Origin of the sequence: Prevotella sp. P3-122 (assembly GCF_002251365.1) — a bacterium.
In the GTDB taxonomy this organism is placed as follows: domain Bacteria; phylum Bacteroidota; class Bacteroidia; order Bacteroidales; family Bacteroidaceae; genus Prevotella.
This window is the reverse complement of the sequence record NZ_NPJH01000049.1, coordinates 1-57,671: the sequence shown is the minus strand read 5'-3', so window position 1 is coordinate 57,671 and position 57,671 is coordinate 1. Positions and strand designations below refer to the sequence as shown.

36 protein-coding genes, 2 tRNA genes and 2 pseudogenes (1 of these 40 running past the window's edge) are annotated in these 57,671 nt (G+C 50.9%); 14 read left to right on the top strand and 26 right to left on the bottom strand.

Annotated elements, in window-relative coordinates; all coding sequences use genetic code 11:
- Positions 1 to 74, top strand: the end of a protein-coding gene (locus CIL02_RS09115) for a site-specific DNA-methyltransferase (protein WP_170935056.1). 808 nt of this gene lie to the left of the window's left edge; only the last 74 of its 882 coding nucleotides appear in the window; its start codon lies off the left edge, out of view; it ends in the stop codon at positions 72 to 74.
- Positions 75 to 468: 394 nt separating this feature from the next.
- Here the strand turns inward: CIL02_RS09115 and CIL02_RS09110 are convergent, their stop codons facing one another.
- From CIL02_RS09110 to rsfS, 4 genes are read right to left on the bottom strand one after another with little or no spacing between them, the layout of a single operon-like run.
- On the bottom strand, positions 469 to 1,251 hold the full coding sequence (locus tag CIL02_RS09110; protein ID WP_094401098.1) for a Fic family protein: 783 nt from the start codon (positions 1,249 to 1,251) through the stop codon (positions 469 to 471).
- Positions 1,252 to 1,295: 44 nt separating this feature from the next.
- Positions 1,296 to 2,168 carry a phosphatidate cytidylyltransferase gene (locus tag CIL02_RS09105; protein WP_094401096.1) on the bottom strand — a complete coding sequence of 291 codons (873 nt, stop codon included), beginning with the start codon at positions 2,166 to 2,168 and terminating at the stop codon, positions 1,296 to 1,298.
- Positions 2,169 to 2,172: 4 nt separating this feature from the next.
- Positions 2,173 to 4,218 carry an ATP-dependent zinc metalloprotease FtsH gene (gene ftsH, locus CIL02_RS09100; RefSeq protein ID WP_094401094.1) on the bottom strand — a complete coding sequence of 682 codons (2,046 nt, stop codon included), beginning with the start codon at positions 4,216 to 4,218 and terminating at the stop codon, positions 2,173 to 2,175.
- 25 nt (positions 4,219 to 4,243) lie between these two features.
- Positions 4,244 to 4,603 (bottom strand): ribosome silencing factor, encoded by a 360-nt coding sequence (gene rsfS, locus CIL02_RS09095; RefSeq protein ID WP_094401092.1) that lies wholly within the window; start codon positions 4,601 to 4,603, stop codon positions 4,244 to 4,246.
- A 633-nt stretch (positions 4,604 to 5,236) separates the two neighbouring features.
- On the opposite strand from rsfS, the gene CIL02_RS09090 reads away from it, so the two are divergent.
- Together CIL02_RS09090 and CIL02_RS16335 are read left to right on the top strand one after the other, a co-directional pair.
- Positions 5,237 to 8,455, top strand: a complete 3,219-nt coding sequence (locus CIL02_RS09090; RefSeq protein ID WP_094401090.1) for a hypothetical protein — start codon at positions 5,237 to 5,239, stop codon at positions 8,453 to 8,455.
- A 39-nt stretch (positions 8,456 to 8,494) separates the two neighbouring features.
- Positions 8,495 to 8,665: a hypothetical protein gene (locus CIL02_RS16335; RefSeq protein ID WP_170935055.1), complete on the top strand. Its 171-nt coding sequence runs from the start codon at positions 8,495 to 8,497 to the stop codon at positions 8,663 to 8,665.
- A gap of 384 nt (positions 8,666 to 9,049) precedes the next feature.
- Here the strand turns inward: CIL02_RS16335 and CIL02_RS09085 are convergent.
- The 10 genes and pseudogenes from CIL02_RS09085 to CIL02_RS16960 form a co-directional block, all read right to left on the bottom strand.
- Positions 9,050 to 9,120 (bottom strand) — tRNA-Gln (locus tag CIL02_RS09085).
- Positions 9,121 to 9,959: 839 nt separating this feature from the next.
- A complete protein-coding gene (locus tag CIL02_RS09080) occupies positions 9,960 to 11,810 on the bottom strand; it encodes a DUF349 domain-containing protein (RefSeq protein ID WP_094401088.1) in 1,851 nt (616 codons plus the stop codon).
- A 157-nt stretch (positions 11,811 to 11,967) separates the two neighbouring features.
- Positions 11,968 to 12,894: a magnesium transporter CorA family protein gene (locus CIL02_RS09075; RefSeq protein WP_094401086.1), complete on the bottom strand. Its 927-nt coding sequence runs from the start codon at positions 12,892 to 12,894 to the stop codon at positions 11,968 to 11,970.
- Positions 12,895 to 14,056: 1,162 nt separating this feature from the next.
- A complete protein-coding gene (locus tag CIL02_RS09065) occupies positions 14,057 to 15,439 on the bottom strand; it encodes a hypothetical protein (RefSeq protein ID WP_094401082.1) in 1,383 nt (460 codons plus the stop codon).
- A complete protein-coding gene (locus CIL02_RS09060) occupies positions 15,439 to 15,897 on the bottom strand; it encodes a T9SS type A sorting domain-containing protein (RefSeq protein WP_094401080.1) in 459 nt (152 codons plus the stop codon). Before CIL02_RS09060 ends, CIL02_RS09065 begins: the two co-directional genes overlap by 1 nt.
- Before the next feature lie 294 nt (positions 15,898 to 16,191).
- On the bottom strand, positions 16,192 to 16,902 hold the full coding sequence (locus tag CIL02_RS16330) for a hypothetical protein (RefSeq protein WP_094401078.1): 711 nt from the start codon (positions 16,900 to 16,902) through the stop codon (positions 16,192 to 16,194).
- Positions 16,903 to 17,081: 179 nt separating this feature from the next.
- Positions 17,082 to 20,978: a hybrid sensor histidine kinase/response regulator transcription factor gene (locus CIL02_RS09050; protein WP_094401076.1), complete on the bottom strand. Its 3,897-nt coding sequence runs from the start codon at positions 20,976 to 20,978 to the stop codon at positions 17,082 to 17,084.
- Positions 20,979 to 21,052: 74 nt separating this feature from the next.
- Positions 21,053 to 22,612 (bottom strand): right-handed parallel beta-helix repeat-containing protein, encoded by a 1,560-nt coding sequence (locus CIL02_RS09045; RefSeq protein ID WP_094401141.1) that lies wholly within the window; start codon positions 22,610 to 22,612, stop codon positions 21,053 to 21,055.
- Positions 22,613 to 22,665: 53 nt separating this feature from the next.
- Positions 22,666 to 24,252 (bottom strand): RagB/SusD family nutrient uptake outer membrane protein, encoded by a 1,587-nt coding sequence (locus CIL02_RS09040; RefSeq protein WP_094401074.1) that lies wholly within the window; start codon positions 24,250 to 24,252, stop codon positions 22,666 to 22,668.
- A 21-nt stretch (positions 24,253 to 24,273) separates the two neighbouring features.
- A pseudogene (locus tag CIL02_RS16960) lies at positions 24,274 to 27,283 on the bottom strand (SusC/RagA family TonB-linked outer membrane protein).
- Positions 27,284 to 27,701: 418 nt separating this feature from the next.
- Here CIL02_RS16960 and CIL02_RS09030 point away from each other — a divergent pair.
- The 8 genes and pseudogenes from CIL02_RS09030 (at position 27,702) to serB (ending at position 36,660) form a co-directional block, all read left to right on the top strand.
- Complete coding sequence (locus tag CIL02_RS09030) at positions 27,702 to 28,397, top strand: NigD-like protein (RefSeq protein ID WP_094401072.1); 696 nt, start codon at positions 27,702 to 27,704, stop codon at positions 28,395 to 28,397.
- Positions 28,390 to 28,641, top strand: a pseudogene (locus CIL02_RS09025) (transposase); the annotation flags it as partial. The gene CIL02_RS09030 and the pseudogene CIL02_RS09025, both read left to right, overlap by 8 nt.
- A 104-nt stretch (positions 28,642 to 28,745) precedes the next feature.
- Positions 28,746 to 29,492: an SDR family oxidoreductase gene (locus CIL02_RS09020; RefSeq protein WP_094401070.1), complete on the top strand. Its 747-nt coding sequence runs from the start codon at positions 28,746 to 28,748 to the stop codon at positions 29,490 to 29,492.
- Positions 29,493 to 29,519: 27 nt separating this feature from the next.
- Positions 29,520 to 31,352, top strand: a complete 1,833-nt coding sequence (locus tag CIL02_RS09015; protein WP_094401068.1) for a tetratricopeptide repeat-containing sensor histidine kinase — start codon at positions 29,520 to 29,522, stop codon at positions 31,350 to 31,352.
- A 12-nt stretch (positions 31,353 to 31,364) separates the two neighbouring features.
- Complete coding sequence (locus CIL02_RS09010; RefSeq protein WP_094401066.1) at positions 31,365 to 31,982, top strand: response regulator transcription factor; 618 nt, start codon at positions 31,365 to 31,367, stop codon at positions 31,980 to 31,982.
- A 141-nt stretch (positions 31,983 to 32,123) separates the two neighbouring features.
- Positions 32,124 to 32,336: a response regulator transcription factor gene (locus CIL02_RS09005; protein WP_094401064.1), complete on the top strand. Its 213-nt coding sequence runs from the start codon at positions 32,124 to 32,126 to the stop codon at positions 32,334 to 32,336.
- Positions 32,337 to 32,387: 51 nt separating this feature from the next.
- A complete protein-coding gene (locus tag CIL02_RS09000) occupies positions 32,388 to 35,117 on the top strand; it encodes a hypothetical protein (protein WP_141210188.1) in 2,730 nt (909 codons plus the stop codon).
- A 298-nt stretch (positions 35,118 to 35,415) separates the two neighbouring features.
- Positions 35,416 to 36,660 carry a phosphoserine phosphatase SerB gene (gene serB, locus CIL02_RS08995; RefSeq protein WP_094401061.1) on the top strand — a complete coding sequence of 415 codons (1,245 nt, stop codon included), beginning with the start codon at positions 35,416 to 35,418 and terminating at the stop codon, positions 36,658 to 36,660.
- A gap of 48 nt (positions 36,661 to 36,708) precedes the next feature.
- Here serB and CIL02_RS08990 read toward each other — a convergent pair whose 3' ends face one another.
- The 3 genes from CIL02_RS08990 to CIL02_RS08980 form a co-directional block, all read right to left on the bottom strand.
- Positions 36,709 to 37,149 carry a PepSY-like domain-containing protein gene (locus CIL02_RS08990; protein WP_094401059.1) on the bottom strand — a complete coding sequence of 147 codons (441 nt, stop codon included), beginning with the start codon at positions 37,147 to 37,149 and terminating at the stop codon, positions 36,709 to 36,711.
- A gap of 197 nt (positions 37,150 to 37,346) precedes the next feature.
- Positions 37,347 to 37,421, bottom strand: a tRNA-Arg gene (locus CIL02_RS08985).
- Between the two features lie 147 nt (positions 37,422 to 37,568).
- Complete coding sequence (locus tag CIL02_RS08980; protein WP_094401057.1) at positions 37,569 to 41,186, bottom strand: family 43 glycosylhydrolase; 3,618 nt, start codon at positions 41,184 to 41,186, stop codon at positions 37,569 to 37,571.
- A 271-nt stretch (positions 41,187 to 41,457) separates the two neighbouring features.
- Between CIL02_RS08980 and CIL02_RS08975 the strand changes: the two genes are divergently transcribed.
- Positions 41,458 to 42,885, top strand: a complete 1,428-nt coding sequence (locus CIL02_RS08975; RefSeq protein WP_094401055.1) for an amidophosphoribosyltransferase — start codon at positions 41,458 to 41,460, stop codon at positions 42,883 to 42,885.
- A gap of 94 nt (positions 42,886 to 42,979) precedes the next feature.
- Here CIL02_RS08975 and CIL02_RS08970 read toward each other — a convergent pair whose 3' ends face one another.
- The 3 genes from CIL02_RS08970 to alaS all read right to left on the bottom strand — a co-directional run bounded on the left by CIL02_RS08970 (position 42,980) and on the right by alaS (position 49,106).
- Complete coding sequence (locus tag CIL02_RS08970; RefSeq protein WP_094401053.1) at positions 42,980 to 45,052, bottom strand: glycoside hydrolase 43 family protein; 2,073 nt, start codon at positions 45,050 to 45,052, stop codon at positions 42,980 to 42,982.
- Between the two features lie 24 nt (positions 45,053 to 45,076).
- Complete coding sequence (locus CIL02_RS08965; protein WP_094401051.1) at positions 45,077 to 45,922, bottom strand: DUF3667 domain-containing protein; 846 nt, start codon at positions 45,920 to 45,922, stop codon at positions 45,077 to 45,079.
- Positions 45,923 to 46,481: 559 nt separating this feature from the next.
- Positions 46,482 to 49,106 carry an alanine--tRNA ligase gene (alaS, locus tag CIL02_RS08960; protein WP_094401049.1) on the bottom strand — a complete coding sequence of 875 codons (2,625 nt, stop codon included), beginning with the start codon at positions 49,104 to 49,106 and terminating at the stop codon, positions 46,482 to 46,484.
- A gap of 167 nt (positions 49,107 to 49,273) precedes the next feature.
- On the opposite strand from alaS, the gene CIL02_RS08955 reads away from it, so the two are divergent.
- A complete protein-coding gene (locus CIL02_RS08955) occupies positions 49,274 to 49,624 on the top strand; it encodes a MerR family transcriptional regulator (RefSeq protein WP_094401047.1) in 351 nt (116 codons plus the stop codon).
- A gap of 80 nt (positions 49,625 to 49,704) precedes the next feature.
- Here CIL02_RS08955 and CIL02_RS08950 read toward each other — a convergent pair whose 3' ends face one another.
- From CIL02_RS08950 to CIL02_RS08925, 6 genes are all read right to left on the bottom strand, one after another.
- Positions 49,705 to 50,658 carry a pectinesterase family protein gene (locus tag CIL02_RS08950; RefSeq protein WP_094401045.1) on the bottom strand — a complete coding sequence of 318 codons (954 nt, stop codon included), beginning with the start codon at positions 50,656 to 50,658 and terminating at the stop codon, positions 49,705 to 49,707.
- 23 nt (positions 50,659 to 50,681) lie between these two features.
- Positions 50,682 to 52,952 carry a bifunctional (p)ppGpp synthetase/guanosine-3',5'-bis(diphosphate) 3'-pyrophosphohydrolase gene (locus CIL02_RS08945; protein WP_094401043.1) on the bottom strand — a complete coding sequence of 757 codons (2,271 nt, stop codon included), beginning with the start codon at positions 52,950 to 52,952 and terminating at the stop codon, positions 50,682 to 50,684.
- Positions 52,953 to 53,030: 78 nt separating this feature from the next.
- Positions 53,031 to 54,338 carry a lytic transglycosylase domain-containing protein gene (locus CIL02_RS08940; protein ID WP_094401139.1) on the bottom strand — a complete coding sequence of 436 codons (1,308 nt, stop codon included), beginning with the start codon at positions 54,336 to 54,338 and terminating at the stop codon, positions 53,031 to 53,033.
- Between the two features lie 66 nt (positions 54,339 to 54,404).
- Positions 54,405 to 55,175 carry a DUF5683 domain-containing protein gene (locus tag CIL02_RS08935; RefSeq protein WP_094401041.1) on the bottom strand — a complete coding sequence of 257 codons (771 nt, stop codon included), beginning with the start codon at positions 55,173 to 55,175 and terminating at the stop codon, positions 54,405 to 54,407.
- Positions 55,176 to 55,182: 7 nt separating this feature from the next.
- Positions 55,183 to 56,073 (bottom strand): ParB/RepB/Spo0J family partition protein, encoded by an 891-nt coding sequence (locus tag CIL02_RS08930; RefSeq protein WP_094401039.1) that lies wholly within the window; start codon positions 56,071 to 56,073, stop codon positions 55,183 to 55,185.
- Entirely contained in the window at positions 56,074 to 56,838 is a 765-nt protein-coding gene (locus tag CIL02_RS08925; RefSeq protein ID WP_094401037.1) for a ParA family protein, read from the bottom strand.
- Between the two features lie 111 nt (positions 56,839 to 56,949).
- On the opposite strand from CIL02_RS08925, the gene surE reads away from it, so the two are divergent.
- On the top strand, positions 56,950 to 57,671 hold a 722-nt coding region (gene surE / locus CIL02_RS08920; protein ID WP_141210187.1), incomplete at its 3' end, for a 5'/3'-nucleotidase SurE.

Genomic DNA, 57,671 nt, shown 5'->3' with positions numbered 1-57,671 from the left:
CTCTTGACCAGTGCGAGCAACCAGGACTCTTCGCCAACGAGGCTGTAGCAGACCGCATGCTGCCGTTTACTTAACTTACCGGGTATCCAATTTGATAGGGTGTACAGTTTGATGTGCAAAAATTGAATATCCTAATTCTGAAGTTCATGTCGGTAATTGTCGCGCTGAAAGCGCAAAAGCACACAGCCCAGGGTAAAGCGTAGCGGCACCCTGGGTTATTTCATGTAGGTGATAGTCGCGCTGTAAGCGCAAAAGCGTAGATAACAGCAGGGCGGATAACCCTTTTGCACTTACAGCGCGCATGGTATATATCACCCTACACCCAGGGTGTCGCTACGCTCTACCCTGGGCTGTGTGCTTCTGTGCTTACAGCGCATGCCGGGTACTGTATTTTTGCAAATAAGCAGTAAACCTAAATCAGGAAACTACACAGTGACAAGTGAATAGCAGGTGAACAAGAAAAAGGTTTCAGAAAAAGAGTATCGGCCTGCTTGCCTTTCTTTTCTGCTCTAAAGCTTCTTCCATTTGGTCTATAGCAGACCTGAAGAAGAAAGCTATTAGATGCTCATCAGCACCTTCGGTACGCTTGGCTCTTAGGGCGGCAACATATTCCTCCCGCCACTCCTTCCTTATGATAAGCTCTGGCAGGCCATTGCTCAGAAGTATGAAGTTCGACAGCAACCGGCCTGTACGTCCATTTCCATCACGGAAGGGATGCAAGTATTCGAAATAGCCATGAAAGCGAGCTGAGACAATCATCGGGTGAACCGACGCGCTTTTCATGGCTTTAGCAGTAGCCTCCATAAGCCCTGGCACCTGAGCGACAAGCTGCTGATGATTGCCAAACACCGTGTCGCCAGCCGCCATGTCAACCGTTGTATACTCGCCCGGTATGGCATCTGGAACCTTATATGTGAGTGTATGGAGAGTGACAAGGCGATTGATTTCCCTGAGCAGTTCCTCGTCAAAAGGATGGTCAAGATTGGCATGCATATAACGGTATGCGGCAAAGTGGTCTGCCATTTCCTGACATTCAAGCAACGACTTTCCTGTGGGCTGATATCCCAGTTGCTGCTCAAACAGCGCACGAGTATCATCAACAGAGAAAGTAGACCCCTCTATACCGCAGCTGTGACAAGAAAACAGTACGGCAGAGTAATTACTGAACTCCGTCTCGCCCATCGGCAAGGCCACATTGTTGATGTAGTCCCTTGCCAAGGACTCGTATTTTGCTATTTCTTTCTCAAACATCCGATACGAGCATTATCTCCACTTTTGTGATGATGCCTCGCCGCCTACATCTGAGTATACAGTGTGAGGGTATACAGATATATCACGGCAGCCGGTATGGCCATGAGTGCTGAGTCGAAGCGGTCGAGCATGCCGCCGTGTCCGGGCAGCAGGTTGCCGCTGTCCTTGATGCCGAGAGTACGCTTGAAGAGGCTCTCCACAAGGTCGCCCAGCGTGCCGAAGACCACTACTACGAGTCCGAGTCCCATCCATGCCGCCATGCCCAGCTGGTGTTTCATGTCGCCGTTGTTGGCCCACCAGCCGATAAGAGCCGCCACAGCCAGCACCAGCACGCATCCGCCTATGGATCCTTCCCAACTCTTGCCCGGACTTACCCTTGGGAAGAGCTTATGCCTCCCAAGCAGCGAGCCGCAGCAGTAGGCCCCCGAGTCGTTGGTCCACAAGAATATGAAGATGCTTAGTGGCAGCAGTGGATCGAAGTTTACGCCCCACTGGCCATCCACCTCAAAGGCGAGGATGTTAATCATAGACAGAGGCAGTGCGACATACATCTGCCCGAGCATGGTGTATGCCCAGTCGGCAACGGGGTTCTTGCTGCACGTGAACAGCCCGCTGACAAAGAGGTACACAATGGTGAGCAAATATGGCACGACGATGATGAAGTTTGCCACCAAGCCCATTCGCCATGCCGCCACGGCCAGAAACAGGTAAACGCCTGCCACGGTGGAGATGAAGCGGTTCACCCTTACGTCATCGATGCCGTTGACAAGTCCCGTGTATTCCCACACGCTCAGTCCTGTGATGAGGGCAAAGAGGAATACCATTGCCCTGGGATTGAGGAAGCCTGCCACCATAATGGCCACGAACAGCGTGCCCGTGATGGTGCGGACGACGAAGTTTTTCTGTTTGTCTGTCATGATACTATTCTTTTTGGTTGTTCTCGCTATTTTTCTCTGCCATTGCCCTCTCGTGCTCAGCCTGTGCCTGCTTCACCTCGTCGGGCATGTCCTCAAGCCGTGGTCCGTCAAGGTTCTCATTCTCCTGAATGATTTCCTGCGAGCGGCTCACCCATGGCCGTTTGCCGAATATCTTCTCCACATCCTCGGCATAGATAACCTCACGGCTTATGAGCAATTCGGCCAGCTGGTTGTGTCCCTCCTTGTGCTCGGTCAGCAACGCCTTGGCACGCACATACTGCTCGTTTATCATCTTCAGAGCCTCATCGTCGATAATCTTCGCCGTGGTCTCCGAGTATGGTTTCTGGAACTGGTATTCCTGGTTGTTGTAGAAACAGATGTTGGGCAGCCTGTCGCTCATGCCGGCGTATGCTATCATGCCGTATGCGCTCTTGGTGGCACGCTCCAGGTCGTTCATGGCACCCGTGGAGATATGTCCCGTGAACAGCTCCTCTGCCGCGCGTCCTCCGAGCAGGGCACACATCTCGTCGAGCATCTGCTCCTTGGTTGTTATCTGTCTTTCCTCTGGCAGGTACCATGCTGCTCCAAGCGCCTGTCCACGTGGCACGATGCTGACCTTTATCAGCGGGTTGGCATGCTCGCAGAACCAGCTGATGGTGGCATGTCCGGCCTCATGCAGGGCTATGGAGCGTTTCTCTGCCGCCGTCATCACCTTGGTTTTCTTCTCCAGTCCTCCGATAATTCTGTCAACAGCGTCGAGGAAGTCCTGCTTGCCCACGGTCTGCTTGTCATGGCGTGCGGCTATGAGTGCTGCCTCGTTGCATACGTTGGCTATGTCGGCTCCCGAGAAACCCGGTGTCTGTCGGGCCAGGAAGTCCACGTCAACAGTATCATCCCTCTTCACAGGCTTTAGGTGAACCTGGAATATAGCCTTGCGCTCGGCGAGGTCGGGCAGGTCTACGTTAATCTGCCTGTCGAAGCGTCCTGCACGTAGCAGAGCCTTGTCGAGCATGTCGGCACGGTTGGTGGCGGCGAGTACTATCACTCCGCTGTTGGTACCGAAGCCGTCCATCTCGGTGAGCAGTGCGTTCAGGGTATTCTCCCTCTCGTCGTTGCCTCCCATTGCGGGGTTCTTGCTTCTGGCTCGTCCTACGGCATCAATCTCGTCGATGAATATTATACATGGCGACTTCTCCTTAGCCTGATGGAACACGTCACGCACACGGCTTGCTCCCACACCCACGAACATCTCTACGAAGTCACTGCCGCTCATGGAGAAGAACGGCACTCCGGCCTCTCCTGCCACGGCCTTTGCCAGCAGGGTCTTACCTGTTCCCGGAGGGCCTACAAGCAGGGCGCCCTTAGGTATCTTTCCTCCCAGCTCGGTATACTTGCGTGGGTTCTTCAGGAAGTCCACAATCTCCTGCACCTCCTGCTTTGCGCCCTCCTGTCCGGCTACATCCTTGAACGTTATGCCCAGGTCGTTGGCTTTCTCGTACAGCTTGGCCTTGCTCTTGCCCACGCTGAACATTCCTCCGCCGCCTCCGCCGCCCATGCGTCTGCCCATGAACCAGATGAAGAGGAAGAATATCAGTATTGGCGAGAGGTTGATGAGCAAGTTCAGGAATTCGTTGCCCTCTTTCCTCTCATAGCTGTAGTCAACAATCTTTCCACGCTTCTGCGCGTCGGCAAGATACCTGTCGAGGTCATCTGTAGAGCCATATACCACGCTGACATACGCGTTGGCTCCCATCTGCTTGGCACTCTTGTTGAACACCGTGCGTATGTGCTTTGGCTGCACATACATTCTCAGCTCGCCCTCGTCCTTGTTTACTATGACGTTCTTGGCATACCCCTTCTCCACATACTCCTTGAACTTGGTGTATGTAGCGTCCTGTGAGTTGCCTGCTCCGCTTGCGAGCGAGTTACCTCCGCCTGTCACGAAGAGTATGGCCAGCGCCACAATGATGATGCCATAGATCCAGTTCATGTTGAACCGGGGCATCTTCGGCTGGTTGCCATCATCCATATTTCTGTTGTTGTTGTCCATTATTCTTGTATTTGTTCTACCTTTGTCAGTCGATGTTCGGTAAGTTGGTCTGTTCTGCGTCCTCCCACAAGTCCTCTATGGCATAGTAAGAGCGCGTCTCGGGCAGGAAGATGTGTACTATGACGTCGATATAGTCGATGGCCACCCACTGGCTGTTGCCCAGTCCGTTGACATTGGCAGGTTTCTCGCTGGTTTCCTTCCTGGCCGTCTCTGCCACCGACTCGGCAATTGCCTCCACCTGCGTCGGTGAGTTGCCCTGACATATCACAAAATAACTTGCTATTGCTCCGTCTGTGCGTCTCAGGTCTATTATTACTATGTCCTGTCCTTTTTTCTCCTGTATTCCTTTGGTAATGGATGTTACCAACTGTTCTGTCTTTGTCATCAGTTGTCTCTTGCCTTGTTATATAATATAATTATGTAATTAATAAGTTTTGTGTTGCTCCGAGTCTCGTCGATGCGAAACTGGCAGCATACATGATATTTGACGCAAAGTTACTGCTAATTATTCGAATATTCGTGCTTTTTGTATTTAAATTAGATATTTTTTAGATAGAGCGCATGTTGCGCGAATTGGTTCTGCCATGACAGCGAGCAACATGCCCTAAAGAAGCAAAAAGAAAGCCTATTGCTTACTTCGCTTTACGGACGACAAGCCAAACACGCCATACATGTAAAAAAGAGTTAAAGCCCCAGAAAAATCAGCAATAATTCTTGGCTGCACAGAAGAAAAAGGATAAATTTGCAAAACATTTAAGAGATTAAGAGAAAAATCAGGTAAAGATAGACTCAGACTAAAAAGGAAAATGGTATTGATGTTCTAATAAGTACATAAGAGCGGAAAACTGAAGACTAATACAATAAACAGTAAGACTCAGTCGCAACAAGCCATTAACTTTACGTCGCAATTCCTAATCCATAACGATGGATCTCTCAAAGGCAATGCCGGGTAAGAAAGCTACCCTGCAAGTTATGATTTTTTCTATGCAAATATATTAATAATTCAAACAATACATTTATGAAAACAGTCAACTTATTAAGACGCACTTTCGTGAAGGTAGCCATGATAGTCATGGTTGCGATAGGTTCCTGGCATAACATGTATGCTCAGGATGTTGTCGTTAGCCCAGAAACAGGCAAGTTCGTTGCCGCACTGACTACTGACAACGAGGTAGGATTCCAAAACGGATGGAGTTCGCTATGGCGACACGACCAGTTACCGCTATCGCTAACAGTTGCAGATGATGACAAACTAAACTCTGGTGGCGAGTTCGCTAATCCAGCAGGAAACTTGCTGAAGAAAGATGGAGGTACATTCTATATATCTGGAGGCGTCCCATATGATGGATATATAATACTCTCCATGCCCAAAGGCTATCGCATAACAAGCTACGAGATAGTTCTTGTCAACGACAATGTAGGAAAGGACATACAAGGGTTAGATATTGCTAGAATCACAAAATCCTTTTACGAGACAGAAAGTGACTTTAATTACAACCAGCCAAAGGCTAAAGCAACTGCTCCGGATGGGAAGACGGTGATGAGCAATAAAGCGGAGGATACAGAATATACCATTAAGCGCACTGCTACGAGTAAGGACGACATGGGCGACCACTTGTACTTCAGGATACATCATGAAGATAAAGGCTATTTTGCCCTTACCGTCAAGTCCTTCCAGATAACGTTTGCCGCAGATAATGACGTAACTATCAACGTACGGCCAACAGCATCCTCAAATACAGCCGTGAGTGTCACCACCTCGCCTTTCGATGTGGGTTCATCAGATCTTGGCCCCATCAAGCCTAATACAAAGGACGGAAAGACATACTATTATTCATACTCCTACGAAAATGTCAAGAGCCTTAAGGCTAATATGACTCTCTTCCAGGAAGATGCAGTAAGTGAAGGCGTGGCAACGGAAAATGTTGCAACAACGAAGAAGATAAAGACGGTAGAAACAGGTAGAAATTGGTCGTGGGAACAATTTAAGTATGTTTACGAATATCACTATTCCCTCGGCTCCGGCACATACTATGTAGAGTCGCCGACAGCAGCCATATCGCAGAACAACATCAGCCTGCCGTTGGGCTACCGTATAACGGGAGCTACCATCTACGGCCGCAAGAACACCAATAATGACAAAGATTTCACCCTCAGACTTTACGACAAAGATGGAGTTTCATATACAGACTATACTGTAAATAGCACCACGGACCAGGCTTTCAGCGTTGACGACATGAACAACGACGCCGTAAAGTTCGAGATTATAGGCTCGGACAATGCACTCGTATACCTGGATGTCAAGATGCAGGCGCTCAATCCTTATATATATAGTATGGACGTCGTGTGTCATGACCTCAATGGCTACACCCTTACAAACACCTTCACGGCAAGCAACTTCAGCGTACGCGGAGGAAAGTTCACTTTCTACGTGCCTGACGAGAGCGAGGGCAACTGGACCTTCACCTTCGAGAACCTCAGAAGCAACTATGCCGACAACACTTACTATGACGGCACGGGCATAGGCAAGAGCCGCTACAACTTCGTGGCGTCACCATACTGGAAAACGGCATACAACCTTTACAACGCCGAATACAACCCTAACCACACATACACCGACAAGGTGAGGGTAGATAAAGTAGGAAACAATCCATTCCAGTTCAACAACGCCGACAAACTGGACAACAACAGCACCGACACACAGACACGCTACTGGACAGAATACCCGTTCTCAATACAAGAATATCTGAGCCAGAACAAGGGCGACAACAAATTCGATGTAATGACTGTGCCAAAAGACCAGACGGGCAACGCCTATCTCTTCACAGCCGACGAGACACGCTACAACATAGCCCCGACAAAAGCATCGGAACACCGCAACTACGCATTCTACCACATGGAGGTGGATGTCATCAAGAAAACTTACACTCCCGCTGTCGAGCTGACACCACTCTACGGCACGACATGCTACGACGGCGATGCCGAGCTTGCACACTACGGAGTGAAGATCACCACAATCAAAGAGGACGGAAGCCCTGTCGAAGGTTACCTCACGTCTGAACAGATTGCCACTGCCATAAACAACAAGATTGCGGAGGCAGGCATTAGCGCAAGCCAGATACTGTACGTCGACGCAAGCGAGCTGCTAAATGTCTACCAGCCTGACGGACTGAAGAAGTTACAGGCTAATCTGGGCAAGAACGCACTGCTATACCTGCCGCAATACACCACCCTGGCAAGCAACAACTGCGCAACAAAGACTCTCGCCGGAACGTTCACCTCGTGCTCCAACATCATCCTCACGGACAAGCACCCCTTCTACGCACCATATGACATCAGCGTAGGCGCAAGTGACTATGTGAAGTACGACAGGATGATGACCGTAGTAAACTCACAGGAATACGGCCAGTCGGCCAACGCCACCATCATGCTGCCATTCACACTCAACCTCGACGAGAACGCCATGCACCGCAACCTCGACTACAACGGCAATCCTGTCAACAACGTGACCTTCACCGTGAAGACACTGCAGGCTGACAACTGCATGAGCTATACCAACGAGCCGGCCGGAAACCCCATAGACTACTATGAGAACTACGCCCACTTCGTAGACTACACCGGTACGCTCACCGAGGCCAACAAGCCATACATGGTACACGTAGAGACCGCTCCCGCAGAGACATCTTGCCTGTTCACAGCCCTGCAGTATGGAGCCACCATCAAGGCTACCTCCGGCATGAACGAGGATGACTACACCTTCAATGGCGACAACGCTACAGGTACGCTCGCCAATACTGCCTGCGCCTTCACTCCGAAGGCTTCCTATGCGGGCACCAAGCTTGACAAGACGGGCAACTACTTCTACTTCGCCAAGAACTGGTTCCTCTGCTCGAAGAACATCGTCAGCGGCCCGTGGCTTTACGTATACCCCTTCCGCGGATACTTCATGTACGAGGGCAGCACCTCGGCAAGCCGCTTCGGCATAGTGTTTGACGAGAACAACAAGCAGACTGACGGAATAGAGAACACCCTGACCGGTGACAACAGCAACGGAATAAGCGTGAGCACAGGCGACAGGGCCATCATCATAGCTGCTCCTGCCGACACCACGATAAGGATAACACACGTAGGCGGAAGCGTGATGACAAAACTCAGCCTCAAGGCTGGCGAACAGCAGACCGTCAGCGTGCCTGCCGGCATCTACATCGTCAACGACCGCAAGGTTGTTGTTAAGTAATCAACTCTATGTACAACTCTACTATCAACTAATACAATTATGAAAAGGAAATATATCAGACCGGAGGCTGAGCCTATAAAGGCCAGACTCCACAGCAACATACTGGTAGGCTCACGACTTGACCATGCCGAGTCAAAGAAACACTACTACGGTAAACGCAAGAGCGAGAACATCTGGGACAACAAGCCGTCAAGTCCATGGGACGACTGATCCCAACACAGCACCATTAGGATAACTGCATTCTTTATCAATTCGAGGAGGCGGAAGACATCATAAGATGCCCGCCTCCTTTTTTAGTAAAAAAATCCCTGCATTGTCAAGCACAGAACATACATTGGCTGCGCAGAGGGTACAAAGGCCTTGCGAGTGTATATAGTCCTTGCGACCTTTGCGGCTTGGCGAGAAATATACAACGCAATAAACATCTGCGAGAAAGAACTCTCGCAAAGGCGCAAAGAGCGCAAAGATAATGATACCACAGATTATGTCAGCAAGCAGACAGGACAAACATGGTGGAAGCTGTGATGCTCAGAGATAAAAAGGCATTGTTAGAAGAAAATAAAAGGAACTTACCATGAGGCAAGTTCCTTTTCGTTGGGATACCCGGACTCGAACCAGGAAAGGCAGGACCAGAATCTGCAGTGTTACCATTACACCATATCCCAATGTTATTCAGATTTATCTCTGTATTGCGATGCAAAGTTACATCTTTTCTCTCAACCTCCAAAATATTTGCGCTCTTTTTTTTGTTTGCCACATGTTTTTTTCTTGTTTTCATACAATTTCAGGGATGAAGATAAGGTTATATAGTATGAGCTGTCATGATACGGGGCAGGTATGTGACAACATGTCTGACATGACAGACAGGGCATATTGGCAGAAAAACCCTTGACCCCAATCAACCATCTTGACCCGTGTCAAGAAAAAGCTGTTGTTGCAGCATATTAATATGGTTTTAACACAATCAGTCAGCAAAGGGCATTAACTTTGCACCGACACAAACGATAAATAAAGTATTTAGTAACACTTTAAAAGGTAAAACGATGAAAAGGATGACAAACACAATCAAGAATGCGATGAAAAAGTTCGCACGCATTTATTGCGAGGCCATGAGGCTTTATGGCGAGGCCCTCATCAACAGCAGGGGCTTTACCTGCGCATAAGTAGCGACAACATTATTCTAAGATTAAAGATTAAAAGTATTTTAAGGTTAAAGTTTGAAAGGGTAACAATTATGATTAAGAAAATGGTAATGAATTTCAAGAAGCTTATCACATCGTATCTGAACAAGGCTGCACGTACCTGCACAAACGTACCAAGCTGCATGCTGCCATTTACTCCGGCTGCCAGATAACTGATGACAAGCACTGCTGCGAGAAAGAATAATGACAGCAGAGAAACAAGAATTATAGTATAAAATTCTCTAATGCGAAGACGGGAGGGAAAACATCCAATATGGTTTTCCCTCCCGTTATTCTGTTAGCACACCTGTCGGGGCAGAGCGTCAGTCTTCCTTGTTCTCTGCGTCGATGGCCTTTATTTTCTCCCTTACGAGCTTTGCCTCGTCCTTGAGTTTCTGTACCTTGCGGTTCATCTCGTCAATAAGGCTATTGCCCTTCTTGCTGCTTGCGTTGAGGAATCCGAGGTTGTTCTCATAGGTCTGTACTTCCTGCTTTAGCTGCTCGTAGCGTCTCATCAGCCGTGCACGCTCGTTGTCAAGAGCCTCCTCACCACGTTTGGCGACATTCTTGAGATTGCTCTTAAAATTGTCCAAACGACGCTTGGCATTGGAGATGTGCAAGTCGCTGAACAGCTTGTCAACGATTTCGTGATATTCCTTGTAAAGCTTGTCCTTGTCCTTGAACGGCACATGTCCTACGGCATTATACTCCTCTACAAGCTGCTGTACCTTCTCCTGCAAATCATCAGCCTTTTCCTCAGCTACGGCCTTGAGTTTCTCAATAATCTCGCGCTTCTTGCTAAGGTTGGCATGCTCCTCGTTGCGCACTCCGGCATTGGCGGCGTTTCGGGCCTCGAAGAATCGGTTGCAGGCAGACAGGAAATCGTTCCATAGCTGGTCGCCAACCTTCTTTGGTGCTGTTCCAATGGTCTTCCATTCCTTCTGCAGGGCTATGAGCTTGTCGGATGTAGACTTCCACTCGGTGCTGTCGGCCAATGCCTGTGCCTTCTCAACGAGCGCTTTCTTCTTTTTTGCATTCTCGGCCATTCTCTCCTTCATCTGCTTGAAGAATTCGGCCTTGCGGCTGAAGAAATCGTCACAGGCAGCACGGAAACGCTCGAATATCTTGACGTTCATCTTCTGCGGAGCGAAACCTATGGTCTTCCACTCGGTCTGTATTTCGATGATTTCCTTGGTGCGCTTCTCCCAGTCGCTGGCAGACTTGTTTTCCTCCTTGGCTATTGTCTCAACTTTCTCACACAGTTCGGTCTTGCGTCTGAGGTTTTCCTCCTCTTTCTCACGGAGTCCCTCGAAGTGCTGCTGGTGTTTCTTGTTGATTACTGTAGAGGCGGCCTTGAAGCGTGCCCAAATCTCCTCTCGCAGTTCTTTTGCAACGGGGCCAGCCTCACGATACTGCTGATGCAGTTCCTGCAACTGATGGAAGGCACTGATAACGTCGCTCTCATCAGCCAGTTTCTCGGCAGCCTCACAAAGTTTGGTCTTTATCTCAAGGTTTTTCTTAAAATCATACTCACGAGCCTCACGGTTAAGGTTCAGCAGGTCGTAGAACTGCTCTACATACAGCTGATAATTTCTCCACAGCTCGTTGGCCTTCTCGGCAGGAACGGCCTTAATCTCCTTCCACTCCTGCTGCAAAGCCTTGAAGTCCTGGAATGACTTGTTGGCCTCATCGGGCGATGTGGCCATAGCCTTGATTTTTTCAATGATTTCCTGTTTGCGCTTCAGGTTCTCCTGCTTTTCAGCTTCCTGTTGCATAAACAGCGCGGCTCTCTTTTCCCTGATAACGCCCATGGCAACCTTGAATTCTTTCTCGTCTTCGTCTGGAAGCACCTGATACTTCTCCGGGTCACCACCAGCTTCAAGATACTGTCTTTGCTTCTCGTCCCTCTCGGCGACATGCATCTTGTAGAATACAGTCTTCAGGTGGTCAACTTCTTCCTTGTCAGGCGTTTCCTCGCTGCTGGCAAGTTCTTTCAGGCGTGCAAGCACCTCTTCCTTAGACTTGAAGGTTTGTTTGGCGACAGGCACGGCAGAGTCGTTCTCAGCCTGTGGCTCGGCATTTGTGTTCTGTACTTCTTCAGCTGAGGTAACGGCTTCCTGCTGTTCCTCAGCCATTGTTCCCTGTTGCAGGGCGTTCTCTTGAGAGTCCATCATTTAACTTTATTTGAGTTTATGATTCGGTTATTGTCCGTACATGCGCCAAAGGCACGCTGTACTCATTTTTCAGTTTACATCGTGCAAACTTAAATAAAAAAAGTGTAAATTCCTAATAAAATCTTGTTTTTTTGCAGATTTTTCTTTACCAGTCACATCAAATGAGCCTTTTATGCCGTAAAATGCCCCATGACAATCCACTTACGAAGAACGAGATAATTATGGCAATGGCAAATCCGAAGGGGTTGGCTTCCATGCCGTTAATAAGGTTCATGCCGAAAAGCGAGGCGATGAGTGTGGGGAACATCATGATGATGGTAACAGCCGTGAGCGTACGCATGACGGTATTCATGTTGTTGTTGATGATGCTCGAATAAGTATCCATCGTCGACTCCAGGATGTTCGAGTAGATGTTGGTAGTCTCCCTGGCCTGTGTCATCTCGATGTTCACGTCCTCAATAAGGTCAGCATCAAGCTCGTCGACCTGCAGCTTGAATTTCAGCTTTGCCAACAGGTTCTCGTTGCCCCTGATGGATGTTACGAAATATGTCAGCGAGTCCTGCAGGCGGCTCAGTCCTATGAGGCTCTCGTTGTTCACCTCATGGTCGAGATTGTGCTTGGCCTTCTCTATGAGCGCGCTTATCTGCTTAAGTCTTTTCAGGTACCATACGGAGCTGGAGAGGAAGAGCCTGAAAATCATGTCGACATAGTCGGTGAAGCCCTCTCCGCGTTTCTGCTGGTAGCTGACAAAGTCTATCATCATATTGGTCTCGTAATAGCAGACCGTAATGGTGACGTCGCGCTTGTGGATAATACCCAGGGGAACAGTAGTATACGGTGTACGCGAGCGCACCTCCTTGACATATGGTATACGGAGGATGATAAGCATCCATCCGTCGTCATACTCGTAGCGTGCCCGCTCGTCGGTATCGCTGATGTCCGAAAGGAAATAGTCGGGAATATTGAATCGTTCCTCCAGATACTGTTGGTCCTCCTCTGTGGGGCATGTAACCTGTATCCAGCAGTTGGGCTGCCATTCGGGAATGGCCTGTAGGGTGTTCTCGGTGTTCCAGTAAGTTTTCATTGTGCTAATCCTCGTTGTTTAAAAATTAGTTCACTGGCGAAGATTAGCCTGCTAAGCAAGGGCTTATCTCCGTCAAACAATGTTCTTGTTTTCCGCGTGATAATCGTCCATATTTCTTTTACTTGTTGATTTCGGCTGCAAAAATACAAATTAAATTCCAAATAACGACATTGTGGGGATTATTTTTTTGCTGGTGGGGACAAATACGGCTGCATACGCCCCAAATCGGTCATTAGTGTTATGAACGCCCTGAACCAAAGGTCCCGGCTGAACCAAAGGTCGCCGGCTGCAAGGAAAGGAAAAGGGAAGGCAAAGGCAAATTATTAAATGAAGTGGGTGAAACCATTTGCCATAGGATATGAATGCGTTTGCATCCCTGATAAGGTTAATAACCTTACGGCCTTAAGGTTATTAACCTTGCAGGCGTAAGGTTATTAACCTTATCGGCAATGATATATATATGCATAGACCACGCAACAATATATTGTCACTCGAGATATAGCATGACCGCAAATATGAAAACGCCACAGACAAGATTTGTAACCTTATCGGCAATGAAGGTAATAAATACAGAGCACACTGCTACAAATGATAATCACTCGAAATGTCGGATGACCCCATTTTCTTGCGCTCTTTGCGCCTTTGCGAGAGTTCTTTCTCGCAGATGTTTATTGCTTATTGCGTTGTATATTTCTCGCCAAGCCGCAAAGGTCGCAAGGACTATATTCCCTTGCGAGAGTCCTTTCTCGCAGATGTTTATTGCGTGATATATTTCTCGCCAAGCCGCAAAGGTCGCAAGGACTATATTCTTTTGCGAGAGTCCTTTCTCGCAGATGTTTATGGCGTGGTATATTTCTCGCCAAGCCGCAAAGGTCGCAAAGATTATCTGCAATACCAAATAATTAGGGGGTCCAGTTTGTTGTACCCAAAATGGACACCCTATTATATAGTACACTCCTAAAATTGAAGCATAAAGAAATGAGCCCGGCACAATACCGGGCTCACTACTATAAAGGGTAGAATAATTAATAATTGATTTGTTGTCCGACTTTTCGGAGACACACCAGTCAGTCACGTCCTCGTTTCGGTTCAATTTCTTTGATTGGAATACCTGAGGAATCATGACACAGGTTGGGCTCCGTCGGGAGTGTTCCCGCAGCCGTTATCGGGCGATGAGTTCCAGACCCTTCTTCGCTCTCTTCACGTGGATGTAGGGAGAGCATCCGGGAATTTGGGTGGCAGGAGCGTTCTTCTTGATGCGGGGAGCAATGCCGCGCTTCAGGTCCATCTTCGTGCTGGCCTTAGCGGGAGCGTACATAGCAGCGTCGCTGGCAGGAACAATCTCGTCGGCCACCTCGGGAGTGGTGAATGCCTTGGTTACCACTGGTCCCCACTCGCCATTGACATTCTTGGCTACGGCAGCAGCCACGAACTTGGCATTGGGATACAACTCCCATTCATAGTCGTCTACATCGTACAAATCCCATTCGTAAGATCCTTCTTTCGCTTGATCTTTCAGATAGGTCTCAACAAAATTGGGGTCGGCCTGGCACAGACTGTCTGTAACTATACAGGCATGATAAACCGACACGTTCTCATTGGGGGTGAAAATAATCCTCTGAGTGAAGGCATCCCATTCCTCATAGTATTTAGAGCCTCCGATGGTGATGCTCACCTCAGCCAAACCTTCGCCGCCACGTTGCTTTGTAGTTACAGGGATGCTGTCCACGTCGGCCATGGTACCATTGATGTCCCAGCATACGGTGTAAATCTCGTATTTGGTTCCAGGGGTCATGTCGGTCCAGACAAAGGTGGTGTCAGATACACTTTGGAAACCCCATGCTTTGACCATGTCGCCAATGCTGGTTAAGCCCATCCATGCGCCGAACATCTCAAACTGCTTCTGAGCCTCGCCTTCTTTGAAACAGCAGGCGGCAAAACCCTTGACATCGGCTGTCTTGGTGAATTTCACTTCGATGGTCGAGGTGGTGAGATCGGTCACCTCACCCTTTACGACGGGAGTACCCACAAGGGCGATATTCGGCGTGTGGAAGTCAGCCTTTCTCATCTCGCAGGCGGTGCCATACTGGTCGTAGCCCAGCGTCACGATGGTATAGTCCGTATTTGGAGTGAAGGCAAAGTCGAAGCCAGTCATCTCGGCAGCGGTGAAGTCCTGATAATACATTGTTTTGGAGTCGCTGTATTTGAAAGTGTACTCAGCATACTCGTCGGTGGTGATGCGGTCGGCGTTCGCCTTCTTCACACACATAATCTGGAAGGCGGCGCAGGCTGGTGTACGTGTGATGGCCAGTTTCACCATGTCCTTTGTACCCTTGGCTTCATCCTTGATGGTTACATCCTCCACGCTGATTTCGGCGGCTACCGTACCTTCAACGGTGGCAAAGGCGATACTGTCGATACGGTTTACATGGAAGGGATGAGCCTGTCCCATGTTGTCACGCACAATCAGACGGTTGGGTTCCTGCTGTGCATATGAAGATATGCCCATGAGGGCGCATACGATGAGTAAAAAGAATTTTTTCATTACTTGGAGATTTTGATGGTTTTGTTGTTGATTTTCATGATATACACACCTCTTCTGAGGCCGCTTAAGTTGAGTGTGCCCTCTTCGGTAGCCCGAAAGTGGCCTACTGTCTGTCCGTTGACGCTGTAAACGGAAACTTGGTCATCGGGTTTGGCGCCCGTAATGGTCAGATGGTCGCCTTGACGGTTCACGGCCAGTCCGTTGCCGTTCACGGCACTGATGCCGGTAGCCACTTGCACAAACTTCAGACTCTGGATGTCCGAAATGGCGAAGGCTTTCACGTCAGTGGTATAAACAGCGAGTGACTGGGAACTGACCAGCATCTTGTTGATGCTGCTGATGTCAAACTTCTGCGTGGTGCCACTCTTCAACTGAACGGCCAGGTTGGTCTGGGCGTTCATGGTGAGAGCACAGAATGCGGAAGCGGCAATCAGGGATAGAAGTCTTTTCTCACGCATAGACTATTACTTTATTTGAGTTAATGAAACATTAATTTGTTTAAAATCTAATTTCGGCAACAAAGATACACGAAATATTTAAGAAAAGATACGTTTTGGTAGACAAAAACCAAAGTTTAACAGCAGTTAACAAATAGCCACCTAAAGATATGCAGCCTTGCGTGTTATCACCTATTTTATATATATTGCGTGGATAATTTTTATGCGCTATCGAAGATAATTGGATACGAAACGCTTCAGTCAATAAGCCACGGAAAAACAAAATGATACAGTTGGTGCAAGGCATGCAAGATATTAAACTAAACAATTGTGGCATGATGTGCAGATTATTCGGCTACCAGTACAGCGAGACAAAGAAGTATGATGCGAAGCACACATGTTAAAATAAGATGTATCATTGTTTCTTTTGCAGGAACACGAAAAAATGTGTATCTTTGCCACGACAGAAACTTTTGACAGATGGATTTGGAAAACAACAAGTCGGCAATAGTCATGGGCGCCCTGCTGTAATTGCTCCACCGCTTCATAGCAAAGCAGGAGCTGGCTGTTGCTCTGGGCCAGCCGTTTGCCCTCCTTGAGGTTGCCTTTGCCCATAAACTCATGATAGACGCCTATGTTCTCTCTCATGTAGTTTTTTATCTGGGTCGACGCACGGGGGGTATCGATGACAATCTCGTATATGGCTTGGATGTTTTGCTCTGTCAGACAGAAGAGGTGCAGGTCTACGCTGTAATTTTCGGCGAGTTCGCCCAACCAGTAGTCGTTGAGATTTTTCAGCAGTGAAATCAACACCCTCTCGTTTCTCAGACTAAGGAGAAGTTTGTTTGGGAAAATATCCGTCATTCCATATGATGACGGTGATTTCAGAAGGGGGAGCAGATGGTCGAAGAGCTCATTGTTGCAGAGGGCGTTGACGGCTTCGGAGAGAGCGAAGTTGCTGTCTTTGTGGCGGAAAATGCTGACGGTGGCACACTTCTTCATCCGCTGGTAGTCAGCCGTGCTCATGGTCCGGACAATCTGCAGCCATGCATAGGGGACGATGTAAAATGTAGTGAAATAAGAAAATGAAGGGACAATTATTCCATATTTAGCAATATTTTTGAGATTTACCGAGGATAAGGTCGTGATTCCGGCATGTAATTGCGACAACGATAATTCTTGACTGGAGCTAATCGGTCATGGTGTTACAGGCTGGAGATATACTCCTTGGGGGTGACATTGGTATGCTTTTTGAATAGTTTCCTAAAGTTTTTTACATCGCTGATGCCACATTCCTCTGCCACCGATTTCACGTTTGTCTCCCCGTTGCGGAACATCTGTGATGCCTTGTAAATGCGGTAGTCGTTGATAAACTCGATGAGCGACATGTTGGTGATAAGTTTCAGTTTCTTGTAAAGGGAAGAGTGGCTCATAGCCATCTGGTCGGCAAAGAATTCGGCGTTGAAGTCAGGATTCTTGATGTGTTCATCGATGACAGTACGGCAACGGAGGATGAATAGTTGCTCTTCCTTGCTGTATTGTTTGATGGGGGCAGGAGAGGAGTCGGCAGAGGTTTTGGGTTGTACCGGTGTGTCCGACTGCACCTGCAGTAGTTTGGCCATACGTTTGCGCAACAGTTGTAGCGAGATAGGTTTGGTGAGATAGGCATCTGCACCATTGTCAAAGGCCTGCATCATCTCGTCTTCGGCTGTATTGGCCGTGAACACGATAATCTTGGTTCGTTGCAGTGATGTTTGGGTACGTAGTCCAACCAGCATCCGCTGCCCGTCCATCTTAGGCATGGACAGGTCGCAGATGATGATGTCGGGCAGGGTCTCCAGCGCTTTGGTGATGCCTTCCTCGCCATTGTATGCCTTTTCGATGCGGTATTCTCTGCAGAGTCCTCGCTCCAGCAGTTCCACTGTTTCGGGTTCATCATCGACAATCAGAACCGAGTGTATGGCTGTTGGGTTGTTTCTGGTTGTCTTATTGGCAAGTATCGTTTTGGCTGGAGCCATCCGTTCCGAATCTTGGTGTCTCGGAATGTAAAATGAGAAGGTCGATCCCTTGCCCATCTCCGATTCCACGCTGATTCTTCCGCCGTGCAGCTCCACCAGGTTTTTGACGTAAGAAAGGCCAAGTCCGTCTCCCTCACTTTGCTTCTTGCCCCGTTCCGAACGGAAGAAACTTTCGAAGATGGTGTCGCGGAATTTCTCGTCAATACCGATGCCTGTGTCAGATATGTGGAAGATGACCCGGTCGTTGCTCTCTTCGATGCCGAAGCTCACCTTTCCCCCTTTCTTGGTATATTTGAAGGCGTTGGTAATCAGATTGGAGATGATGAGCTCAAGTTTGAAGCTATCGAAGTCGAGCAAAATCTCGTCATGCGAGGCTTCGAAGCGGTACTCGATATTCTTTTGGCCGAACATGTCCGTATAGTTGTCGTTCAGCGTCCTGCAAAACTCCACTACATCCTGACGTTTGAGGCTCAGCCGGAGGTTTTCTGCTCCCACCTTCCTGAAGTCCACTACGCGACTTACGAGAGAGTTGAGTCGTTTGGCGTTTCTCAGCATGTCATTCATATAGACTCGGGGAGCCTTCACGGGGTCGGTTCCCCCTTCGAGAATCTCCTCTATCTGTGCCATGATGAGGAAAACGGGAGTGCGCAGTTCGTGCACGATGCTCGTATAGAAGTTGGTCTTCGCCTCGTTCAGTCGCTTTTCCGATTGTTTCTCCACCTCGGCTATCTGCATCCGGTGTCTCACGGCCAGGTTGTTCATCCATATCCTCACGGCTATCCAACAGATGGTCACAGCCAGGATCAGATAGCACAGCTTGACCCACCAGCTGAGATACCAGGGTGGGGTGATGACAATCAGGAGCGTGCGTGTTTTCGACCAGTTGACACCGTCGCTTGTCGACTTCACCTTGAGGGTATAATGGCCGGGCGGTACCTTGGTGTATTGGATTGCGCCCACGGTCACCTCACGCCAATGGGTGTCGAAGCCTTCCAGTAGACAGGAGTAGATGATACGGTTGGAACTGACGAAATCGGGCGTGGAGAACCTGATGGTGAAGAAGTTTTCGTTGTGGCTTAGCCTTTGTTCCTGGTTGCCGGTGGTATAGAGATTGTAAGTCTTTTTGCTGTTGAGCAGTTCGAGCGACTGGAAGAACACCTCGTTGGTGCCTTGTGGCAGCCTGATTTTGGAGATGTCGAAGTAGACGAGTCCCTTGGTGGTGCCGAAGTAGGTGGTACCAGCCAGTTCAGCATTGCAGTTGTAGGTAAATTCCGATGCCCCCTCATCCACGTTGAGACGCACGAACTTTTCCGTTCCTGCTGTCATCAGAAACAGACCATCGTATGTTCCTGCGACCACATTCCCATGCTGATCTTCGCGCATAGAGGTGACGTTTGTTTCGTTCAGTCCCTGTTCGGCACCATAGGAGGTCAGCGTTCCCTGTCTCTCGTTCATGCGGAAGAAGCCTACATGCTCGATGGTGAACCATATGTTGCCGTTTTGCCCCAGATAGAGGAAGCGGGTGTTGTTGTCGGGCAGTCGGATATCCGTTGATTGGGTGTTGTAGCGCTTTTCAATCTTTCCGTTCTTACGATTAATCTTTATCAGTCCCTGAAAGCGGCATGCCAGCCAGATATACCGGCTGTCCATGGCGATGCCCATGCAGTAAGCGTTGTCGATATTGAACTGGCTGATCGTCTCATGGCGTTTATTGAAGACGAAGAGGTCGGAGCTTCCTATCCAGAGGTTCCCCTGTCCGTCGTCCTTGAGGGTCCATAGGTTTTGTGACTCATGGCTCCGTTGGGGCATGCGATAGGTGGTGAAGGAGTGGGAGGCTTTGTTGAATCTCACGAGTCCTTTGGTGTAGACGGTCATCCAGATGTTGTCGCCATCGTCGGTCATCGACGTGATGTTGTTTCCTGGCAATTGGCTGTTGGCTGTCGTATAGGTAGTCTTCTGTCCTGTCTTGCGGTCGTGAATTTCAAAACCTCCGCCGTCGAGTCCTAGATAAAGCTTCTCCTGCGTGGGAATGACAGCAGTGACGATGTCGTAGGATAGCTGGTGGTTAGTGCGGCTCAGGATGCTGAACCATCTGAACTGTTCGCTGTAGAGGCTCATCCCCATGCGGTAGGTGCCTATCCAGAGGTTCTGCTGCTGGTCGACAAAAAGCGCGTAGACCGCATCTCCAGAGATGTTGCTGTTGTAGGGATTGAAGACGATGCGTGATTGTCCGCTATCGAACACAACCCCTCCTCCGTCGATGCCAAAAACGGTGTAGGATCCATAGTCAACGGTAGCCATCAGTCCTTCGGGCGAATACTCGTTGGAGGGTTTGATGCGGTTGTTCTCTATTTTGAAGGCATGGCTTTTATATCCGATGCCATAGCCTACGAAGAGTGTGTTCTTGTTTTTGCTGTAGTAGATGTTGGCCAGCAAGGTTGTGCGAAGCTTTTGGGGCAGGAAGTCAATGAGCGTCTCTCCATCGCTGTCGAGCAGCCGGATGCCGTCAGCACTGGCCACGGCCAGAAGGTTGTCACGATAGACCGTCACGGCATCATACCGTTTGCTATGCTGTTTGACCGTACATAGGCGTTCCTTCTCCCGGTCGTATTTGTAGAGGGTTCCATTGTCATCGGCAACGAAGAGGGCATGTTGTGTCTCCACGATATGGTTGACACGCCTCACGAAGGGGATAGTTCTGCCCTGGCTGTCTGTTGTTGGCATGTGATGGAATAAACCGTCGTCAAAGGAGTAGAAGTCGATACCACTGTCGGTACCAATCCAGATACCGTCATCAGTGGGGCAGAGTGTCCGCACCACCCGGTTGGCGATTGATTGGGGGTTGTTTGCGTCGTGATAGAACGACTCAAACTGGTAGCCGTCATAGCGGCTTAGGCCGTTGAAGGATCCAATCCAGAGGAATCCGTGCTTGTCTTGTTTGATACAGCAGATGCTGTTGTCACAGAGTCCTGAGGCCTTGTTCCAGGAGCGGAAATATTTTTGTGCCGACACCGTTGCCGATGTCAGCACAAAGAAGAGTATGATTGCCTGCAAGCGCAGAAGAGAAGTCACGAAGAGACGCATATACTGTGGTTAGTGGCATTTGGCGATGCGAAGGTAATCATTTTTTTTGCATTTCAGTCCTTTTGTATCATTTTTCAGTCCATCAGGGAGAAGAATCGTTCTATTTTCTCCTTGTTGACGAAATGGCAATCCTGTCCGCAAATGTTTTTGCGGTCCATGAGTTGTAATAGTCCGGCATAGCCTTTGGCATCCTTGTCTATCACCTGTTGCTGATAGTAATGACTTACCGTGCGGCCTGCCTTATCCCCAGGCAGTGAGGAATAGTTGCCGAGATACCAGTTGCCGCTGAAGAGATTATTCGTGGAACTGGTCATTTCAAATCGGCTCGTTTCGGCCGTATAGAAGATGTTGGCGGTGAACGATGTGTTGTCAGCATAGCCGTCCCACGAGTCACTGCAAACCATGGTGCGGTCGGCATTCCCTACTGTCTTGGGGTTGGAGTGGATGATGTTGTGGTCTACCTGGGTGTCTTCCACTCGTCCTGCTATATGGATATTGGGCGAGAACATACCCTGCCGGGTCTCCTTGGACCGCATGCCGTCGCCGATGCTTATGTTATAGCGTACGCGGCTTCCCTGGTTGCCGATGGAGTAGTTGCGTTCGTTGCCTGAGTCGCATATGAGCACCATACCGCCATAGTTGTCGTGGCTGTAGTTGTACTGGATGAGCGTATTGCGGCAGTTGTAGTCGCAGTCGTATCCTTGGGCATCCCATGGAGCCTTGTGGTCAGAGACTTCGTTGAACTGGATGATTGTATTGTCACAGCTCCATGGCCAGATGCCGGCAGCTGCCTCGGTCATGGGCAGCATGTCGGGACAGTTGCGCATGACGTTATACTCGATGAGCGTTCCGTCGCAGCCTATCGGCACGATACCGTCTCCTGGTACACCCTCAATCAGATTGCCCCTCACAACCACGTGCGTGTTTGGCAACCAGTCGTGGCGGTTGTAGTAGCCGCTCCAAATCATGGCGTTGCGGGCGCAGTCCTTGATGTGGCAGTTGGAGATGGTAAGACTGTCGAAGCGTGAGGCGATGGTCTTGCCTCGGTTGACGATGAACAGAGCCGACCCTCCTCCCTCTTCTTTGACGAGCGATCCGTTGACATCATGGATAAACAGACCGTCGATGGTGATGCAGCGTGAGAGACCGTAGTCGGAGCAGGCCACCATCAGTCCCGTGCGTCGGGCTTTGCGTTCCTTGCCCGTATTCACAATCTCCAGGTCGCGGAGTGTGAGATACTCAGAGTTGAGAATTCGCACGGCATAATCCGACTCGTCGTAGCCTACAATCTTCGGTCTTTCGCCCTTGCCATAGGCACCCACCTCTATCGGTTTGCCGCTCTGGCCATGGCCACATATTTCCAGTACCCCGTGAAAGGTGGATCCACGCTTGAACAGCAGCCGGTCGCCGGCCTTCAGTGTCAGTTGGTTGGCTCGTGCAAGTGACTGCCAGGGGGTCTTATCGGATGTTCCGTTGTTGTTGTCGTTACCTGTCTGAGCGTCTATATAATAGGTAACAGCCTGTTGGGCCGTAGCCTGCTCTGGGTTCGCAGGCCCCGGCGACAGCTTGTCATCGTGAGCCTGCGAACAAGATGCAATGAATAAGGTGATGATGATTAAATTGGATTTTTTCATCTCATCAGGTATTTCAAAACTTTCTATGCTCTTGATTGTTCCCAACTGGTCGCTTATTTCCAAAGTGCGTTCTGCTCCAATTTCTTGTTGCTGTCAAGCTCGCCCAGCGGGATAGGCCATACATAGTCGCGCTCACCGTTGAAGATACGTTTCTCGTAGGCCAGACCATAGGTGGTGCGTTCGTTTTCAATGGCTTGTACGGCCTTGTCGAGAATGCGCCAGCGGTAGAGGTCGAACAGACGCAGACCCTCGAAGGCGAGTTCCACGCGACGTTCATGCCGGATGATGTCCATCAGGCTGGACTGGGAGAGACCGCTTCCCTCCACATCCTCTACACGAGGCATGCCGGCACGCGTACGCACCATGTCGACCAGCCCGAGCACTTCGCTCTCTGTATATCCGCCCTTCTCTACAAGAGCCTCAGCGAGTGACAGCAGCACCTCGGCATAGCGCACTACGTAGAAGTCCTGACCATTATCCCAGGAGTTGCCGGTATCAGAGGGGTCGAAGTATTTCATCACATAGACCGTCGACATCGAGGCGGCGGCTCCGCCATACCAGGCAGTGGAACCTCCTTTGCCGTTCCAGGTCATGCCTGGTACGAAGAGGGTGGCATAGAGACGAGGATCGCGACCCGTCCAGTGGTCGGCATTGGGCTGCCAGAGGTCGAGTTTTCCGTCGTTCATTACGCCATAGTTCTTGTCGGCAGGTTTGGATCCATCGAGGTTATAGTATTCATCGGCCAAATTGAGCGTACCGTTCATGGCCTCCAGAGGAGTGTTCCAATGAGCGTTGAAACAGGCACCCTCGCTTAGTCCCGGACCTTCAAAACGAACGGAGAAAACAATCTCAGGTGAGGTCTGTCCAGCCTGGGTAAACAGCCGGGCATAGTCGCCTTCGAGCGAGTAGCCCAGTTCAAGAATGGCTTTGTAGGCAGCGATGGCCTCGTCCCATTTCTCATTGTAAAGAGCCATTCGTCCGAGCACGGCATAACAGGCTCCGCGGGTGACGCGGCCGAGGTCAGCCTTGACTGGCAGATCGTTGACACATCCTTTCAGCAGTTCCATCTCGCTGGCCACGATGTCGGCTCGTTTGGTGCTGCCCATCTCTGCCTTGTCGAGAGTGAGCGGTTCGGTGATATAAGGTACGTCGTTGTAGGTCATGGTGAGATTGATGTACATGAGCGCTCTGAGTGTGAGTGCCTCGGCTTTGTATTGGGCTCTCATGGCATCGCTCATGTTTACGCGGTCGATGTTGGCGATCAGCAGGTTGCAGCGTTTGATGACTTCGTAGTTGTCGCTCCAGAAAGAGCCTACCGCCCACGATGAGGCGTTGTGGGTACCGTTGGCGATGTCATAGCCTTCCATCCAGCCGCTCCAGTTAAAGTGTCCGCCATTGTCCGACATGCAGTCGAAGTTGATGGGACCCATGTTCCAAGGTCCGCCGTTGTAGAGTTGTTCAGTCTGCAGACCGTCATAGCAGGCCACGAGTCCCATCATGGCGTCATCAGCAGTCTGCCAGAATGTAGCGGAAGACGATTCTGTGAGTGAATCTTCCTGAAGCCAACTGTCGGAGCAACTGCTCATGGTCATGGCTCCTGACAGGAGAAATATACCGATATATTTGTTGGATAGTTTCATAATCGTATAAGATGTTAATAGTTAGAATTTGACATTGATACCGAATGAGTAGGAACGGATGTTCGGGTGAACATCGTTTCGGGTGTCTGTCCCGCTCTTCTCTGGGTCGTAATCATCGAGTGAGGTGAAGGTGAGCAGGTTAGATCCTGCCAGATAGAGTCGCAGGCTCTGAACGCCGATTTTGGCCAGTGTGGCATTGTTGCGGAAGGTGTAGCCCAGTTCCAGACTCTTCAGACGCAGGTAGTCTCCCGAGGTGAGCCAGAATGAAGAGTAGGTATTGTTATATTCGCCACCCATGCGGGGCATAGAGGCATTGGTGTTGGTTGCCGAGTAGCGGTCGAGCCAGCGGCTGGTCTTGTTACCACCGTTAGAGATGGTGGTCTCATCCCAGTTGAAGCGGTCAAGTCCAGATACACCCTGCCAGAAAGTGGTCAGGTCGAAGTCTTTCCAAGAAGCGCCGAGGGTGAATGAATATTGCAGTTTTGGGAAGGGGTTACCGATAATCTGGCGGTCTTCGTCGTTGATGTTGCCGTCATCGTTGAAGTCCTCATACATGATGTCGCCGAGTACGGGAGCCTGTCCGTTCTGTGTGATGATCTTCCCCTCTGAGTTGGTGCGTTTCAGGTCGTCCTCCGTGCGGTAGAGGCCTATAGCTTTCAGGGCATAGTAGGAGCCGATGGCATAGCCTTCCCTGTTGATGGTCGATCCGCTGATGCTCTCCTGTCCGTTCATGTCTATAATCTTGTTGCTCACACCAGCCAGCGAGAATCCGGCCTGCCATTGCCAGTCGCCCTGTCGGTCTTGGTAGTTGCCGGCCAGTTCCCAACCGCGGTTTCTCACCTTGCCTGCATTCTGGTAAGGAGCGGCAAGTGATCCGAGGAAGATGCTGGGCATGGGCAGTTGCAGGAGGATGTCGCTGGTCTCCTTGTTATACCAGTCGAACACCACAGAGATACGTCCGCCCCAGAAGGAGGCATCAAATCCGAAGTCGGTGATGGTAGTTGTCTCCCACTTGATGTTCCCGTTGGCAATCTTTGATGTTTTCATTCCGATATACTTGTTGTCACCAAAGAAGTAACTACCTTGTGCAGAGAGTGTTTCGGTGTATGCATAGTTGCCTATTTCCTGGTTTCCCAACTTACCCCAACTGCCGCGCAGTTTCAGGGAACTGAGCCACTTGATGTTCTGCATAAAGGCCTCATTGGAGATGATCCATGCTGCCGAGAAGGAGGGGAAGGTGGCATAACGGTTTGAGCTGGGCAGACGGGAACTGCCGTCACGACGGATGTTGAACTCAGCCATATAGCGGTCTCCATAGTTGTAGTTGATGCGTCCGAAGAAGGACTGTAGGCGGGTCTCCTCAGCCGAACCAGACACTTGGTCGTTTTGCGATCCGCCGTCCATTTCGTAAATATTGTCAGTTGGGAAACCTTGTTTGCTGATATTTGTCATGTCCCATCTGTTTTCCTGGATAGAGTGACCAACGAGTACGCTCAGATTGTGCTCGCCCCACTTGTTGTTATAGGTGAGGATATTCTCGTTGATGTAACTCTTCTCGATCCAACTGTAGTCTGCGAGGGTGTTGTGTGCCTGCGGGGTTAAGAATCTCGCCTTCAGCGTTATATTTGGCAGCAGAGCGGGGGCTGTAGGTCGACACCTCATTATTATAATACTTGTAGGCAAGGCTACTGCGGAAGGTAAGTCCCTTGATGATGTCCACCTCTGCAAACACCTTGCCATCGAAGCGGTGGTGCTGGTTGGTCTTGCGTCCGTAATTCAAATCCTCAATGGGGTTTTTGAACACCGAGGCACCGATATTGCTGTTTCCGTCCACGCATCCGTAATATCCGTTGGCATAAGTCACGGGTACTGTGGGGCGTGTGAACCAGGTGAGGTAGCGCATCAGACCTTCGCCAGTGACGCTGGTTACGGGCTCTTCCACATCCTGTCGGCTGCCGGCAAGATTCAGTCCAAGTTTCACGATTCCCAGTTTGGTATCGATGTTGGAGCGGAAGTTATATCGTCTGTTTCCGGTATTCTTCAGGATGCCGTCTTGGTCCATAAACTGGGCGGAAATCATGTATCGGGTAGTCTGATTGCCACCACTCACCGAGAGATGATGCTGGTGCATGATGGCAGTGCGGAACATCTCTTTGGCCCAGTTGGTGTTGGCAAAATGGTCAGGGTCGCTGCCGTCCTTGATTATCTGCAGCATGTCGTCAGTATAAGCCTTGCCGGGTTGGCATTCGTTGTACATCTTGGCCCACTCGTATGAGTTGACGAAGTCGGGCAGAACGGTAGCTTCTTGGATGGCGACGCTTCCGGAATAAGTGATGGAGGGTTTCTGGTCAGCTCCACGCTTGGTAGTGACCAGGATGACACCATTGGCAGCACGCACACCATAGATGGCAGCCGATGCGGCATCCTTCAGTACGGATACACTCTCGATATCATCGGCGGCAAGTTCCGACATCTGTGAGATACTACTCTCGATACCATCGATGAGCACCATCGGGTTGTTTTTCGAGCCGCTTCCGAGAGTGCCTACACCACGCACACGGATTTCCGGGTCGTCATGTCCGGCCTGAGCACCATTGGTCTGCAATACAACGCCAGGTAACCGCCCTTGGAGCATGGTCGATGTATTGGCTACCGGAATATTAGCCACGTCGTTGAAGTTGACGGCAGCCACCGATCCGGTGAGGTTGGCTTTCTTCTGTGTGCCGTAACCTACCACCACCACCTCTTCCAGTGCTTTGGTATCTTCGGCCAGTGTGATGTTGAGTGTTTGTCCGCTACGGAATTCCACCTCTTTATTAAGGTAGCCCACATAGGAAATGAGTAATGTGCCGTGGCTGACGTTGCTGAGCGTGAAGTTGCCGTTGAGGTCGGTCACGGTTGCGTTAGTAGCGTTTTTCACTTTGATGGTGGCGCCAATGATTGGTTCTCCTTTGGCATCTTTCACGACACCCTTCACAATACCATTCTGTTGGGTCATGGTTATGCCATCCGCATAGGCAGCATTAGCCATTACTGGACAAGTCCATCCCATCAGAGAAGCGGCGAACGACGAAAGCACAATCTGCTTTGTTCGTAGTTGATAGAATTCTTTCATTTTTCGTCCTCTAAATTAGGTTAGTTATTGATATAATTAGTTAGTGTCAAGTTTGACGATGCAAAAATAGTGCTTTTTTGTGAGAAGAAGAGGTGCAAAATTCGTATCAATGGGGTAAAAATTCGTATATCCGTCTTTCGTTGCCAGTTTTTTCGTATGAATAATAAGAAAATGTTGTCATACGATGGGCTGGTATGAATAAATGGGTGGGCGAGGCATGAAAAGGCAGTTTGTGATATGTTTTTTCTTTTTTTAACGGGTTGTATGTGCAAGATTTGCTATCTTTGTTGTTTGTAAGGGTGAAACCAAATTATTTTAATCAGAACAACGAACAATGAAAAAGATTTTTGCACTGATGACTGTCGCCCTTCTGGCGATGACCAGTTTCTCACTCCAGTCGTGCGATGACGACAACGATGACTATGTACCCACCACCTATGCAGTGGTGACCGTGAAACCCAATGCAGACAACAGCTCCTTCGTGATGCAGCTCAACGACTCCGTACAGATCATGGCCTCCAACATGGTCACCTCACCCTTCGGCACCAAAGAGAAGCGAGCCCTCATTGGCTTCACGGCTGCTGATGGGCAGCAGACTGAGGGAGAGCTGACCCGTGTGAAGGTGCTTTGGATGGACAGCATCCTCACCAAGCCTGTGGCCCGAGATCTGGGAGAAGAGGCCAACAAAGAAACCTATGGCGACGAGCCTATCGAGGTGGTGAACAGCTGGGAGACCGTGGCCGAAGACGGCTATATAAACCTCCGCTTTCGCGGCTATTGGGGAGACCTGAAAAAAGCCCATACCATCAATCTCGTCCATCGTACGGATGCCAACCGGCCCTATCTGCTGCAGCTCTATCACGACAACATGGGCGACGAGGGCAAGATTGTTGCCGACGGACTCGTGGGGTTCCGTCTGCCCGAGGCCTTCAACGAGAGCGATGAACTCATCACCATCACCTTGCAGTACGAATCCTATAGTGGCAAACTCAAGACCGTCGCCTTCAAGTATATCCCCCGGAAGGACTAACATGAAGGGAGCATTGATGTCCGTATCCGACAAACTGCTTCTCAGGAAGAGGGCTATAATAGAGACAGTGAATGACGAACTGAAGAACATTGCTCAAGTTGAGCATTCCAGACATAGAAGTTTTGACAATTTTGTAGTCAACCTTCTGGGAGGTATAGCTGCATACTGCTACTTCCCAAAGAAACCATCCATACGAGTACAGACCGTTGATATTTCAAATGACAGACAGCTTACTTTATTCTAAAGTATATTCGTCGAACTCACGGTATTATAATAAGATGTATCATAGTTTCTTTTGCAGGAACACGAAAAAATGTGTATCTTTGCCACGACAGAAACTTTTGACAGATGGATTTGGGAAACAACAAGTCGGCAATAGTCATGGGCGCCACCTCTGGCATAGGCTACGAGGTGGCCAAGGTGCTGGCTCAGCATGGATGGAGAGTGGCCGTGGCAGGCAGAAGAGAGAGCATACTGGCTGCCATGACCGCAAAAACGGATGGTATAGTGGCCTATGAGGTGATAGATGTCACGGCTCCGCATGCCGCGGAGTCTCTGCGCAGACTTATTGACAAGATGGGCGGCATAAGCCTCTATTTCCACAGCTCGGGAATAGGATATCAGAATACGCAGCTCGATGCGGAGCGGGAACTTAGCACCATAAGCACCAACTGTCTCGGTATGGCCCGGTTGGTGGGAGAGGCTTTCAGATATTTCGAGACGCATCCTGAGACAGATGGCCAAATAGCTGTAATAAGCTCAATAGCACGTACAAAAGGGCTTGGTGCCGCACCCGCCTATTCCGCATCGAAACGCTTCACAAGTCATTATCTTGAGAGCCTCTGCCAGCTGACCGCCATCAAGGGCATACGCAACATACACATCACGGACATCAGGCCCGGCTTTGTCAAGACACCCCTGATAGAAGGCAGCCGTTTCCCCATGCAGCTCGATGCCGCAGAGGTGGCTGCCTGCATAGTCAGAGCGGTAGAGCGCAAACGCTCCGTGATAACAGTCAATTGGCTTTATCGTCTTCTCGTCTTCTTCTGGCAACTCATTCCCCGTTGCCTATGGGTGAGAATGAAAGTAAGGTGATGTTTTGAAAAACATAAAGACACATACATGATACGGATATTTCTCATCCTCTTCCTCGCACTATTGATTTCTTGCGGCGGGGAGAAAAGGAATACTGGAGCAGACAAAGCATACGCTTTGCTCGAAGAGGTTTGGAACTATAATTCCAGCGGCGATAAGCAGACGGCCCTGCTGCTTGCTGACAGTGCGCTTGCCATAGGAGGCGCAGACACCACCCGTTGCTGGCTTATGTGTGAGAAGGCTGTTGCCCTTCAAGACATGGGGCGCACGGCAGATGCTGTCAGAACGGGTACTGAGGCATTGCGCCTTGCCGATAAGATTGGTGACACCGAGGCCATAATGAACCTGCATGGCACGTTGGGCATCGCTTACCGGCGTGAGGGAAAGCTCGACTCTGCTGTCTGTGAATACAAGAAGGGGTTAGAGATGGCTGTTAGAGAACACAATGCAGAATATGAGATATACCTCAACAACTGCATCTCGGTGTTGTATAGTGAGTACAACCATTTCGCTGAGGCTCTCGAGTATGCCCGTAAGGCAGAGCAAGCGGCTGTTGCCACCAACGACACCATAGAGCGACTGTCGGCAAGGGCAAACATCGGTGGCGTATATCTCAGGCAGAAGCAATACAGAAAGGCTCTCGATGTGATGTTGCCGCTATGGAATGATGTCATCAGAGAAGACTACAATCCTTTGACGTTGAAGTATCTCTCCGTCATGCTCAAATCGTATGCCGTGCTTGACGATGTGAACGCCTTGCGACAGTTCATGCCATATGCAGAAAAGGCCATCCGTGACATCAGCTCTCTTAGTGCAGGCACACTCGGAATACTGGAGATCAAGGCCTATATGCTCGGCAAGGAAGGCCGGTACAAGGATCAGCTGTCCTTGCTCGACAGCCTTTCAGCAACCAGCCACCTGATGCCTGCGGAGAGGCTGATGAGCGAGAAGGCGAGATGTCTGGCTGCCATGGGACGCAAGGCAGAAGCCTTCGACCTTATGTGCGGGGCATATGCCATGCTCGACTCTGTCAAGCAGAGCGACATAGACAGGAGCCTGAGCGAGTTCAGCATGAAATATAAGACCCTGGAGAAGGAAGTGGCTCTTGAGCAGATGAAGCGTGAGAAGGCAGAGACCGACAAACTGATAATCGGCCTTGTAGCCATGGTGATGCTCCTTGTCGCCATGGTCTGCATCCTGCTCTATCGTAGGAAGATGTCTGCTCAGAAGGCCGAATTGCAGGAGAGGCGTACCTACATACAGGGACTGGAGAACGAGCGTGAGCGCATAGCCCGTGAGCTGCACGACGGAGTCTGCAACGACATCTTTGCTGCAACTATGTTGCTATCCACAGACAGCAAGCGGGGTGTAGAACTTCTCGGGAACATACTGAAGGACGCACGTCATCTTTCCCATGCCCTCATGCCTCCGCGGTTTGTTGATGTCACGCTTGTTGATGCCGTAAGGTCGTATGTCGCGATGGTAGCCAGTGATGACAGGTGCAGTATAGAACTGTCTGCCGACGAGGCATGCGACTGGCGTGCCCTACCCCAACAGGTGGCATACGAGGCTTACCGTATCATCCAGGAAGCCGTAGGCAACGCTGTCAGATATGGTGGCGACGTACCTTCAGTCAAGGTGTCGCTCGCATGTGACTGCGGTGTGGTCACAGTCTCTGTTGTCAACAGAATAGCCGATGCACCATCCGGTAAGCAATCCCTAACGGGCATTGGTGTTGAGACGATGCGCAAGCGCGCACACACCATAGGGGCAGAGCTGACAACGTCTGCAGAACATGGAGAGTATGTTGTCAGAATGACTTTTAAGATGCGTGGCAGGACAATTCCGTCCCTGATATGAAATCTGATATATATGACGATACTTCTTGTTGATGACCATCCCATTGTGCTGGAAGGAATGAGGACCCTTCTGGCGTCGTTGCCAAACACTTCCTTTGCCTCAGCCACAACTGCGGCAAGGGCACGTGAGATTATTGATGGCAGCATGGTTGACATAATGATTGCCGACCTGGAACTTGGTGGCGACAGCGGCTTAGCCTTGGCTGAGTACCTGCATGAGCGGCAGCCCGCTGCAAGGGTGGCCATCTATACCATGCACGAGGAGCCTTGGACGGTACACGACATCCTCGACTGCGAGCCTGATGCGGTGGTAATGAAGGGCGACTCGCCAGAGGAACTGGTCAAGGCCGTCAAAGCCCTTGCCTCAGGCAAAGGTTTCTACAGTCCGTCTTTCTGTACCATGCTCTCCGTGGCAAACACCATGCCCGAACGGCTTAGCGACCGTGAGCTGCAGGTACTGGAGATGACGGCTGCCGGCTTGTCTACTAAAGTTGCTGCCAGCCGGCTTGGGGTCTCTGCCAATACAGTGGAGTTCCATCGCCGCCGCATCATGTTGAAGCTTGGCGTTGCCAATGCGGCCGAGATGGTGATGCGGGCAAAAGAGCTTGGATGGGACTACGCAAAACCATAGGTTCTCCCCTACGGAAAACAATAGTTTTGTCTTTCTGCATCTTCTTTTTATATATCATAATTTGTTATATCTTCTTATTATCCCTAACTTTGTAAGGTAACCATCTCTTTCATGATGGGCATAACAGATATAACAGTCTAAATGAAGAAAGATACAAAATGGGAGAACATCACCGAGCGTGAACTTGAGGTGCTCGACCTGCTATCGAGAGGGTATAACAGCAAGGCTATCGCCGAACAGCTCTTCATATCCCCTAACACAGTAGAATTCCACCGCAGGCAGTTGCTCAAGAAGACAGAGTCGCGCAATATTGCCGAACTTATAGGCAATGCCTATAGGCAGGGTATTCTTTAGTATTTCCAGAAAGTGTCCTTTGATATTATTTACCAACCAATTCTATTTTATATGAGAAGACTACTTTACATTTCCTTGATGTTCGCATTATGCATCATCGATGCTGCTGCACAACAGAGTAACCGCAGGCTCAAGATGCCTGTGCCAGGCGTCGGCATTAGACAGATGTACGGCAATAGCCGTCAGCTCCATGCGCCGAAGCAGAAACCGTTGAGGATGCGTCAGTCCATGCCCAATCGCTGCAACATCAGGATTGTCAAGCCAGGACAGCAGACCACGGCACCCCGTAAGGCGGAGCAGATGGTGAATAAAACCTTGCTCACCGGATGGGAAGAGGTTTACGAGAACCTGTATCCCGATGTCTACACCAATCGTCAGACTGGCGTGGTGACATACGACAAGTACGGGCATTTCCAGACTGTTGACTACGGCACCTACAAAGAGGTCTATGACTATGAGTATGGCATTGGCGGCAGATGGACGAAGAAGACCGTCAGCAGGGTAGAGAACGAATCGACACGAATAGAGAGTAAGGAAGAGCGCACCCTCGATGCCGAAGGCAGGGTGCTCGCCATCAAATGCTACGAGGGTATCGATGACACAGAAAACTACAACCTTGTGCTCACCGAAGAAAAAGAATACGACTATGCACACGACCCTAAGGGCGTGCTGGTGAAGCATGTCGAGTACGACACATGGGAACCGACAAGAGTTGAAGAGATACTTATCCGCAAGTGGTTCGCTCCGCTACAGGCTTACGTGGAGTACGAGAATCATTATAATTCTAGTTTCGTTGAGTTGACTGTTGAGGAGACTACATACATCGTCAAAACCTACAGCTACAACTACGATACAAAGGCCTACGACGAACTCTCCAGCATCGAAGAATACTACTTTACCAGTGACGGAAGAGAAGCAGGCTGGTACAGGGCTGCTGAATACAATGAAGACGGAAGCTTCAGCAGCCAGGAAGGTGTGAAATACCTTTATACCGACAATGCCCCGCAGGCAGGCTACACCTCCAAAGTAACGCAGGAGATAGGTACTGCGTGGGGTTACGAAAACTGGACGTACACCACCAAGGAAGAATATTCCAACAACTACGACGAACCGTTGATACCTGGCAGCGGCAACCGATATAAGAAGGAATACTCATACGATACCGACACCCAGTCATGGACGCTTGAAAAATCTGTCAGCAAGGAATGGACAGCCCAGGGTTTTATGAAAGAAACATATTGCAATTATTACGGAGGCTCCGACCCTGACTATGATGTTGAGACATGGATGTACGACAGCAACGGTGAGAATGTTGGCTACGTATATGAGTTTGCAGACGGAGGATATGTATTGGAGCAAGACGAGTGGAACGGAAATAATAATTCAGAGACATTCTACTATACCTATTACGACAAGAACGGCAACCTGACACGCCAACTGAAGGTGGTAGCCAACGACGAGAGGACTTCTGCCACAATGGGTGACCTCGCAACCTACGAACTGAAGAACGGCACATGGACTATTGTCACGGGAGTGATAAAGATAGGTGACGCTGCTGGACACATCGAAGCTGAGTTCGACAACAAGGGACGGGTCATCAGAAGCGATGAATACAATGCCGACAACCAGCTTGCGGAACGCACGCTCTATACCTACACTGACAACGGATATACTGAAGCAGAATATGAGCTGCTCGACGACAAACTCTACAAGACACAATTCTCTGGCATAAGCATCGATGCCAACGGCACACTCTCCGACTGGTATATCAATTACAATATCTATGGTGACGCTATGAGTGGCTACAAGGATGAGATTTATGCCAACGGCAAGCATGTGTATTATTATTATGACACCGTAACCGGACAGTTTGTCTATTCCGGTGCCAACGTTAATCCTTCCGAGAACGTGGCCCCCGACGGCACTGTAACCACCATCTATCGTGAGCTTGATGCCGACGGCAACATCGTGGAGACCAGTAAGGTGGTAAGAAAGAGTACGGATGGCTACAGTCTCTACGAAGTCTATGACAAGCAAGACGGCAAATGGGTTGGAAAAGAGAAGCGCGAGGAGTTCGCAGTCGACAGGCCCTATTTCCCGGTCAATCCTATTCCCGACCCTCTCGAATGTCACGACGAATATTTCTTCCCCGAGGACGACGATGATGAATATAGCCTGAATAGAATGTATAATAACACATACGTATGGCTGAACGATGCGTGGAGCCTGCTGTATGGCGATAACACTACCTATGCTATTGAGGGCAACACGCTTACATCAACCTACACACGTACCGAAAACAATCCGAAATACGGCAGTAGCTACAAATATACCGACATCATCGTGGAGACATGCGATAACAACCGCAACCTCGTGTCTCAGACCTGTTACTATGAAACGGTGGGGACCGAAGGCGAGAAGAAAAGTTATCATGCCAGCAAAAGGGAATTTTCCTATGAGTACAACAGCGAGCAGCTCCTTACCAGTGTCCATTACTGTGACTACATGGATGAGACAGGAAACGGCTTGGTGCAGTATTCACGCTCTACCACAAACTATATCTACAGCCCGATAGAAATAGTAGGCATCAATCCAGCCTCTGCCACCGGCAAGGCAGCCTTCCGTCTCAATGGCAGAACTCTCGTTGCCACAGCAGGCACGCTTTCCGTATATGCTCCCGACGGCACCCTCGTTGCCGAAGGCCAGCAGCCGACGTTGTCTACTCCTGGCATCTACATTGTTGTCGCAGGCAACAGCCGGAGTAAGATAATCGTAAGGTAACACCTTGTTTGCAAAATCTTTTTCTCCATTTCTACCTCCTCGTGCCCGCAGCCTTCGTGCCCGGTGCGAGGAGGATTCATTATGTGCAAGACCATCTCCTCCTGTCCGATAGTATCGCAGTGGTATGCACGAGCGTAGAACTTCCACTCATGCCTACGACGCCCTGGCTCTTGTAGATGCGGTATTTAGTCGGCATCGCATGGTCCGTCAATCGAGAAAGCGGAATGAATGAAACTTTCAACAGATATATTTGCCCAATAAGGCAAAATGATGTACTTTTGCAAAAAAATCATCACCCATGGACAACAACACCAATAAAGAGGAACAGATACTAATCAGAATTACTGGCAAGGACCGTCCCGGTCTTACAGCCTCAGTTATGGAGATACTTGCGCGCAAGGATGCCAAGATACTGGACATCGGACAGGCCGACATCCACTCCACGCTCTCGCTCGGCATACTTATCCGCATCAGTGAGCAGGCATCAGGACAGGTCATGAAGGAACTGCTCTTCAAGGCTACGGAGCTGGGTGTCAACATCGGCTTCTCGCCCGTTCCCGATGAGGAATACGAGAACTGGGTAAGCCTGCAGGGAAAGAACCGCTACATCCTTACGCTTATCGGGCGGACGCTGTCAGCACGGCAGATTGAGGCCGCGGCAAAGGTTATTGCACGTCAGGGACTGAACATTGACTCCATACGCCGCCTCACCGGACGTATGAGCATCATGCACCCCGAGCGCAATCTGCGGGCCTGTATAGAGTTCTCGCTACGAGGAACACCCGAGGACCGCGAGGCTATGCAGAAGGAGCTTATGCACATATCATCGGAGATGGAGATAGACTTCTCGTTCCAGAAAGACGACATGTACCGCCGCATGCGCCGACTGATATGCTTCGATATGGATTCCACGCTCATACAGACAGAATGTATCGACGAGCTTGCCGAAAGGGCCGGAGTGGGTGCTGAGGTAAGGGCTATTACGGAGAGCGCCATGCGGGGCGAGATAGACTTCAAGGAGAGCTTCACACGCAGGGTGGCTTTGCTGAAGGGACTTGACGCAAGTGTCATGGAGGATATCGCCAACACCATGCCTATCACGGAGGGTGTGGACAGGCTGATGTCCGTTCTGAAGAGATACGGGTATAAGATTGCTATACTCAGCGGAGGATTTACCTATTTTGGCGAGTTCCTGCAACGCAAGTACGGCATAGACTATGTGTATGCCAACGAATTGGAGGTGGGAGACGACGGCAAGCTCACGGGACGATACATAGGCGAGATTGTCGACGGCAACAGAAAGGCGGAACTGCTCAGGCTCATTGCACAGGTGGAAAGGGTGCATCTCGCACAGACTATTGCCGTGGGCGATGGCGCCAACGACCTGAAGATGCTCGGAGAGGCCGGACTCGGCATTGCCTTCCATGCCAAGCCGCGTGTGGTTGCCAACGCTAAGCAGAGCATCAACACAATAGGACTCGATGGCGTCCTCTATTTCCTTGGTTTTAAGGACAGCTATCTCGGAGAACAGGGGAAGTTGTGAAAAAATAGCCTCACCCCTTTCTCAATTGTAGAGGGGTGAGGCTCTGTATTACTTGTCTATATCCACAATATTGAGTTTCTTGTCGAACGTGAGTTCAAGCTTATTTGAAAGTTTAACCTCGTAACCCCTGCGGTCTTTTTCTATTTCCTCAATACGGCAGCTGGGATAGGTGGCCTTTACGTATTTCATGATTTGTGCGGGTACGACAGCTACGGGAACCTCAGAGCCCTCGCAGTCTACGTCAGTCCATTGTCCCTTGCTGTTGAAGGTGACGCTGTTGCCGTTGTCGAATATCACTTTGTATGATTTCGACACACCTTCTGTCTCTGATGTCACGAGCGCAACCTTTGCCGAGCTGAGATTCGTGGTAATGAAACTCTGTGCATCCTTAGGTAGTTGTGACACCTGTATCACCTTATTGTTGTCGGCACAGGCAATGTTCACCAGCATGGCGAACAGGCAAAATAATAAAACAGATAGTCTTTTCATAATGTTTATAAGTATTTTTAGTTTGATAAATAATATGGCGTAATGCCTAAACTTCAATAGCAAAGGTACAAATATAATTTCGTGTTACGAAAAGATTTCAAAGATAATAAAACATTTTATACATATTTGTGAATATGCAGACATCAAAAAAAGGACCTCCGGAAAGGAAGTCCTTTTCAATTTATGATAAAGCAACGTGATTCCGTTGGGGTTCGAACCCAAGACCCACAGCTTAGAAGGCTGTTGCTCTAATCCAACTGAGCTACGGAACCTTTTTTGCGGCTGCAAAATTAAGCATTTTATTCGGAATAACGAGTGCGGGCAGGTGTTATTTGTTTTCTGTTAACAGAGATTAACCTTTATGAACAGAGCCTGAGGCTAAGTGCGTGTGCGCCTACTTGCCCCAGGCTCAGTGTTGTTTATTTCATGAGCATTTTCATGCTGCGTGCCTTACCGTCTTCCATAATCTCCTGTCGGATATACAGGCCGGGTGTCTTGGGCTGGCTGCCGTTGACAGACGCTCCCGTTGGTGTGAAATATCTCACTCTTGCCACTTTGCCGTCGTGTGCGGTTATCCCTCTCACGGACGTAGTGCTGTCGATAAGCTCCGATGTGTCCACTGGGTCTATACCCCGTCGTGTTGGGGTAATGCGTGCTATAGTGCCGTCGGCGTTGAACGTGAGCTTGTCGGCGCAGACCTCGCGGTGGTAGCCGGGGCCGTTGCTGAGGTATTTCTTGTTGATACGGTGGTAAACGATATACCACTCGTCGGAACCGGGGATGTTGACGATGGAGTTGTGTGCTGTGCCGTAGATTTGGTTGTCAGGGTCCTGTGCTATTACTATTGGCTGCTGTGCCACGCTGATGGGGCCAGTTGGCGAGGTGCTTGTTCCGTAGGCCACGTGATAATTTGGCGAGCCGGTGTCGTCGACGCTCCAGAGGAAATAGTACTTTCCGTTGCGGTAGAACACGTACACTCCCTCGCGGAAGGCATAGTCATTGAGTGTGCCTCCCTCTGGGGTAATGGTATATTCCGTAGCACCTACAGAGAGCATGTCGTCGGAGAGCAGGCGGTAGTGAAGTTGCCCGTTGCCATAATATAGGTATGTCTGTCCGCTCACGGGGTCGGTGAAGACGTCGGAGTCAATCATCTGTCCGCCCGACGTGGTGGTGAAGAGCGGTTTGGCTGATGCCTTGAAAGGTCCTGTGGGGTTCTCTGCCACTGCTACGCCAAGAGTTTTCTTGTTCAGCGTGGGGTTGTGTGCGCTGAAGAAGAAATAGTATTTCCACTTGCCGTCCATCCATTTCTCCTCTATACATGGTGCCCATGCGTTGCCGCTTGCCCATGGTGCGTCGCCTCCTGCCGAGAGGTTGAGGATAGTGCCCTCGTTGGTGAAGTGTACGAGGTCGGGTGACGAGAACACGTCGAACGTATAGCCTCCCCATCCGCTATATCCGTCGGATGTCGGGTATACGTAGAAGCGGCCTGTCTTCTGTGACAGCAGTACTTCGGGGTCGGCATGAAATCCGGGTATGATGGGGTTTCCGTTTTCCTCCACGGTCACGCTGTAGGTCTTGGTCTGATGTCCCATAGTGGCTGCATACTCTACCGGCCCCTTGCTGAAGTCCTGTGGTCCCTGTGGCGTTATGATGGCACCTGGCGAGGGTACGAACATGGGGTCGAGGCTTGTGACGTCGGCTCCGCGCTCAACCGGGATGAATATCGTGCCGTCGGATTTGACGGAGAAGTTCTCCTGCTTGACGCTTGGATTGGCAGCTCCTGTTATGGTTGGTGTCAGCCCGTCAACGGGAAGAGCCTCGAGCAGCGCCTTGGCCTCTTCGGCTGTGATGGGGAGCACAGTACCGTGGCGCGGGGTGAATGCTCCTGAGGTGGTAGTGTTCTTCTCCCAGTTGAAGTTGGTAAGGTCGTCCGATGAGCAGAACTGGTAATAACCGCTTGTGTAGCAGTCGTACATCAGACACCACTTGTCCTGATTGATGAACTTGAACACTCCTGCACCCTCAACGGCCACGTTGGTCTGCTGCAGGGTTGGCGATGGTGCGGACCATTGCGATCCGAGCGGCTGTCCCTCTGGTGCTGTCAGCGTGCGTGCCGTCACCTTGCATATACCTCCGAGGCTCTCGTTCTTGAAGAAGCCGTGATAGAGCGAGTCGCTCTCGTTGTAGACGATATCCATGTCGATGGTTGCCGAGCCTCGGTCATAGAGGTATGTAGGCATGCCCTCAAGGTCGGAGAAGTCGTCGTTGGCATAGCAATAGAAGTCCTTGTCGTAGGCTATCGTCCCGTCGTTGGTGAGCAGCGAGAAGTATACCATGTACTTGCCTGCCTGGTGGTCGTAGATAGTCTCTGGTGCCCATACTCGTGTAACGTTGGCGAAATTGGTGCCCGCGTATTTTGTCGGGAAGTGTACGGTGTGGCATGTCCAGTTGATGAGGTCGTCAGACTTCATAAGCACGAGTCCGCGGTTGCTCGACCATCCGAGTGCCGACTTCATGTCCGTAACGGCCATGTAGAACTTCCCGTCCTCTCCGCGCAGGATGTGCGGGTCGCGGAGTCCTCCCATTACGGTATTGCCTTCGGCTGTGAAGAATGGCTGTCCGTTGTTGAGTGGTGTGTAGTTGTAGCCGTCCTGCGAGATGGCGTAGTATAGGTTCTCGTTACTGTTTGACGGGAAGTAAACAAACAGATAGTGGGTGTATGGCTCTCGTTCGTGTATGGTCACGGGAAATTCCTTGGTGACACGTTCCTCACCCCTGAGCAAGGTTGCCGTCAGGGTTACCTGCTTCTTCTGTCCCTCCGGCTGTCTGATGACTTTGCCTGTGTTAGAGAGCCATTCCGTGTCTGACGATGTCCATTTTATGACAGATCCGAGTGTGCCCACGGTAGGCAGTACGAGCTGGTCGTAGAGGTTGTTGGGGTGTCCGCCGATGACAAGGTGCTCGAGGTCGTAGGCTATGGTCTCCGCATCGGAGAAGTCGGGCAGCACGCTTACCTGGAACGTGCGTGTCTCCGTGATGGCTCCTGCGGGCAGGTAGTCAGTGGCCTTCGACGTGATGGTTGCGGTAAGGGTTGCCGTAGCAGCTGGTTTTCCGTATGCCGGGCGAGTGATGTGTCCTTCGTCTGTTATGACGTTAGCGTTGGATGTTGTCCATATTATGTCGGCAAAGTCGCCGTATGTATCGGGCAGCTCGATGTCGGCTATCAGGTTCTCAGTGGCCAGGTCTATCTTTGCCTCCTTTATCTTCTCAGCTATGGAGATGGAGTCGGCATATCTGTTGAGGGCTTGTATGGTTGCCGCGTTTCCGTTGCGTATGCTGTCCAGGATTTGTCTTGCGCTTATGTCGTAGTTGTATATGCGCACATCGTCATACATTGCGCCCTTGAGGTATGCGTCGCCGTTGTAGCAGCTCTTGCCAAGATAGTTCATGACGGTATTGCCGATGTCCTTTGGTGACAGGGCGAATGACGAATTGATGGAGCTTGCCGTCTTGAGGCTTCCGTCGAGGAATATCTGGCAGTAGTACTGGCCTGTGCTCCTCTGTCTCAGTACAACCGCTAAGTTCATCCATCGTCCTTTCTCGAATGGTTTGGCCATGCTGAACCCCTGCTCGGCCGAATAGCTGGTTTGGGTGATGGCGTAGCGTGACTCCTTGGCGTTGAAGAACATGTAGCCGGTTGACGATGAGTTGGCGAAGCACCAGATGAAGTTACCGTTGCCCGAGATGTCGGTAGTCTCGGGTATGTAGACGTTCATTGTTATGGTGAACTTTCCGAGGCTTCCTATCAGCTCGCCCAACTTGGTGCCGAAGTCGAGGTAGCCGTCGTTGTTGCCGAGGCTCAGCACGTTTCGTCCCGCATACTCGATTATTTGCGCTCCCTGCTGGAGGGTGGTCTCGTAGGTTCCCGACTGGTCGGCAGTCGAGGCGAAGTCAAACCTCACCATGGTGCTGTCGGCCGCTGATGCCGCGGTGCTTATGGCGAGGAACGATGCAATTTGTAAGAATAGTCGTTTCATGATTATTTTGTTATTTTACAGTTGTGTTGTATGATGCCTGTTGGTGGATTGTAAGTATGGCTTGCAGCCCTTTTACAATAATATATACGATTGAGACCATGATGTTCCGCAAAACTTTCGTGACGAGATTTTCGCCCAACCATGCTCATATTCCATTTCTTTTTTGTACTTTTGCACCCGCAAGCTACGTTACAAGCGATGGTTAGTTGCATCAGGACACTATTGGTCATCGCTGACAGAATAGCGTATAACATTCATTCAACATACACACATGGGAGGCTTTTTCGGCACTATTACCAAGAAGAGTTGCGTAAACGACCTGTTTTACGGCACAGACTACAACTCGCATCTGGGAACCAAGCGCGCGGGAATGGTGACATTCGACACCGAGCGAGGATTCTCAAGGTCTATTCACAGCTTGGAGAGAAACTATTTCCGGTCGAAGTTCGAGGACGAGCTTGACAGCTTTATCGGCAACGCCGGACTGGGAGTAATCTCCGATACCGACCCGCAGCCGATAATTGTCAACTCGCATCTGGGAAGGTACGCCGTGGTCACGGTTGCGAAAATCAACAACCTCAGGGACATAGCCGACGAGCTGCTGGCCAAGAGGATGCATCTGAGCGAGATGTCGGCAAACAACATCAACCAGACAGAGTTGGTGGCCTTGACAATCAACATGGGCGAGGATTTCGTAGACGGCATCACAAAGGTCTACGAGCGCATCAGCGGCTCATGCTCGATGCTCATCCTTACAGAGAACGGCATCATTGCCGCACGCGACATGCTCGGACGTACACCTATAGTCATAGGAGAGCGTGAGGATGGAGAGGGATACGCATTCTCGAGCGAGACGTCGAGCTTTCCCAATCTGGGTTACAAGCGCGTAAGGGACCTCGGGCCTGGCGAGATTGTAAGGATTACCACAGAGGGCATCGAGGTACTAAAGGAACCATACCATAAAGAGCAGATTTGTTCTTTCCTGTGGGTTTACTATGGCTTTCCCGCAAGCGACTACGAGGGCATCAACGTTGAGGATGTCAGGGAGCGATGCGGAAAGCAGATGGGACAAGAGGATGATACCGAGGCCGACCTGGTATGCGGTATCCCCGACTCGGGAGTGGGAACAGCACTGGGATATGCCGAGGGACACCAGATACCATATAAGAGGGCTGTGCTCAAGTATACGCCCACATGGCCCAGAAGCTTCACACCGGGAAACCAGAACAGACGCAACCTGGTGGCAAAGATGAAGCTGATACCCAACCATGCCATACTCAAGGACCAGCGGGTGGTGTTCTGCGACGACTCCATTGTCAGGGGCACACAGCTGCGTGACAACGTGGCAACATTCTTCCAGTATGGCGCCAAGGAGGTACATGCGCGCATATCATGCCCGCCGCTTGTCTACGGATGCCCATTCATAGGCTTCACCTCTTCAAAGAGCGACCTTGAGTTGCTCTCGCGCCAGATTATCCGTGATTTCGAGGGCGACGACAGTGCGAAGCTCGACAAATATGCAAAGACTGACTCACCTGAATACCAGCGGATGGTCGACGAGATGGCACGCAGGCTCGGCCTGTCCTCGTTGCGCTTCAACAAGATAGAGACGCTCATCGAGGCTATTGGCATGCCTAAGTGCAAGGTCTGCACCCATTGCTTCGACGGTAGCAGCTGGAACTATACCGACAAGAAATAAGAACAAGCGCACAATAAAACGACGCATCCGTCAATACCTGCTGAGGATTTGACGGATGCGTTTCCTTTAGGTGAGTTCTGTTAATTCTCTCCCTTTATTCTTCCCATTTGAATACTGAGCCGTTCATGCGTGCTGGGTCAGGACCCTTGCAGTCGGCTGAGTAGGGACTGCCAGTGGTCGGACTCTTGCACAGGTATGTGTGGCGGCTGAAGGACATGAGCATGAACTGGTTGTCCAGATAGTCCTGATACATGAACACCTCGGCCTGCTGCTCGTCAGCGGTCATGCGTACATCGCCCGCTATACCGTAGCCTGCCACCATCAGGTAGCGTCCATCCTCACATTGCACTATTACCTTGCCCTCACCCTTGTCTATGAGGCGGAACCGTGTGCGGGGGTTGTCGGTACCCTTAGGAGCGTCGTAGAGAACACCATGTGGTGTGGCCTCGGCGGGCTTGCCTGTGGCAAGGTTCACGATGTGTATGGTCTTGCCGTAAGGAATGTTTGCAGAGCGGTCAGCCTTTGGCTCTACGACGTTGAAATTGTCGAAGAGGGCGTAGCCACCACGCTGTCCCTTGTGGTTGAAGGCAAATAGAGACGGGCGAGAGCCTTGGAATGTGATGAGCTGGTAGCTCAGGGTCATCATGTTGCCGAGCGGTTCGTAGGTCTCTCCGTCGAGCGAGTAGCGGTACTGCGCCCGGTCGTTGTCGTAGTCGCCGTCGAGCATCAGCCATATCCTGCCGTCCTTGCGTGGCGTGAAGTCTACGTCAATGGTGTCGTTGTCGAGCTGCTGGAACCATCTCAGCTTCAGTTTGTTGCCTTCCTTCACTATTCCTGCCCACGAGCATGGCATGTTGATGTTGCCCAGTCCTGCCACATCACCGTCCTTCATGTGCCGGGTGTCCAGTTCTACGCTCACCTGCGACACCGGTCCGATGGCTCTTTGTGTGAGTGTGTTGCGTGCCCACAGCAGTTGTGTCGCCGGCATGGCGTCTATGCGTAGGCGGCCTCCCTTGAGGCTCCATGCCTTCTCATCGGGATTATGGTTCCATTGCCATATACGCTCCAGCTGACGTCCGTTGAAGTCATCGCTCCGCTTGTATGGCGCATGCGGCTGCACGTCGGCTCCCGTCGACGGCTTGAGCCATGTGCGCGGAGCTCGTCCGAGGTTGCCCTCCAGTCCTATCATTGGCCATCCGTCCTTCCATGTCACGGGCATCAGGTCGACGGTACGGCCTATGGAGTGGAAGTCCTGCATGAGCAGCGCCCACCATTGTCCGTCAGGAGTAGAGACGATGCCTCCCTGGTGTGCGTTAGAGCATGCTGTGGCTCCGCGGTCTGGCTGGCTGATAGCTATCGGGGTTCCATTGTCGACGATGCGTCCCCTTACCTGCGTCATTGGGGCGGCATGGTAGCCGTAGGTCTCGTCGGCTGTTATGGTGATGGTCTCGTATGGTCCCCAGATGCTCTTCGAGCGTGAGCACAGGGTACGTCCGTTGGGCTTGTAGTCGGTAGAGATAAGGTAGTACATGCCGTCTATCTTGTACATGTGGTGTCCCTCTCCCACTGCCGTTCCCTCGGGTATTATCTCGCGGTCGGTACCCGGTACAGGCTCGCTCAGGTCAGGCTTCAGCTCGCAGCAGCGCACGCTTCCGTAGCCGTGTATGGCGTATATCTTGCCGTCGTCATCGAAGAGTACCGACAGGTCATAGATGTTGCCCTTCACGCGCACGTGCTTCCATGGGCCACGGATGTCCTCGGCTATGAATGCCTGTAGTCCCTTTCCGTTGACATTGGTGAAGACGTAGAACTTGCCGTTGTTGTAGCGTATGCATGGTGCCCACACGCCCTGGCCGTAGATTTCCTTACCTCCGGTTAGTGAGAAGGCTGGGTCATCGAAGTCAAAACGGTCGAAGCAGTAGCTAACCTGCTCCCAGTTGACGAGGTCTTTGGAATGTAGGATATTTACTCCAGGCACGGTGTGCATGGTAGTACCGGCAAGGTAGTAATCGTCACCCACACGCAGGATGTCGGGGTCAGAGAACTCATCATAGAACAGTGGGTTGGTGAACGTTCCGTTGCCGTTGTCGGCCGTCCACGACTGCTGTGCCATGGCGCTTGTCGATGCTGCCATGACGGCTCCTAAGAGAATGTTTCTAATAGTCATGTTTTTTTTGTTTTTATGTCCGTGTCATTCGCCCGTTGTCCCCGCAAGCAGGGTGGCTACAGCCACTATTATACCCACGATGGCGCACAGGGCGGTCATGGACAGTATTGTTAGTAGAATGGTTTTCTTTATTGTGGTACGCCATCCGAAGCCGAAGAGCTGTTTGAAGTCCCATACGAGTACTATGAGCATCAGCTCGGAGGGTAGAGGATAGAAGTCGAATGTAGAGCCTTTGGGGGCGAATATCAGTGCGTAGGGTATGGACATGGCCGTAAGCTGGCAGCTCATGTACACCTGGGCATAGAAGTTCTCGGCGAGGTTGGTGCATGGACGAAGGGGCGACTTACGGAACAGCCAGCAGGCAAAGACCATGAAGAAGCTGTGCAGGCAGAGCAGCTGTACGGCCTTGTGGGCTTGCAGCCATTCCATGCTGTCCTTGACGAAGCCAACTACCGTCAGGGCAGTGTTCTCCATGCGCAATTTCTCCCTCTCTTCCTCGCTGGCATCCTTCCCAATGGCCTGTGTCTTTTGCCCGTGTGCGTTTATCTCTGTCTGTATGTCTTTCTGCACGGGATCCTTGCGACGCTCCATGACAGGCTGCAGCAGGGCATAGAACACGCAGAGTACAAACAGCATCTTCACGGGAGGAAAGAACGGTATGCGCTTGCCGTCGATATACTCACCTATCATGATGCCTGGACGGCGGAACAGGTGCCACAGCGTGCGCGGCAGACTACGGTTGCCCATGCCCCAGACCTCGAGGGTCGAGGAGAATGCATTCTTTATCGTGAAGCGTCTGGTTGCGGCACTTTGTCCGCAATGGGGGCAGTAGTCGCCCTGGAATTCGTTTTGGCAATTCAGGCAGCGCATATGTGGAAATATGGGTATTTACTTTGCAAATATACAAAATATCCTTTAATTCCTATGTTTTAATCCTGAATTTTTATTGTTATGGCAAAATAGATAGGGTGTCCAATTTGATGTGCAAGAATTGAATATTCTAATTCTGAAGTTCATGTCGGTAATTGTCGCGCTGAACCAAAGGTCGCCGGCTGAAAGGAAAGGCAAAGCGCAAAAGCGCATAGCCCAGGGTAACACCCTGGGTTATTTCGCGTAGTTGATGGTCGCGCTGTAAGCGCAAAAGCGTAGATAACAGCAGGGCAGATAACGCTTTTGCGCTTACAGCGCGCATTGATTATATTCCTCTTATACCCAGGGTGTCGCTACGCTCTACCCTGGGCTATGTGCTTTTGGGCTTTCAGCCCGCACTTCCAACAATACTGGTTGGGTAAATATGTTACAGCCCCAATCTCAATATCTGTTCAAAAAAACAGCAAGCCCTCCCGTCGGGTTACGGGAGGGCTTGCATATATAATATCGCTTGCGGTTGTTCTGTAATAATAGCTCTTGCGTCTGTTCCTTCTGTATCTTAGAGCTTAGCCAGTTCCACAACCTTGTCTACGGCAGCGCTGAGGCCGTCGGCGTTCTTGCCTCCTGCAGTGGCATAGTGTGGCTGGCCGCCACCACCGCCCTGAATGAGCTTGGCAGCCTCACGGACCATTTGTCCGGCATTCAGCCCGTGGTCGGCAACCATGTCATCGCTGAGCATCACGCTGAGCATGGGCTTGCCGTTATCAACGCTTCCGATGACGCAGAGCAGGTTGCTGCCTACAGCCTGCCGGATTTTGAATACGAGGTCCTTTGCGCTCTGTGCCGAAATGGGCAGAACGGAGGTTATAACGGTGGTGCCGTTGATGGTGCGGGCCTTCTCGATGAGGCTATCCTTGGCACGCTCCACGGCCTGTGCCTGGAACTGCTCTATGTTCTTCTTCATAGCGTCGTGCTCCTCGATGTATTTCTCTATGACGCCACGCAGGTCCTTGGCATTGTTGAAGAGCGAGCGTATGGCCTTGATGCTGTCCTCAAGAGCGTACATCATCTCCTCGCACTCCTCGCCTGTCTTTGCCTCGATACGGCGGATGCCTGCCGCCACGCTGCTCTCGCTGACAATCTTGAACATGCCGATGCGGCCTGTCGACGTAGCATGTATACCACCGCAGAACTCGCAGCTCGGACCGAACCTCACGACTCTCACCTTGTCGCCGTATTTCTCGCCAAAGAGGGCAATGGCACCAAGTTTCTTGGCTTCCTCCATCGGGGTGTCGCGATGCTCGTCGAGCGGAAGGTCCTGTCGTATCAGGTCATTGACCATGCGCTCAACCTGACGCAGTTCCTCGTCGCTGACTTTCTGGAAATGAGAGAAGTCGAAGCGCAGGGTGTCGGGGCTGACGTACGAGCCTTTCTGCTCTACATGGTCACCGAGAACCTGCTTCAGGGCGTAGTCCAGAAGGTGGGTTGCCGTATGGTTGGCTGCGCTGGCGGCACGCTTGTCGGTATCGACACATGCCATGAAGTCGGCATCTGGCTGCTTGGGCAGTTCCTTGACAATATGTATGCTCTGGTTGTTCTCACGCTTGGTGTCGATGATGCTCACGGTCTCGTTCTCGCTAACCAGCACTCCGCAGTCGCCGACCTGTCCTCCCATCTCGCCATAGAATGGTGTAACGTCGAGCACAAGCTCGTAGAACGAGTTTTTCTTCTGGGTCACCTTGCGGTAGCGCAGTATGTGACATTCGTATTCTGTGTAGTCGTAGCCCACGAACTGCTGCTCGCCCTGTCGCAGCTCCACCCAGTCGCTGTTCTCTACGGCGGCAGCATTGCGTGCGCGTTCCTTCTGCTTCTGCATCTCCTCATCAAACTGCTTCTCGTCAACGGTTAGCCCGTTCTCGCGGCATATCAGCTCTGTGAGGTCAAGTGGGAAGCCGTAGGTGTCGAAGAGACGGAATGCCTGCACACCGTCAAGCTCGCTCTTGCCCTCAGCCTTCAGGCTGTCCATGGCTGTGGTGAGCATGCTGATGCCCTTGTCGAGCGTGCGCAGGAACGAGTCCTCCTCCTCCTTCATCACACGGCCTATGAGCTCGCGCTGTCCTGGCAGCTCTGGATATGCCTCGCCCATTTCATGTATGAGTGTTGGCATGAGCTTGTACATGAATGCCTCCTTCTGTGAGAGGAAAGTGTAGGCGTAGCGAACGGCACGGCGCAGAATGCGGCGGATGACATAGCCTGCCTTGGCATTGCCAGGAAGCTGACCGTCGGCAATGGAGAAGGCTACGGCGCGCAGGTGGTCGGCTATGACGCGCATGGCCACATCGGTATTCTCGTCTACTCCATACTTCTTGCCCGACAGGCGCTCTATCTCGCGGATGATGGGCTGGAAGATGTCAGTATCATAGTTCGACTGCTTACCCTGCAGCATCCTTACGAGACGCTCGAAGCCCATACCCGTATCGATGACGTGCATTGGCAGACGCTCAAGTGAGCCGTCGGCCTTGCGGTTGTATTGCATGAACACGATGTTCCATATCTCTATGACCTGGGGATTGTCCTTGTTCACGAGCTCGCGTCCTGGCACAAGGGCTTTCTCCTCAGCCGAGCGTGAGTCAACGTGTATCTCCGAACATGGTCCGCAGGGACCTGTATCGCCCATCTCCCAGAAGTTGTCGTGCTTGTTGCCGTTGATGATATGGTCGGCAGGCACATGCTTGGCCCAGAAGCGGGCGGCCTCGTCGTCGCGCTCCAGTCCCTCTTCCTTGCTTCCCTCGAAGACCGTCACGTACATGTCTTCCGGGTTAAGGTGCAGCACGTCAACAAGATATTCCCATGCCATGTCGATGGCACCTTCCTTGAAGTAGTCGCCGAAGCTCCAGTTGCCAAGCATCTCGAACATGGTATGGTGATAGGTGTCGTGTCCCACCTCCTCAAGGTCGTTATGCTTTCCGCTTACGCGCAGGCACTTCTGTGAGTCTACACGGCGTACGTCCGCACCAGGATCCTTGGTGCCGAGGATTATGTCTTTCCATTGGTTCATTCCGGCGTTGGTGAACATCAGGGTGGGGTCGTCCTTGATTACCATTGGTGCCGAAGGTACAATCTTGTGTCCTTTCGTCTCAAAGAATTTCTTGTACGATTCGCGTACTTCGTTAGCTGTCATCATGTCTGTATGTTGTTATTCGTTTTTGTTTTTGTTTTGGATTCCTTGTTTCACGATAGTTGACCCCTATCGTCAAAAACGTTGCAAAGATACTAATAAATTAATAATTGTAGATTGTTAATTGGAAATTATTTGCTATCTTTGTCGCAAAATCTATGAAATAGCTTATCATGGTACTTAACAAGGACAAGAATCTCAAGATATATTATTCCATAAAGGAAGTGGCCCAGATGCTTGGCGTTGCCGAGAGCACGCTGCGTTTCTGGGAGTCGGAGTTTCCGCAGATTAAGCCGAAGACTGCCCGCGGAACAGGCATCAGACAATATACCGAGAAAGATATAGAGCAGCTGAAGGTGATATACAATCTGGTCAAGGTCAGGGGCTTCAAGATTGCTGCTGCAAGAAAGATGCTCAACGTCAACAAGGAGGGAGCCGACCGAAGTGCCGACATCCTCAACACTCTAATTTCTGTCAGAGACCAGCTGAAAGACCTGAAAAAGCATATTGACACCCTTACCTGAGGCATCCACTTCGACATCTTGACACCTTGATATCTCTAAGTTTCGATTTCTCTTTTTTATCTTGTGCTTCTGTTCCTCCTTCAAAATCCTCTTTGTTTATTCAACTCAGAGGCTTCCTTCTTTGTAAGTTGTCGGCTCCATCCGACCCTTTGCTCAGTCTTCGCTCCATCGCCGCTGTTGCCATATTCCGCATAGCGTGCCGTTTTCTCGTTGGCTGGATTGCGCCAGTTTTCCCATCCCTCGGGACGTATGTGGCTTCCCAAGTGGCAATTCATGAAAACCGTGTGGGCATAGGGACGCCATGGACGGCCAAGGTACACCTTCGTGATGCCTTCGGCTGCTGTTAGCCTGCAGTTGCTGAATACGTAGCCTATTTGTTGGTCGGAAGGCGTTGAGGCTGCCGTGATATAGCTGTCAGCCTTGGAGCAGATGGTGCAGTCTTCAAACCATGCCGTGGAGGGACCAAAGATAAAATCGGTTGTTCCCTCGATGTAGCAGCCGCTGAACAGCAGGCGCGTGCCAGCCTTGCCTGTGAAGACGGTATCCTGATTGCCCAGGAAGCGGCAGTTGACGAAAGTCAGCCGGTCGCCAGTGGTATGCAGGGCAACGGCCTGTCCAAGGCGTGCGGCGTTGTTCTCGATGGTGATGTTCTTCAGCGTTATGCCGTTGCCATCAATCTTCAGGGTGTATGTCCTGAAGGTTCCCATGGGTTTCCCTGTCTCGGGCATGAGGATATTGGCGTGGTCGTCGTATGTGATGACCGTCTGGTCGCGGTCCTCGCCACATATCTCTATATTGTCGAGCCACGAGGGAATGATAAGCTTCTCCTTGTAGATGCCCTTCTTGACAAATATCACCTTGTGGTATTCCATGAAGGCACGGCACACCTCGATAGCTTCGGCGACATTGCGGAACTCTGCCGTGCCGTCGCGGGCCACGAATATTGTGTCGGGATTATCGTACTTGCTGGCCGCCTGTGCTGCTGATGACGACAGCAGCAGGAGCAGAGCTGTTAGAAGAAGTATGTTGCGCATGGTTCTGTTGTTGATTAGTATTATTAGATTTGTATAACCTCCTGCATGTCCTCTATCTGCTTTAGCGCATCTACTATTTCCTGCACCTCGGCACGGTCGTGGACTCGTATTTCTATCTTTCCGTCGTATATGCCGTCGTCAGCGCTGATGGTCACACGATGGATATTGACATCAAGCTTCTCTGTGATGACATCGGATATATCGTGGAGCATGCCCTTGCGGTCGATTCCCCTTATCTGGATGGTGGCATCAAAGAAGAGCACTTTGTGCATGTCCCATTTTGCGTCGAGAATACGGTTGCCAAAGCTCGACTTGAGCCTGTTGGCTACGGGGCATGCCCTTTGGTGAAGCTCTATCTGGTTCTTGTTGTCGATATATCCCAGGATGTCGTCGCCAGGAATGGCGTGGCAGCATGTGGGGATGATGTACATGCCTATTGACTTCTCAGAGATTATGCATGGCTTCTTCTTGTTGAAGTCCTTGCCTACTACGAGTTTCTTGGTCTGTGGATTCTCCTCCTTCTTTTTGCCTTTCCCGAGGAACGGCACGAACTTGCGCCATCCGGACGTTTCCGCGCCCGACTTCTGGCTCTTGCCATGCAGTTCGTTTAGGTCTTTCTCGCCCAACAATATGGTACGCTCGCCAAGAGCCAGGAAGAAGTCCTCGGCCTTCTGTATCTCGTGGAACTCGCACAATTTCTCGACAACCGATGTTGTCAGTTCGGTCTCGTTCTTCTCAAGCCATTGCTTCAGGGTGTCCTCGCCTTTCTTCTGTAACTCGCGGTTGTCACGTCTCAGTATGGCCTGGATCTTCGCCTTGGCCTTTGCCGTAGAGGCGAATGTGATCCATGACGGCTGCACATGTTGCGACTTCGAAGTAAGTACCTCCACCTGGTCACCGCTCTTGAGCTTGTGGCTCAGGGGTACGAGCTTATGGTTGACTTTCGCACCAATGCAATGACTGCCAAGGAACGTGTGTATCTGGAAAGCGAAGTCCAGGACCGTACAGTTGGCAGGCATGGTCTTCACCTCGCCCTTTGGTGTGAAGACGAAAATCTCGCTTGCGAAGAGATTAAGCTTGATGGCATCGAGAAAGTCCATCGCATCGGGCTGTGGGTCATCAAGAATTTCCTTGATAGTGCGGAGCCAGTCGTTCAACTCTCCCTCGTCCTCATGAGGCTGGTCGCCCTCCTTGTATTTCCAGTGGGCGGCGAAACCCTGTTCGGCAATCTCGTTCATGCGGTCGCTTCTGATTTGCACCTCTATCCATCGTCCCTGCTTCGACATGAGCGTCACGTGCAGGGCCTGATAGCCGTTGGCTTTCGGATGGTTTAGCCAGTCGCGCAGGCGGTCGGGGTGGCTCTTGTAGATTTTGCTCAGGGCGACATAGATATTGAAGCACTCGTAAATCTCGTTTGCCCGCACCTGTGGAGTGAAGATTATGCGCACGGCAAGAATGTCATATATCTCGTCGAAGGTGACATGCTTGTTCTGCATCTTGTTCCAGATGGAATAGGGGCTCTTTACCCTGGCCTTAATCTCGTATTGTATGCCCATGGAGTCAAGTGACTCGCGTATGGGAGCCGTAAAGTCAGCAAAGAGCTTGTTTCGTTCCTCCTCAGAAAGAGACAGTTTCTTTCGTATGTCCTCGTATTTGTCGGGGTGCTCGTATCTGAAGCTCAGATCCTCAAGCTCTGTCTTTATCTTGTTCAGACCAAGACGGTTGGCCAGCGGAGCGTATATGTACAACGTCTCTCCTGCAATCTTGTATTGCTTGTTTGGAGCCTGCGACTGCAGGGTACGCATGTTGTGCAGGCGGTCGCAGATTTTTATCAGGATGACCCTTATATCGTCGCTCATGGTGAGCAGCAGCTTCTTGAAATTCTCTGCCTGAGCTGATGCCTTGTCGCCAAAAATGCCTCCACTGATTTTTGTCAGTCCGTCGACAATCATGGCTATCTTTGAACCGAATATGTTCTCTATGTCCTCTACGGTATAGTCTGTGTCCTCGACCACATCGTGCAGCAGGGCGGCACTAATGCTCGTGGAACCCAACCCCATCTCCTCGCAGGCTATACGTGCCACTGCTATCGGGTGCATGATGTACGGTTCTCCCGACAGTCGTCTTACGCCCTTGTGTGCCTGCCTCGCGAAGTTGAAAGCCTTGGTGATGATGTCCACCTTCTTGCGGTGTGGTGAGTCGATATATATCTGAAGGAGTTGCTCGAAGGCTCCAGTTATAAGCTTGTCGTCAGCAATCTCACGCTCCTTGTTAGTCAGCTCTTGGTTTTCCATGTCTTTTTCCTCCGTTGTTTGTCAGTATATATATAATAAGGTATAGGCCTGCAGTCGTCTGTCCAGTTTGTCTTTTTCCTATCTTACCCTCAGTTTCTTTCCAGCCCTGATGCTTGTTCCGCTTATTTTGTTAAGTTTCTTAAGCTTTGCCACGGTCGTATGGTTGCGTGCGGCTATCTCGCTTAGGGTGTCGCCCTGCCTGATGGTAATGCTCTTACCTTTGGTCTTGCTCTGTCTCTTGCGGCTCTTCGACGAGCTTTTCTTGCTTCCTGACGAGGCAGGCTCGATGGTATTTACAGCCACCTCGCTACGCTTGCTGGTCACGTTTTCGGGTACGTATGCATAGATGGAGTCCTGATTGTCGATGAAGGTGGTAACCATTGTTTCAGGAAGCCTTATCGACGACAGCTTATTGGCTCCATTTACTATGTTGTGTCTGTATTGCGGATTTAGGGTTGCCAGTTGGTCTTGTGGAATGTCGAGGAAGTGGGTAATCTGCTCGAACCGCACGTCGCGGTCTACCATTATTGTGTCAGTCTTTACTGGCAACTTGGTCTCCATCGGGCAGATGTTATGGTCGCAATAGTAGCTCATAACGTAGTTAGCGGCTATGAATGCCGGAACATACCCTCGGGTTTCTTTTGGCAGATATGGGTATATGTGCCAATAGTCCTTCACGCCTTTCGCCCTGTGTATGGCCTTTGTTATGTTGTCTGGTCCGGCGTTGTAGGCTGCGATGACGAGGTTCCAGTCACCGAATATCCTGTACAGGTCGCTAAGATAGTGGGCGGCGGCATAAGATGCTTTCACGGGGTCGCAACGCTCGTCGATGAGCGAGTTTACCTCAAGTCCGTATTGCTTGCCAGTGGCGAGCATGAACTGCCAGAGCCCCGTGGCTCCAACCCTCGAAACGGCCTTTGGGTTAAGGGCGGACTCTATGACGGGCAGGTATTTCAGTTCCAGAGGAAGGCCGTAAGTCTCAAGAGCCTGCTCGAAGATGGGCATGTAGAAGTTCTGTGCGCCAAGCATGTAGCTTACAGAGCGGCGTAGGCGGCCTGTGTATCTGTCTATGAACATCTGTACAACGTCATTGTAGGGCATTTCTATGACTGTCGGCAGTCTGTTTAGACGTTCCTTGTAGGTCTCCTTGTCATAGACAGGATTAACGTCCGACATGTTGCAGTCGTCGGCAGGCCTAAGGTATGTCTTTGCGTTGTAGAGGTTGAGCAGGCTGTCCAGCTCATATGTCATGGCCTCTGGGAGGTCTATCTCCTCCTCATTGCCATTATTGTCAGTCACTATGATTTCCGTCTCGTCGTTCTGGGCAGAAGCATGGCCTGATATGAGTAATGCCATGACCGCTGTTGCAAATATTGTTCTCTTCATCATTCCTTTGTTTGGTACGTGTTGGTTTTTGGGTGCGTTTGTTTTTGTTGTTTCCGGTGCCGTCTCTTAGAAGTTCAGGCTGCAGCTGACTCCCACAGATGTATGCCGGCTTCCCGTAAGATCTGTCTTCTGGCTCGATATTGTCGGAGCCACGCTGAGGCTCAGGTCTGGACTTATGTCGAACTCAGACAGCGAGGCGTCGACATATGCGTCGATTACTGACAGGGCATACACTCCCAACATGCAGAAGAAACTCATGTCGCGCCAACGGCGGTAGCGGTCCTTGCGCTTACGGAATATCTCCTGCCAACGCTGGGTGTTCTCGGGGGTTATCTGGTTGCCCAGATGCAGAAACTGGTTGTAGCTCTGCGTCTGAGGGTCATCGTCCATTATGTCCAAATAGGCTTGCGAGTAGTCGCGGTACATCATGTTGTTCCATCGCATGGCGTAGGCGCAACCGACAAAACCTCCATAGATGATGGGCAATTTCCAGTATTTGCGGTTGTATATCTGTCCTGCGCCTGGGATGACGAGGGCAAGCCACATGGCCTTCTTGGCGTTAGGTTTCCATGTTGCCCAGTCACGCTTGGCTCTCTTTTTAGGAACCAGCGAGTCGGGCAGCAGCTCTATCGGTACTTCGACCTCCTCGCTCATCATGGCGAGCGAGTCTGCTGTCCATGCGGAATCTGTATATGCTATATTCTTTTCCGTCTGAGGTTTTACGGGAACCACGGTTGCCGAGCTGTCCTCCTGAGCGTATGCGGGGTAAGAGAGACAGGCAAGAATGGCTGCTGCCGGGATGCTCTTGCGGAAAAAATCTGAAAGCCTGTTGACCACTATGCGATTATCCTTTCATTTTGTCGAACATGTTCATGATACGCTCCAGCTCCGTCTCGTCAGCAAATGGTATGCTGATTTTTCCCTTGCCGCGGGCGTTGCATGTCAGCTGTACCTTGGCGTTGAAGAATGTCGAAAGCTGGTTCTTCAGGGTGGTCATGGCAGCCGAGTGCGAGTTGGCGGCATCTACATTCTTCTTGCTGCTCTCTATGTCCTCGCCGTTCTTTATTCTGTTCACCAGAGCCTCTACTTTCCTCACAGAGTAGTTGTTCTTCTGTATCTCCTTGTAGAGCTTTATCTGCATCGACGGGCTGTCGAGCGACAGTAGGGCGCGGGCGTGTCCCATGTCTATCTCGTGCTTCTGCAAAGCCATCTGTATCTGTGCGGGCAGCTTCAGCAGGCGAAGGTAGTTGGTGATGGCAGTGCGGCTCTTGCCTACCCGCTCGGAGACCTTCTCCTGAGTCATGCCGGTATTCTCAATCAGATGCTCGTATGCAAGGGCAATCTCTATGGCATTCAGGTCCTCGCGCTGGATGTTCTCCACGAGGGCCATCTCCATGACGTTCTCGTCGTTGATGGTACGGATGTATGCAGGGATAGCTTTCAGACCAGCCATCTGCGATGCGCGCCAGCGGCGTTCGCCAGCGATAATCTGGAAACGGTTGTCGGCAACCTGCCTGAGCGTTATGGGCTGGATGATGCCTATCTCCCTGATGCTTATGGCAAGCTCATGCAGCGACTCCTCGTCGAATTCCCGTCGTGGCTGGTTGGGGTTTGCCTCTATCTGGTCAATGGCTATCTCGTTGATTGTCGAGCTGCCCTGGGTGCGCACGTTCTCGGTAGAGATGAGGGCATCGAGTCCCCGGCCGAGTGCGTTGTATTTCTTGTGTACTGCCATTTATTTGTTCTTGTTAATGATTTCTTTTGCAAGCATCAGGTGGTTCTTGCTGCCTGTGGAGTCTGCGTCGTATAGGATTACGGGTAAGCCGTGGCTCGGACACTCGCTGAGCTTCACGTTGCGCTGGATGACGGTCTTGAAGACCAGCTCCTGGAAATGTCGCTTCACCTCGTCGTAGATAAGGTTTGCCAGACGAAGGCGGCTGTCGTACATCGTCAGCAGGAAGCCCTCTATCTCGAGCCGTGGGTTCAGCTTGCTCTTGATAATCTTGATGGTGTTCAGAAGTTTGCTGATACCCTCAAGGGCGAAGTACTCGCATTGCACGGGTATTATCACGGAGTCGGCAGCCGTAAGGGCATTGACGGTGATAAGGCCCAGCGAGGGCGAGCAGTCGATGAGGATGTAGTCGTAGTCGTTGCGTATTGGTTCGAGCACTTGCTTTATCACCTTCTCCCTGTTGTCCAGGTTCAGCATCTCTATCTCTGCGCCAACAAGGTCGATGTGGCTCGGAATGATGTCCAGGCCGTTGATGTCGGTGGTATAGATGGCGTCCCTCACGTCGGCATGGTCTATGATGCACTCGTAAAGCGAGCAGTCTACTTCTGCCAGGTCGACACCCAGTCCGGAGGAGGCGTTGGCCTGTGGGTCCGCGTCGACAACGAGAACAGACTTCTCAAGGGTTGCGAGCGATGCTGCAAGGTTTATCGACGTTGTCGTCTTGCCGACACCGCCTTTCTGGTTTGCCAATGCAATTATCTTTGCCATTTTTATTCTATGTTAATGCATAAATTATTTTGCAAAGTTACATATTTTATGTGAGATAGACGTAATTTAAACCTTTTTTCGTACTTTTGCAGGAAAAATTTAAAATATATGATGAGCAATACAGACATACCATTAATATTGATTTCGAACGATGACGGCTACATGGCGCCGGGCATCAACGCTCTGGTTGACATGCTTGCCCCGACAGGGGTGCGGCTGCTTGTATGCGCACCCGACGGCCCGCGTAGCGGGTATTCATGCGCCTTCTCCTCAGAGCTGCCTCTGAGGCTCAAGCCCATAAGCAGGCAAGACAACGTGGAGATATGGGCGTGCAACGGCACCCCCGTCGACTGTGTCAAGCTGGCCATCGACAGAATACTCGGCGGAAAGATGCCCGACATGGTCATAGGAGGCATAAACCACGGCGACAATTCCACCGTAAACAACCATTATAGCGGAACCATGGGCATTGCCAAGGAGGGATGTATGAAGTATATACCCTCTGTGGCCTTCTCAAGCTGCTACTACAATCATGACGCTGACCTCTCCCCGCTTGCACCATACGTCAGGGCGATTGTGGCCAAGGTGCTCGACGGAGGATTGCCACGTGGAGTTTGTCTGAACGTAAACTTCCCGGCAAGGCAGGAGTTCGAGGGAGTAAAGGTCTGCCGCATGACTTTCGGACGATGGGTCAACGAGGTGGTCGCCGACCATCACCCGAGGGGGTACGACTACTATTGGATGGTTGGAAACTACCTCAACGACGAACCCTTGGCCGAGGACACCGACCAGTGGGCACTCAACAACGGATATGTGGCTATCACGTTTTTTTT

Coding starts and splice junctions, on each gene's coding strand:
- CIL02_RS09105 (WP_094401096.1), bottom strand. CDS start 2,168: ATGACAGACAAACAGAAAAACTTCGTCGTCCGCACCATCACGGGCACG.
- CIL02_RS08930 (WP_094401039.1), bottom strand. CDS start 56,073: ATGGCAGTACACAAGAAATACAACGCACTCGGCCGGGGACTCGATGCC.
- CIL02_RS09010 (WP_094401066.1), top strand. CDS start 31,365: ATGACGATACTTCTTGTTGATGACCATCCCATTGTGCTGGAAGGAATG.
- CIL02_RS08950 (WP_094401045.1), bottom strand. CDS start 50,658: ATGCGCAACATACTTCTTCTAACAGCTCTGCTCCTGCTGCTGTCGTCA.
- CIL02_RS09110 (WP_094401098.1), bottom strand. CDS start 1,251: ATGTTTGAGAAAGAAATAGCAAAATACGAGTCCTTGGCAAGGGACTAC.
- CIL02_RS16330 (WP_094401078.1), bottom strand. CDS start 16,902: ATGAGCACGGCTGACTACCAGCGGATGAAGAAGTGTGCCACCGTCAGC.
- alaS (WP_094401049.1), bottom strand. CDS start 49,106: ATGATGACAGCTAACGAAGTACGCGAATCGTACAAGAAATTCTTTGAG.
- CIL02_RS09000 (WP_141210188.1), top strand. CDS start 32,388: ATGAGAAGACTACTTTACATTTCCTTGATGTTCGCATTATGCATCATC.
- CIL02_RS09030 (WP_094401072.1), top strand. CDS start 27,702: ATGAAAAAGATTTTTGCACTGATGACTGTCGCCCTTCTGGCGATGACC.
- CIL02_RS09020 (WP_094401070.1), top strand. CDS start 28,746: ATGGATTTGGGAAACAACAAGTCGGCAATAGTCATGGGCGCCACCTCT.
- CIL02_RS08940 (WP_094401139.1), bottom strand. CDS start 54,338: ATGAAGAGAACAATATTTGCAACAGCGGTCATGGCATTACTCATATCA.
- CIL02_RS09015 (WP_094401068.1), top strand. CDS start 29,520: ATGATACGGATATTTCTCATCCTCTTCCTCGCACTATTGATTTCTTGC.
- CIL02_RS09045 (WP_094401141.1), bottom strand. CDS start 22,612: ATGAAAAAATCCAATTTAATCATCATCACCTTATTCATTGCATCTTGT.
- CIL02_RS08955 (WP_094401047.1), top strand. CDS start 49,274: ATGGTACTTAACAAGGACAAGAATCTCAAGATATATTATTCCATAAAG.
- CIL02_RS08925 (WP_094401037.1), bottom strand. CDS start 56,838: ATGGCAAAGATAATTGCATTGGCAAACCAGAAAGGCGGTGTCGGCAAG.
- serB (WP_094401061.1), top strand. CDS start 35,416: ATGGACAACAACACCAATAAAGAGGAACAGATACTAATCAGAATTACT.
- CIL02_RS08945 (WP_094401043.1), bottom strand. CDS start 52,952: ATGGAAAACCAAGAGCTGACTAACAAGGAGCGTGAGATTGCTGACGAC.
- CIL02_RS08990 (WP_094401059.1), bottom strand. CDS start 37,149: ATGAAAAGACTATCTGTTTTATTATTTTGCCTGTTCGCCATGCTGGTG.
- CIL02_RS09075 (WP_094401086.1), bottom strand. CDS start 12,894: ATGAAAACTTACTGGAACACCGAGAACACCCTACAGGCCATTCCCGAA.
- CIL02_RS08970 (WP_094401053.1), bottom strand. CDS start 45,052: ATGACTATTAGAAACATTCTCTTAGGAGCCGTCATGGCAGCATCGACA.
- CIL02_RS09090 (WP_094401090.1), top strand. CDS start 5,237: ATGAAAACAGTCAACTTATTAAGACGCACTTTCGTGAAGGTAGCCATG.
- CIL02_RS09080 (WP_094401088.1), bottom strand. CDS start 11,810: ATGATGGACTCTCAAGAGAACGCCCTGCAACAGGGAACAATGGCTGAG.
- CIL02_RS08975 (WP_094401055.1), top strand. CDS start 41,458: ATGGGAGGCTTTTTCGGCACTATTACCAAGAAGAGTTGCGTAAACGAC.
- ftsH (WP_094401094.1), bottom strand. CDS start 4,218: ATGGACAACAACAACAGAAATATGGATGATGGCAACCAGCCGAAGATG.
- CIL02_RS09040 (WP_094401074.1), bottom strand. CDS start 24,252: ATGAAACTATCCAACAAATATATCGGTATATTTCTCCTGTCAGGAGCC.
- CIL02_RS08965 (WP_094401051.1), bottom strand. CDS start 45,922: ATGCGCTGCCTGAATTGCCAAAACGAATTCCAGGGCGACTACTGCCCC.
- CIL02_RS09060 (WP_094401080.1), bottom strand. CDS start 15,897: ATGCGTGAGAAAAGACTTCTATCCCTGATTGCCGCTTCCGCATTCTGT.
- rsfS (WP_094401092.1), bottom strand. CDS start 4,603: ATGACAAAGACAGAACAGTTGGTAACATCCATTACCAAAGGAATACAG.
- CIL02_RS09050 (WP_094401076.1), bottom strand. CDS start 20,978: ATGCGTCTCTTCGTGACTTCTCTTCTGCGCTTGCAGGCAATCATACTC.
- CIL02_RS08980 (WP_094401057.1), bottom strand. CDS start 41,186: ATGAAACGACTATTCTTACAAATTGCATCGTTCCTCGCCATAAGCACC.
- CIL02_RS16335 (WP_170935055.1), top strand. CDS start 8,495: ATGAAAAGGAAATATATCAGACCGGAGGCTGAGCCTATAAAGGCCAGA.
- CIL02_RS09005 (WP_094401064.1), top strand. CDS start 32,124: ATGAAGAAAGATACAAAATGGGAGAACATCACCGAGCGTGAACTTGAG.
- CIL02_RS09065 (WP_094401082.1), bottom strand. CDS start 15,439: ATGAAAAAATTCTTTTTACTCATCGTATGCGCCCTCATGGGCATATCT.